Here is a 57,321-nt window from a genome sequence, read left to right as displayed (position 1 = left end):
CTCGGTGAGGACATCAGCATCCGTAAACGGTATGAGCAGCAGCTGTTGCGCCAGGCCAACTACGACATCCTGACCGGTCTGCCGAACCGAATGCTGGCCCTGGATCGACTGAAGCTGGCACTTGCCCAGGCACGTCGGGAAAGCACCCTTGTTGGGGTGATGTTCCTGGATCTCGATAACTTCAAGCACATAAACGATACCCTCGGCCACGACGCAGGTGACAACCTGCTGATTGAGGCGGCCCGCAGGATTTCCAGCTGCCTTCGGGGTACCAGTACCGTGGCCCGCCTGGGAGGTGATGAGTTCCTGGTAATCTTGCCAGGCCTTACCGGCCCGGAGGCTTCATCCCAGGTGGCAGAGCGTATTCTGAAGACCTTCTCGCCGCCCTATATACTGAACGGTCAGGAAGTATTCGTAACCACCAGTATCGGGATTGCAATCTTCCCGACAGACTCTGATAACAGCGGCACGCTCCTACAGCACGCCGATGCCGCCATGTACCAGGCCAAGCACAAAGGCAAGAGTTCCTTCGCCCATTTCGCGCCGGAAATGACCGAAGTCTCACACGAACGCCTGAAGATGGAGTCCAGCCTGCGCAGGGCTCTGGAACTGAGGGAATTTGAGCTGTATTTCCAGCCTATCGTGAATACCGAATCCGGTACCCTTTGCTCGGTTGAGGCTCTGTTACGCTGGAACAATCCGGCCATGGGCATGGTGATGCCTGATCGCTTCATTCCCCTGGCCGAGGAAACCGGACTGATTACGCCCATTGGCGAGTGGGTTCTGGAGGAGGCCTGTCGGGCTGCCATGGGATGGAAGCAGGCTATCGGAAAAGACATCGGCATCTCCGTGAATGTATCACCCCGCCAGTTCCGCGATCCTGGCTTTACCGAGGCCGTCATGCACGCCCTCTCGGCCAGTGGTCTGGCACCGGAACAGCTGGAACTTGAGATCACCGAAAGACTGATTCTCGACAACTCCATTGAAACCGCCGAGATCCTTCGACAGCTCGACAAAGCGGGCATCCGGTTGTCTGTAGACGATTTCGGCACCGGCTATTCCGCCCTCAGCTACCTGAAGAGCTACCCGTTTGATACCCTGAAGATCGATAAATCGTTTGTTCAGGATGTCATGAAGGAGCCCGAGGATGCCTCACTGGTAAGGGCCATCATCAACATGGCCCACAGCCTTGGCCTGCGGGTGATCGCTGAAGGTGTGGAAGAAGAGGCTCAGACCCACTTCCTGAGAAAGGAAGGTTGCGACTTCTCTCAAGGGTACTTCTACAGTCGCCCTCTGCCAGCTCCGGATTTTGACGCCTGGCTGGTCACCAATCATCGGGTATAGATCGAAAACCGTTGGAACGTCACTCCCATGGAAGACACCGTACTTGTCGTGAACTGCGGCAGCTCATCCTTGAAACTCGCGTTATTTGACGGTCAGCATCGAAAGCTGGCGTCCGCTCTGGCCGAACGCCTTGACCAGAGCGATGCGTTTGCTCGGGTTAAAGGCCGGAAAGGAACCATTCCACTGGATCCCGGTGCCAGCCACGATCAGGCGCTGAACGCTCTGGTCATGGCATTCCGGGACCAGGGACTGATGGCATCGGACCCGACGGCCGTTGGCCACCGGGTCGTTCATGGCGGCGAGACTTTCCGCGAGGCCGTGCTTCTTGATGCCGATGCCATCGATGCCATTGAGGACTGCGCGAATCTGGCCCCACTGCACAACCCGGTCAATCTATCAGGTATTCGCGCAACCCTGGCACAGTTTCCCGAGGTGCCCCAGGCCGCCGTTTTCGATACCGCCTTTCACCAGACTCTTCCCAGACGGGCATTCCTCTATGCGCTGCCTGAGGCCTGGTACCGCGATTGGGGGATTCGCCGTTACGGATTCCACGGCACCAGTCATGCCTTTATGGCCGCCGAAGCTGCCCGGTTGCTGTGCAAAACACAGGCAACCACCTCGATCATCTCAGCCCACCTCGGTAACGGCTGCAGCATTGCCGCCATCCGTGACGGGCTCAGTGTTGATACCAGCATGGGCCTTACGCCTCTGGAAGGCCTGGTGATGGGAACCCGTAGCGGGGATGTCGATCCCGGCCTTTTCGACTTTCTGCGCAGCAAGGGCATCGCTGCCGAAGAGGTGCACCGGATCCTGAACCAGGAAAGTGGCCTACTCGGCCTTTCCGGCCAGACCAATGACATGCGTTCTCTCTGTGAACTCGCGGACCACGGCCATGAGCCATCACAAACTGCCATTGATGTGTTCTGCTTTCGCCTGGCCCGTTACGTTGGCGCCATGATGGCATCCCTGAGCCATCTGGACGCGCTGGTTTTTACTGGCGGCATCGGTGAAAACAGCGCTCGAATCAGAGCGGAAACCGTCAACCATCTCAAGCTCATGGGATTTGACCTCAGCCCGGACCTCAACAACCATCATGGCGAATTCAGCGACGGCCGGATCGAAAGCCCCGACTCCAGGTTTCCCGTGTTGGTGATCCCCACCAACGAGGAACTGGTTATTGCCAGGGAAGCATCCCGGCTTGCCGGCTCTGCAGCTCTGACCTGACCCACACGCATCACCAGGAATACCATCATGGCAAAGAGTCTCTTTTTTGCACCGACATCCATTGATTCAGGGCTCACGTCGGTTTGTCTTGGGCTGCTGCGCGCCCTGGAGCGAGTGGGCGTGAGCGTGGGCTTTTACAAGCCTTTCTGTCAGTCCGTCCACCACGCGGAATCCATGCACAACGCGGGTCAGGACTCCTCCGTCGCTTTCGTGCGTGCCAGCAGCCACCTCAATCCACCAGATCCGATTGCGCTGAAGGAAGCCCAGCAGCTGCTCAACAGAGGCAAATCCGATTACCTGCTCGAGACAGTGGTCGGCGAATACCAGAAGGTTGCGCGAGACGTGGACGTGGTGATCATCGAAGGCCTGGTCCCGGACCGTAGCGAAGCCTACATTGCCAGGCTGAACGTGGAGGTCGCCCGCAACCTCGGTTCCGAGGTCATCCTCGTGAATACCCCAAAAAACCTGGATGCCCAGCAAGTCGATGAGGAACTGGACTTCTCGTCGCGCCTGTTTGCCAACCCGAGCGACCCGGATGTCATTGGCGTCATACTGAACAAGGTCGGAGAGCCGGAGCAGGCGGGTCTTGAGCCCCGACCCAACAGCAACCACCCTGCCCCGACCACCATTGATTACCAGAGCCAGTGCAAAGTATTCAGCGAGGGGCGCTTTCGCCTGATTGCCGAGATTCCCTGGCAGCCGGAGCTGCTCGCACCTCGGGTTTCTGATATTGCCCGAGAGCTGGGACTACCGGTCCTAAACGAAGGCCAGATGCACTCACGCCGGATCCAGAAGGTGTCTGTGTGCGCCCGAAGTATCCGCAATATGACTGAGACTCTCAGACCCGGCACCTTGCTGGTAACCCCGGGGGATCGAGAAGACATTGTGGTGACCACAGCGGTTGCTGCTCTGAACGGGGTCCCACTGGCCGGCCTGATGCTCACCGGTGGCCTGATGCCGGACCAGCGTGTGATCGAGCTCTGTCACCGAGCGCTGGAAACCGGTTTGCCGGTACTGGGCTCCGATGCCAACACCTATGAGACGGCCCACATGCTGGCGAATCTTTCGTCCGCCATTCCAATCGATGACCCCAACCGTATTGAAAAAGCGATGGAGGCGGTTGCCACTCGCATAGACACAGACTGGCTGCAGCAGCACCTCAAAGTCGCGCGACAAAACAGACTTTCTCCTCCGGCTTTCCGGTATCAGCTGTCAGAGCGGGCCCGGGCAGCGAACAAACGCATCGTACTGCCCGAGGGCAGTGAGCCAAGAACCGTGCAGGCGGCTATTATCTGTCATCAACGCAAGCTGGCACGGTGTGCCCTGATCGGGAATGCGGCAGAGATAGGGCGGGTTGCGGATTCCCAGGATCTTGAGCTGCCTGAGGATATCGAGATTATTGATCCGTCAGAGGTGCGCCAGCGCTATGTCGGTCCAATGGTAGAGTTGCGCAAGCATAAGGGGCTGACATCGGACATGGCCGAAGCCATGCTCGAAGACAACGTCGTTCTGGGTACCATGATGGTGGCTCTGGATGAGGCCGATGGCCTGGTGTCGGGGGCCATCCACACAACAGCCAATACGGTGCGCCCCGCCCTTCAGCTGATCAAGACCCACGACCACGCAAGAGTGGTCTCTTCCGTGTTCTTCATGTTGCTACCGCAACAGGTGGTGGTTTACGGGGACTGCGCCATAAATCCGGACCCGAATGCCGAGGAACTGGCGGATATTGCTATCCAGAGCGCGGAATCAGCGGAAGCTTTCGGGATCGAGCCAGTGGTCGCGATGATCAGCTACAGCACTGGGGAATCAGGCAGCGGCCAGGATGTAGACAAGGTAAGAGAAGCCACAAAAATAGCTCGTGAGCGCAGGCCGGATCTTCTGATAGACGGACCACTTCAGTACGATGCTGCGGCCATCGAGAGCGTGGCCAGGAGCAAGGCGCCGGACAGCAAGGTTGCGGGCAAGGCCACGGTATTCGTTTTCCCGGACCTGAATACCGGCAACACCACCTACAAGGCAGTTCAGCGCAGTGCCAATGTGGTCAGTATCGGACCCATGCTGCAGGGTCTGCGCAAGCCGGTCAACGATTTGTCCCGGGGGGCACTGGTGGAGGATATTGTGTTCACCGTTGCCTTGACCGCCGTTCAGGCCAAGCAGGTTGAACATGCCGGGCCGGGCTGAGGCAATCTTCCCTCACCCGGCCTCGGAATCAGCGTTTGAGACTCTTCTGGCGTTTTTTCTTAGGGCGACGACCCTGTTTCTCGTCGTTGTCCTTCTTGACCTTCTGACGCGGCGTCAGACGGTCCACTTTGCCAGCGAACGGATTTTCGCTTGATTTGAATTCAAAACGGATCGGTGACCCCGTTACCTTCAGGACCTTGCGGAAGGTATTCTCAAGGTATCGCTTGTACGCGCCCGGCAGCGAATCCACCTGGTTACCGTGAACCACAATCACTGGCGGATTGGACCCGCCCTGGTGTGCGTAACGCAGTTTGATTCGACGCCCATGCACCATGGGAGGCTGGTGCTGCGCAATGGCATCCTGCAGGATGGCAGTCAGGCGATTGGTCGGCCACTTCGCCATGGCAGACTCGTAGCACGCCTCCACCGACTCATACATAACGCCGACACCAGATCCGTGAAGCGCTGAAATATAGTGCTTATCGGCGTAATCCAGGAAGTCGAGACGACGCTGCACCTGCTCTTTTACCTTGGCCCGGTCATCAGGATCCATGCCGTCCCACTTATTGATAGCAATTACCAGCGAACGGCCTGCATCGAGGACAAACCCGATGAGGTGAAGATCCTGATCCACCAGTCCTTCCCGGGCATCAATGACCAGAATGACCACATGAGCGTCATCAATGGCCTGCAGCGTTTTGATAATGGAAAACTTTTCCACCACTTCGCTAACATTCTTTCGCCGACGGACACCTGCGGTATCAATCAATGTGTATTGACTGCCCTGACGCTCGTACGGGATATAGACACTATCCCGGGTGGTACCCGGCATGTCGTAAACCACGACGCGGTCCTCGCCGAGCATCCGGTTGACCAGGGTAGACTTACCTACGTTCGGCCTCCCCACCACGCCGATACGGATGCCAGGGTAACGATCTGCCCGGTCCTCTTCCTCCCGCTCCTCTTCGGAGGGCAGCAGGATTTCGAGCATTGAACGGATTCCGCGGTTGTGGGAGGCGGCAACAAGAAAGGTGGACTCAAAGCCAAGGCTGTAAAAATCGGACGCCGCGATATCCGGATCCTGGCCATCGGTCTTGTTAACAACAAGGTGAGCCAGCTTGCCGGAACGACGAAGACTGTCCGCAATGAGTTCATCGCCTGCGGTCAGGCCGGCACGGCCGTCTACCAGGAACAATACAATGTCGGCTTCTTCTACCGCCTGCATGGACTGCCGGGCCATTTCCAGATCCAGACCCTGCTCGTCACCGGTAAGGCCACCGGTATCAATGACGATGAAGCGCTGCCCCTCGTAGCTGCCCTCACCGTATTTGCGGTCACGGGTTAGCCCCGGGAAATCCGCAACCAGGGCATCCCTGGAACGGGTCATCTGATTAAACAATGTCGATTTGCCGACGTTAGGGCGTCCGACAAGGGCAATAACTGGAGTCATAATAGGGGATCAATCCTGCGGCTTAACCTGGAATACGGCCATCTTTCCGCTGTTGCCAAAAACCAGCAGGTTACCATTAGCGAGGCGTTGGGCGGGTACGCGGATACCCTCATCGTCGAACTCCAGTTGGCCAACCAGGCTGCCATCCTCGCGGTCAATGGCATGCAGGTAACCCTCGAAGTCGCCTACCACCAGATAATCCTCATAAACCATTGGCTGGGTCAGTTGTCGCCATGCAAGACGATCCTGGGTCCAGACTTCACGACGGTCTGACCCTCTCAGGGCAAGAATGTCGCCATTGGAAGAGGCAAGATAGATTTGGCCACCGCCAATCATCGGCGAGTAGAGGCTGGATGCATTCCGGCTCCAGATTTCCTGGCCAGTGCGAATATCAACAAGGGCAAGCTTGCCCTGATAACCAACCACCATGACGGCAGTTTCAAGAACCAGGGGCTGCCCCGTCACGTCGACCAGCCGTTCGAGCTCTGTGCGGCCCTGGGCCTGACCCACTTCGTATTGCCACATGGGCTGCCCCGAGGCTGCCGCTAAAGCGATCAGTTTGCCACTGGCAAAGGATGCAATGACCACATCACCACCGACCAGGGGTGCAGCGGCGGCCCGCATCGAAAGCACCGGAACGGTTCCGTCATACTGCCATAGCTTCTCGCCATCAGCGGCGCTGAAGCCGAGAACCTTGCCATCAGTGGTCTGGGCAACAACGAGCGAGCCATTGGACTGGGGCGCTGACAGCACTTCTGTCGGCAGAGGCTGACGCCAGACCTCGGAGCCGTCCTCACGGGAAAGGGCCACCAGATCCGCGTTCTCGGTGGTCAGGTAGAGATACTGCCCATCACCGCCGAGACCTGAGAAGATGCGCTCCTCAAATTCTGATTCCCAGACAACCTTGCCGGAATCCGAGGCCACTGCGTAAAGCTCACCATCCGCCGATGCGACGTAGATCAGATCACCGGTATTCAGGGGTGCCAGGTAGAGAAAATCACCATCATGACCGTCGCCCACGGACATGCTCCAGACTCTCTTGAATTCGGCGGACGCCTCAATCTCGGGAACCGGAACAGGTTGTTCGAAAGTATCCGTAGTGCTACAGCCCGAAAGTGCGACCAGCAGCGCCAGCCCCAGAAACAGTCCGCGTCTCGAGATCCTGTCGCGGAAAACCGGCATCAGGCATCCTCCCCGACACCGAGGTCTGCCAGTTTCAGTTCCAGAATACCGCTACGACCCTGCTGGCTCTCCTCTCGGGCAGCAAGATAGGCCTCACGGGCGCCCTCTTGGTCACCCTGTGCCAACAGTATGTCGCCACGGAGCTCGGAGTACATGGCATCGAAGGCATCGGCATTGCCGGCACCATCAATGGTGGCCAGGGCATCGTCGTACTGACCTGCAGAAAATTGTGCGCGGGCCAGACGATTACGGACCACGAGCGCCAATGCCTCGTGCTCACTGGTGTTTTCCAGCGCCCACTTCAGGGAATCAACTGCCGCTTCGGCATTGCCCTCCTGCATTAACTGCTGGCGTGCGAGGATCAGATTGCCGTAAACCGCGTAGGCGCTGTCCGTGTAATCTTCCCTCAGGGTCTGCGCCACGAAAGCAACGGTCTCACCGCTGGTTTCATCAGCTTGATCACTGAAGGCATTGAGGAGGTTGGCGAACTGGTTCGCTGCCTCAGTGCGCTGCTGGGCCTGATGGTTCTGCCAAGCCTGCCATCCAAACACAATGGCCAGGGCCGCACCAATGCCGATCAGCAGAGAGCTGCCGTTCTTTTTCCACCAGTCCTTGATCGCCTGGACTTGTTCTTCTTCGGTGCGCAACTCTGCCATGAGGACTCCTGTAGTCGAATTTTTGCTTTTGTATCAGTACGTTTGATCAGATTCAGTTGGCCAGTTTTGCTGCCAGAGACTCGGCCAGCTCATCCTGGGCGATCTCGCTTTGTGGCTCATCCGCACGCAAAGGCTTGAGCCCGGCGGTGCCACTGGCCACTTCGTTCTCACCCAGAATAACGGCGTAGCTGGCACCACTCCGGTCAGCTTTCTTCATCTGGCTTTTAAAACTACCGCCGCCACAGTGGGAAACGATCACCCGCCCCGGCAAGGCTGCACGCAGCTTTTCAGCCAGTTTAAGGGCTGGGGCCAACGCCACGTCACCCATAGCCGTCACATAAATATCGGCATCACTGTTCACGTAATCCGGGACCAATTCAAGCGTTTCCAGTAGCAAAATAAGGCGCTCGAGCCCCATTGCAAAGCCAACCGCGAACGTCGGTTTGCCACCCAGCTGTTCCACCAGACCATCGTACCGGCCACCAGCGCATACGGTGCCTTGGGCGCCAAGGCTGTCGGTTATCCATTCAAAGACCGTTTTGCCGTAATAATCCAGGCCCCGGACCAGCGCCGGATTCACCGAATAGTTCACACCTGCAGCATCCAGAAGCGCTTTCAGGCGCTCGAAATGCTCACGGGATTCGTCATCAAGATAGTCATCAAGGCTGGGCGCGTTTTCCAGGATCTTGCGAGTGGAGGGATCCTTGCTATCCAGGATGCGCAGGGGATTAGACTCCAGACGACGCTGGCTGTCAGCATCCAGATCTGATTTGAACTGATCGAGGTAATCCACCAGAGCCGACCGGTAAGTCCGACGGGACTCGGACGTTCCGATCGAATTAATTTCCAGCCGGGTATGCTCAGCGAGCCCCAGCTCTTTCCAGAGCCTTGCGGTCAGTATCAGCAGCTCGGCATCAATATCAGGGCCGGTCATACCAAAACATTCCACGCCGATCTGGTGGAACTGACGATAGCGCCCTTTTTGCGGACGTTCATGCCGGAACATCGGGCCGGTATACCAGAGCCGGCGGGTCTGATTGAACAGCAAACCGTGTTCCTCGGCTGCCCGGACACACCCGGCTGTGCCCTCCGGGCGAAGCGTCAGGCTGTCGCCATTGCGGTCTTCAAAGGTGTACATTTCCTTTTCGACAATGTCGGTAACCTCACCAATCGACCGTTTGAAAAGATCGGTCTGCTCCACAATCGGCATGCGGATTTCCTGGTAGCCATACTGGGCCAGCACCCTGCGAACCGTGGATTCCACAAACTGCCAAACGGGCGTCTGCTCCGGCAGGATATCGTTCATCCCGCGAATTGCCTGAATCTTTGCCAATGTTAACCCTTAACTCTGTCTGGATGGTTGTGCCCGGAAATGGAAACGATCAGTTGTCTGAGCGGGCAATGATCGATTCTTCCTGTTCCTTGCGACGTGCTACTTCCTCGCGAATCAGGCGCTCCAGATCGTCAGTCAGTGTGGCGTTGTCCAGCTTCTGATTTGGTTTGCCCGCCATGTAGAAGAGATTCTTGGGGCTGCCACCGGTAAGTCCGAGATCGGCAACTTTGGCTTCACCCGGGCCATTGACGATGCACCCGATAATCGCCACATCGAGGGAGTCGTTCACATCTTCCAGCCGCGCCTCCAGATCGTTCATGGTCTGGATCACATCAAAGTTCTGGCGGGAACAGCTGGGACAGGCGATGAAATTGATGCCTCGGCTCCGCAGCCGAAGGCTCTTGAGAATATCGAAACCCACCTTGATTTCCTGCACCGGGTCTGCCGCAAGAGACACCCGGATGGTGTCACCGATACCATCCATCAGAAGCATGCCAAGCCCAATCGAAGACTTGACCGTACCCGAGCGCAGTCCACCGGCCTCGGTGATACCCAGATGAAGGGGCTGCTCAATCTGCTGGGCGATCTTGCGATAGGCGTCCACCGTCATGAATACTTCGGAGGCTTTCAGGCTGACTTTGAAGTCCTGAAAGTCATGACGGTCAAGGATATCAATGTGGCGCATGGCCGATTCCACCAGCGCATCCGCCGTGGGCTCTCCGTATTTACGCTGCAGCGACTTCTCCAACGAACCGGCATTAACACCGATACGAATCGGAATGTTGCCGTCCCGGGCCGCACTGATGACCGCGCTGACGCGGTCGTCGCGGCCGATGTTACCCGGGTTTATTCGAAGACAGTCCACACCCAGTTCGGCCACCCTGAGGGCGATCTTGTAATCGAAGTGGATGTCGGCGACCAATGGCAGAGACACCTGCTCCCGAATCTTCCCGAACGCCTCCGCGGCGTCCATGGACGGTACAGAAACCCGCACAATGTCCGCGCCCGCTTCCTGCAATGCCTGAATCTGGCCAACCGTGGCCTCCACATCACAGGTGTTGGTGTTGGTCATGCTCTGCACCGCAATCGGCGCGTCGCCACCTACAGGAACATTGCCCACCATGATCTGGCGGGATTTGCGTCTGGTAATCGGGGAATCCTGTTTCATATCTTACTGACCGATATAGAAAATTTGATCAAGTTTCAAATTGTCAGGGTAAATTCTGACCGATTGTTGACAACCCGGTAGCCACCAATATCCACAGGCTCGCCCTGGAAACGGATGGATGCCACCGCATCAACTGCGCCAATCACAACCCTTAGCGGGGATGGTCCGGCGACATCAATCTGATCTCCGTTCCCCTGAAGCGAATTCACCAGACGGTTACCCGCTGCATCACTGACCTGAACCCAACAATCATCACTGAAACGAATCTGAAGCCGACCGGTATCCGCCACCTCAGACATTCCGTTTGGATTCTCAAGCACCGGCTCGGTAGTCTGAACAACCGCCGGAATCTGCTCAGTTACCGGCTCGGAAGGCTCCGACCGGGTGTCTTCAACCGCGGCCGTCTCAATTGGCGCCTGAGCCTCGCCAGCATCCGGTTCAACGGGCTCCACCAACGGTTCCCGCGTATCTGTTGCCACCGGCTCAGATTCCATGGCCACAGGCTTCGGCTCTTCAACACTCGCCACCACTTCAGGCTCGGAGCGTTCAGGCTCGGACAACGTCGCCAATTCCTCAGTCTCACCCTGATCTTCCGGCGCAGCCTCGGGCTCTGTTACCGCCTCGGAGGGTGCTCCATCCTGCTCTGGAACCAGGAAGGTGTAGGCCAGATAACCGGCAATGCCCAAAACAACCAGGAAAAACAGGGCCTTTGCCAACTGCCGTTTGCGACGTCTGCGACGCTCGATATCAATCAGGGGATTGGCTTCCTGCTCCTGTTCCCTCTGTTGCCGGATCGGCTCCAGCTCCTGATCCAGATCGGCAATCACCGCATCCGCATCCAACCCAACCTGTTTTGCGTAAGCCCTGACGTACCCTTTCAGAAAGAGCTCACTGTCAATCTGGCTGTAATCTCCCGACTCTATCGCCTGAATGACTGAAGGGCGCAAATGCTGCGCCGCGGCGATATCCGAGGTACTCAGACCGGCTTTTTCCCGTGCCTTCTGAAGCTGCTGCCCTATGGGCTCTTTCATCGCTGGCTGTGAGTTTTCTTCAGTTGCCATTAGAAATCAGCACCTTATATTGTTGGTATTCGACTGACTCCGGAAATTTGTTTCTAAGCTGAAGCGCAAGGCTTGCTTCCTGGTTTTCATCGCTGTAATAGCGAGCAATGCGGATTCCGGTAAGAAGGCTCTCTGGCGAGTGAACCAGGCGCTGATTCCTTTGCATCAGTGAAATCAGGCGAGAATAGTAGCGGGCCGCATCGTCGTAATTCCCGGTCTCGGCGGAAACCCGTGAAAGAGCCAACAGGGAGCGGGCATCGCCCCGTGTTAGCTCCACCGCCCGGAGGTAGGACGTCGCTGCAGCCTCCAGCTCGCCGAGTCGTTCCTGAGTCATGCCCAGGTTAAAGAACACAGAGCCACGATCCTGATAGCCGGTATCCCGGGAGGCAGCGCGGAACTGATCGCGAGCATCTTCCATCCGACCCCGCCCGAACAGGAATGCCCCGTAATACACTCGTGCCCTGGTATAGGCCGGATCCTCGGAAATCGCCTTTTTGAAGTTACGCTCGGCCAGCTCAGGCTCACCTTCCGCGTTATAGACCAGGCCCATGGCGGCCCTGGCGCCGGGGTCATCTGAATCCAGCTTGAGCGCCCTGTCCAGATGATGGCGAGCCCGCTCAAGATTGCCCTGTCCAATGTAGGCGGTGGCGAGTTTCACATAGTTATCGAGGGCTTCCTGACGATCCGCTTCCCGCGAGAACCGACTGTCCGTGGTAGTAACGCACCCTGTAACCAGCAGAGTCAGCAGCATAACGGCGAACATGGAAAAACGTCGGCTTGCTGGTGTTGTTATCACGGGTGTCCCCTTCCTCGATTGGGCTGCAAGACGTTCCTGGTTCAGGCATTCACCTGCTGAACCTGAATGTACCTCTGGCTTCGACGGGTCCTGTCTTCAACCCGACCTACCAGCTGACCACAGGCGGCATCGATATCGTCACCCCGGGTCGTTCTGATGGTAGCGATGTAGCCAGCCTCATTCAGAACCGTCTGGAACCGTCGGGTCGCATTCATACTCGGCCTCCGGAAATCGCTTTCCGGGAAGGGGTTGAATGGTATCAGATTGATCTTGCACGGCAGATCCCGCAGCAGCACCGCAAGCTCGCGGGCGTGCTCCGGTTGATCATTCATCCCCTCAATCACGGTGTACTCGATCGTCGCCTTCCGCTTGTCCGGCAACCGGGCGAAGTAACGCTTGGTGGCGGCCAGCAATTCGGCAATCGGGTACTTTTTATTCAACGGAACCAGTTTGTTACGCAGCTCATCATTCGGGGCATGCAGGGAAATGGCCAGTGAAACATCGGTAACTTCCGACAGGCGGTCCAGAGCCGGCACAACACCGGAGGTGCTGAGAGTAACCCTACGCTTGGAGATCCCGTAGGCCAGATCCTCCATCATGAGGTTCATGGCATCCACGACATTGTCGAAATTCAGCAGCGGCTCGCCCATACCCATCATCACCACATTGGTGATCGGCCGATCCGGACCTGGCTCAAAAGGCATAAAGGCCTTGCGCGCGACCCACACCTGACCGATGACTTCCGCCGCGGTGAGATTGCGGTTGAACCCACGCTTTCCCGTGGAGCAGAAGGTACAGTCGAGGCTGCAGCCGATCTGGGAGGAAACACACAACGTGCCGCGCTCCCCGTCCGGAATCAGCACAGTCTCGACACTGTTGCCGTTGTCCATGCGCATCACCCATTTACGGGTGCCGTCTTTGGACGTTTCGTCGTAAACCACTTCCGGACCACGGATTTCGGCAACCTGCTTCAGCTTTTCCCGAAGCGCCTTGCTCATATTGGTCATTTGATCGAAGTCATCAGCGCCACGCTGATGGATCCACTGTAAAACCTGTGTGGCACGAAAACGCTTCTCTCCCAGGGTTTCGAAGAAAGCCTCGAGCTTTGCTTTCGGCATCCCAAGAAGATTCGTTTTTTCAGCGGCCGCAGTCATTTCATAACCTCGATCAGATAATCAATTCAGAGGCGACCGAATGATCGCCTCCGATCAACGCGATCAGCCCCGCGGGCAAATCTCGTTGTCATTAAAGAAATAAGCGATTTCGCGCTCAGCAGAAGCCGCGGAATCAGAGCCGTGAACGGCGTTGGCATCGATGGATGATGCGAAATCTGCACGGATGGTGCCGGCGTCGGCTTCCTTCGGGTTGGTCGCGCCCATCAGATCACGGTTCTTCAGGATGGCACCCTCGCCTTCCAGAACCTGAACAACCACCGGGCCGGAGGTCATGAATGCAACCAGGTCATTGAAGAACGGACGCTCTTTGTGTTCTGCGTAGAAGCCCTCTGCTTGTTCCTGAGTGAGGTGCATCATTTTGGCAGCAACAATGTTCAGGCCAGCTTTCTCAAAGCGGCTGTAAATTTCGCCGATCACGTTTTTTGCTACCGCGTCGGGCTTGATAATAGAGAGCGTGCGCTCAGTTGCCATGGTCTTTCTCCAGTTTGTGGATGGTTAAAATTCTGGCCTGCGATTATACGCAGTCCGGGGCAAACTTCCTACCGCACTGCACGTAGGCGGGTAACAACATCAACTATTTGCGAACTGGCAAAAGCCACTTCCTCCTCCGTTGTGTAACGGCCGATAGAAAAACGCAGCGCCCGATGGGCCTGCTCATCACTTAAACCAATGCCACGGAGAACGTAAGAAGGCTCTACCGTGGCTGAAGCGCAGGCCGAGCCGGAGGAAACAGCGAGATCCCGCAGGCCCAACATCAGGGACTCCGCATCAACACCGTCAAAAGAAAGATTCACGATACCGGGGACGCGTCTGCTTTCACTGCCGTTCAGGCTGACACCCTCGAGCGATTCGAGTCCCACCAGGAAAGACTCCCGAAGCGCCTCCAGCTTGACGACTTCCTCCTCAAGCCCGGATTGGGCGATCGAAAACGCCTTTCCCATTCCCACAATCTGGTGAGTCGGCAGTGTTCCGGAACGCATCCCTCGCTCATGCCCGCCCCCATGAATCTGGGCGTCAATGCGAACGTCAGGTGACCGCCTCACGTAGAGCGCACCTACGCCTTTCGGCCCGTAAACCTTGTGCCCCGAAAGCGCTAACAGATCCACCGGCATGGAGGTAACATCAATCACCATCTTGCCCGCAGCCTGAGCGGCATCAACGTGGAACAGAACACCCCGCTTACGCAATTCGGCACCAATGGCGACGACATCCGTAATGGCCCCCAGCTCATTGTTCACCAGCATCAGGCTAACCAGAACGGTATTGTCCCTGAGCGAATCCAAAACCTGGTCAAAACTGATCGTTCCATCAGCGGCAGGGTCCAGCCATGTCACTTCGGTGCCCTGGCGCTCCAGCCACTTGCAGGTATCCACGACCGCTTTATGTTCAATCTTCGAGGTGACAATATGAGCGTCCTGGCGGTCGCCAACGGCACCCTTGATCGCCAGATTGTCCGACTCTGTAGCACCTGACGTCCAGACGATCTCACGGGGGTCGGCGTGAATCAGACCAGCTACCTGCTTGCGTGCAGCTTCTACAGCAGCTTCCGCCTGCCAACCGTAGGCGTGGGTGCGGGAGGCAGGATTGCCGAATACGCCATCCAGGGTGAGGTACTTCATCATTTCATCAGCGACAGCTGGATCAACGGGCGTGGTGGCCGCGTAGTCCATATAAACGGGCTTTTTCATGGATTCCGGAAACTTGTTGGTGTCAGGCCGGCGCCTGATCAGACAGGCGTTCGGTGTTGATGGTTTCAGAGCCGTTATCAGACTGGCGGCGATTCTGCCGGTCCGCAACCTGGCGAATTTCATGTTTTCTCATCAGATCTCCCAGACTGATCTGGCTGAGAAACTGATGAATCTGATCGCTGAGATCAGACCAGAGATGGTGGGTCAGGCACTTCTCGCCGTTCTGGCAATCGCCCTTGTTGCCACACCGGGTGGTGTCCAGCGATTCGCTGACGGCATCAACCACTTCGGCTATGTAAAGCTCAGCCGCCGGACGACTAAGCCTGTAACCACCACCGGGGCCACGAATACTGACGACCAGTTTCTGGCGGCGGAGACGAGAAAAAAGCTGTTCCAGGTAGGACAGTGAGATTTCCTGACGAGCCGAAATATCGGCGAGACTCACCGGCCCCTGGTCTCCATGCAGAGCCAGATCAAGCATTGCCGTTACGGCGTAGCGGCCTTTGGTGGTCAACTTCATAGTGTCAGCCCCGTGACGGGATTGAATCTCAAATATGCAGCTGAGAGTATGAATTGACCTACCATTTCAGTCAAGTATTCAGCGACGCACCTCATCGTCGTCGCGGACGCAATCAAAGTCCTCATCCTGTAGCGGTGGCAGCTCACCGTTCTGGTAATCGCTGTTCACTTTGCGCAGTGCCTTGCACATGTTCTCGATGCGGTCATCCACTGCATGCATGTGATCAAGCAACGAGCGCATGGCCCGCGCGACAGGGTCTGGCATTTCCTCCGTCACACCATAGGCGTCGAACCCCATGCGTTCTTCCATCTCCTTTCGGCGCTCCTCATCTTCGCCTTTGCGCTTGATGATGACACGACCCGGAATACCAACTACCGTTGCGCCGGCGGGCACTTCCTTGGTAACCACTGAATTGGAGCCAATCTTGGCACCCTCGCCCACTTCAAACGGCCCCAGAATTTTTGCGCCAGCTCCCACAACCACACTATTTCCGATGGTAGGGTGACGTTTGCCCTTATTCCAACTGGTTCCGCCGAGGGTAACGCCCTGATAAAGAGTCACGTCATCGCCGATCACCGTGGTCTCGCCAATGACCACACCCATACCGTGGTCGATGAAAAACCGGCGGCCAATAGTCGCTCCCGGGTGAATCTCGATGCCGGTCAGCCATCGGGCAATGGTGGAAATAGTGCGAGCAAGCCATTTCAGCCCGAGACTCCACAACCAGTGGGAAAACCGATGGAAAAGCAGTGCGTGCAAACCCGGGTAGTTGGTCAGAACTTCAAAGGTGTTCCTGGCAGCCGGGTCCCGGTGGAATACGCTGTTAATGTCTTCCCGCAAACGCTCAAACATGGCCATTATCCTGTTCCGTCGCCGCAGCGCCGGCCTCGGTTGATTTGCTGTTGTTCCGTGAGCCTGCCGCCTTCTGAACAGCAGTGAGAATACCCCTGAGAATATTGATTTCCATCTGATCCAGTCTGGCTCGCTGGAACAGTCGCCGCAAGCGCGTCATCAGCTGCCTCGGGTTTTCCCGTCGATGGAAATCGACATCAATCAGCACCTGCTCCAGATGCCCGAAAAAGCCTTCGACATCATGAACTTTAGCGGGCGGCACGTCCCAACCGTCGTCGCCGGGCCTGGTCATCGACTTTAGGTATGGGCTTCCTGCACCGCCTTCAAGGCTACGCAGATAAAACATCCGCAATTCATAGCACATGACCTGCACCGCCATGGCCAGGTTAAGGGAGCTATAATCCGGATTGGACGGAATATGGATGTGATAGTGGCAGCGCTGCAGTTCGTCGTTGCTCAGACCATGGTTCTCTCTTCCGAACACCATGGCAACCGGGCCGCTTTCAGCGTGTCCTGCCGCAGCGGCTGCAGCCTCAGGCGGCGCACAGACCGGCCAGGGCACCTTTCTTCCCCGTGCGCTTGTACCCATGACCAGCACGCACTCAGCGAGCGCTTCGTCCAACGAAGAAACCACCTGTGCGTTATCAAGCACATCCGAAGCGCCGGCTGCACGCGCGTAGGAAGCCTCATCCGGAAAAGAACAGGGATTAACCAGCCACAGATTAGCCAGCCCCATATTCTTCATGGCACGGGCAACAGCACCAATATTGCCCGAATGGGAGGTCTCAACCAGAACGATCCGAATCTGATCCTGAAATGTTTCCGTCCCTTCCTGTGGAAGTGCGCTTTTGTGCATTGTAAGCAGGCCCAAGGTTATTGATCAGGCCGGCAATGATAGCAGAAAGCACCCGCATTCTGCCCCTCCGGAGAACCCGTAACCTCTGGTTATCCGTGCTTTTGCTGAGTCAAAAAACATACAAGCGGGGTGATCTTTTGCTATGATAGCCGGCCTTCACACACCCGGATAATGAACACTCAGATGCAACCAGCTATTAAAATGGCCCTGCGCGTCGCGCGTCAGGGGTCTGACTATCTGAAAGCCCATTTCGAGCGCCAGGAACCCACCGGCAAGGACGACTCAGAACGCCGTCGCCAGCTGGAACGGGTTGAGCAGTCTATCTACGATAACTTTGCCGAGCAGCTCGAAAAGGCCTACAAGGACCACAGCATCGCGCCTCTGAACGAAGCGAATGCCGGAACCAGCGAGAAGAGCTGGCACATTTTTCCTGTCCTGGGCCGTGAGAATTTCCTTCGGGGCATTCCGGAGTTTGCTCTGGCGCTGTCTCAGAAGAAGAATAATCGTACCGAAAACCTGCTTCTGGTAAATCCCGTTACCGGCGAAGAATACTCCGCCAGCCGTGGCCATGGCGCTGCCTTGAACAGCCGCCGGGTTCGCGCTTCAGAAATCAAACTGCCAGAAAAAGCCGCCATAGCCACCAACCTGCTGGATCAGGCCCGAAAGAGCGAAGATCCGATGCTCTGGGGCGAAATGGCTGCTGTGCTGGCACGGGATTCCGGCATGTTCCGCACCTCCGGCTGCGTGGTACTGGATATCGCCCGGGTTTCCGCAGGACTGATGGACGCGGCGATTATTTTCCGGCCGGAAGCGGCCGACTTGGATCTTGGCGTCACACTGGCCATGGAATCCGGCGCTCTGACCGGCGACTTCTCCGGCAACCCGTCTACCGGTAACGCCCGCCAGCTGGTGGTCGCAAATCCGAAACTGTTCCGCGAAGTGCTGAAAGTACTGCATCCGTTCCGGGGCCGCCTGCCTCGTTGAGGCTTCCGGCTCTAACGGGCATAAAAAAACCGCCAGCATCCTGTGGCGGTTTTTTTCGTGCCCGAAATCGGCGGAAATGCCGTTACATCCGGTTCAGCCACTCCGGCGGCTGCTCTTCTTCATCGGCGTCTTCTGCACCCTCTTTCGGTGGCACGATCAAATCGTCACGGGACACGCCCATCACCATCAGAAGGTTTGCAGATACGTAAATCGAGGAGTAGGTACCGACAATCACACCAATAATCAAAGCAAGCGCGAAGTTGTTGATTGCCTCACCACCCAGAAAGTACAGCGCCAGCAGCACGATCAAAGTCGTACCAGAGGTGTTGATTGTCCGGGCAATGGTCTGGTGAATCGACTCGTTGATGATGTCCCAGGGTTCGCCAACACGCATCTTCCGGAAATTTTCCCGAATGCGGTCCGCAACGACAATAGTATCGTTCAGCGAGTAGCCAATAACCGCAAGCAAAGCGGCCAGGACGGTGAGATCAAAGGTCCACTGGAACAGCGCGAAAACGCCCAGAACGATAATCACGTCGTGAGCCAGGGGCACCACCGAGGCAATACCGAATTTGAACTGGAAGCGCATACCCACGTAGATCAGTACAACAGCCAGGGCAATCAGCAAGCCAAGGCCGCTGTCTTCCTTAAGCTCTTCACCAACCTGGGAACCAACAAACTCAGAGCTCACAAGCTCAAGCTCCGCGCCACCCTCTTTCAGGGTACGGGTGACTTCCGGTGCCAGCTGATCATTGTCAGCCTCGGCCATCCGCACCAACACCGTCGTGTCGGCCCCGAAGTTCTGAACGGAAAACTGCTCATAGCCGGCGGCATCGAGCCTCGACCGGATTTCATCGAGTTGCGGGGCCTCTGCGTACTCAAATTCAACGGAGGTACCACCGGTGAAATCCATACCCAGGTTCAGACCACGGATGGCCAACAGAGCAATGGACACAACGATCAGTGAGATGGAGATTACGGAAGCAATCTTCCGCAACCCCATAAAATCAAACGGTTGCTTCTGATCTTCAGACATTGGCGAGCTTTCCTCCGATCGACAGCTTCTCGACCCTGCGGCCGCCGTAAATGATGTTAACGATGCTGCGGCTGACCATCAGGCCAGAGAACATCGACGTCAGGATCCCGATGCACAGCGTTACCGCAAAGCCTTTCACCGGGCCGGAGCCCATGGCAAAGAGAATCACGGCAACCAGCAAGGTGGTGATATTGGCATCAAAAATGGACACGAACGCTCGGGAATAGCCCGAGTTGATCGCCGTCTGGGGCGGCGCACCGGATTTGAGCTCTTCCTTTATCCGCTCAAAGATAAGCACGTTGGCATCCACCGCCATACCAACCGTCAGAACAATACCGGCAATACCCGGCAAGGTCAGTGTCGCGGACAGGATCGACATACACGCCACCAGCAACATCAGGTTCAGGGTCAGTGCGATGTTCGCAACCACGCCGAACCCACGGTAGTAGACGAGCATGTACAGCAGCACCAGACCGAAGCCAAGCGCTACCGACATCATGCCGGCATCAATGTTCTTCTGCCCAAGACTTGGACCGATGGTTCTTTCCTGAACAAAGTACATCGGTGCTGCCAGCGCACCAGCACGCAGCAGCAATGCCAGTTCCGCTGCCTCCGGAATGGAATCAAGCCCGGTAATCCGGAAGCTGCTGCCCAGGGCGGATTGGACGGTGGCAAGGCTGATGATGCCTTTCTCCACAACGCGGTTCTCCACCTCCTGAGGCTCACCATCAACCATTCTGGTTTCGGTTTCCGTGCGATACTCAATGAACAGCACCGCCATCCTGCGACCAATGGCATTGCGGGTAGCGCGGTTCATCAGGTCACCACCAACCGAATCCATGGTGATATTGACCTGGGGCTGGCCGTTTTCATCAAAGGCCTGCTGAGCATTGGCCACATTGTTACCGGTAGCAATCACCTCTTGCTCAAGGCGGGCGGAGCGCTGGGGTTGATCCCGGAAACTGAACTCCTCGGTTTCGCTGCTCGGCGCGTCCTGACGGGCCTCCATGCGGAATTCAAGGTTCGCGGTGGCACCCAGTACACGCTTTGCCTGCGCAGTGTCCTGCACACCGGGGAGCTCAACAATAATTCGGTCGGCACCCTGCTGTTGAACCAGCGGCTCGGCCACGCCCAGCTCATTCACCCGGTTGCGGATAGTCGTGAGGTTCTGCTCAAGGGCATAATCCTGAATCGCCGTTACTTCCGCTTCAGACAGGGTCAACACCAGGAGGAACTCATCGCCCTCTGTCTGCTCATCAAGAAGAAATTCGTTGTACTGGTCACGTACCATATTGAACGCTTCGGTCCGGGCCTCTTCGTCCCGAAAGCTGAGAACAATCTCCCGATTGTCCTGCACATCCCCGCCTCGGTAACGGATCCGTTCTTCGCGCAATTCCCGCTTGATCTGGCCGGACATGGCCTCCAGGCGCTGGCTGACTGCGGTTTCCATATCGACTTCCAACAGGAAGTGGACACCGCCTCGAAGATCCAGACCCAGCTTCATGGGGCCGGCGCCAAGGCTCTTCAGCCAACCCGGGGTTGAGGCAGCCATGTTCAATGCCACCAGGTATTCATTACCAAGTGCGGCCTGCACCAGCGGACGAGCCTGCAACTGGTCTTCAGAGGTGGTTAGACGGATCAGAGCATCCCGATCCTGAAGAGTACTGCTCTTCACCTCGATGCCCCGGCTTTCCAGTACATCGACAGCCCTGTCGAGCACACCGGCGTTCACCTCGGTGCTACTGCGGGCGCCAGTGATCTGAATGGCGTAATCATCGGGGAAGAGGTTGGGCAAAGCGTAGATAAACCCGATCACAAGCGCGACCAGGATAACCAGGTTTTTCCAAAGCGGATACTTGTTCAGCATGGGATCCCTTGTAGCCGGCCTAGCGACCAGCCTTGGTGTTTCAGCCAGAAAGATTCAGACCGGCCACCAGGGATGGCCGGCTAAATGGCCCCGCTCAGATGTCCTTGAGCGTGCCCTTCGGCAGAGCCGCAGCAACGGCTACTTTCTGGACCTTGATCTCTACGTTGTCGGCAACTTCCACAACGATGAAATCGTCGGTTACCTTGGTGATCTTGCCGGCAACACCACCGGAAGTCACAACTTCGTCACCCTTGTTAAGTCCGGACATCAGGGCCTTGTGCTCTTTCGCACGCTTGGACTGCGGACGCCAGATCAGGAAATAGAAAATCAGGATGAAGCCTGCGAAAAAGATTACCTGGCCCATAACACCCATTCCCTGAGCACCCGGATCCTGTGCCATCGCCAGAGCAGGCATCAGAGCCAAAAGGCCGGCAACGAGCATTTTAATAGATTTCATTGGATATCTCCGTTGGTTTAGCAAATAGATCAAACATTGCCCAGGGGCGGAACGGTCTCTCCGCGCAGGGCATAGAAGTCGGTTACAAAGTCCGACAATGTACCTGCTTCAATGGCCCCACGCAATCCAGCCATCAGGTTCTGATAGAACCGGAGGTTGTGAATGGTATTCAACTGTGAGCCCAGCATTTCTCCACATTTATCGAGATGATGCAGATAACTTCTCGAAAAGTTCTTACAGGTGTAACAGTCGCAACGCTCGTCGAGCGGCGAGGTATCATGACGGTGCCGCGCATTGCGGATTTTCACAATCCCGGTTGAGGTAAACAGGTAACCATTCCTGGCATTCCGGGTCGGCATGACGCAGTCAAACATGTCCACACCACGCCGGACTGCCTCAACAATATCTTCCGGACGCCCCACGCCCATCAGATACCGCGGTTTGTCCTCCGGCATCTTCGGCGGCAAATGATCCAGAATCCGGATCATGTCCTCCTTTGGCTCGCCAACGGAGAGACCGCCAATGGCATAGCCATCAAAGCCAATGTCTGTGAGCCCCTGCAGGGAGCGGTCCCGCAGGCTCTCGTACATGCCACCCTGGACAATACCGAACAATGCCGCGGGATTGCCCTCGTGGGCATCCTTGCTCCGTTGCGCCCAACGCAGGGACAACTCCATGGAGTCCTTTGCCTGGCGTTCGGTGGCAGGGTAAGGCGTGCATTCGTCAAAAATCATGACGATGTCTGACCCCAGATCCCGCTGGACCTGAATAGCAATCTCCGGGGACAGCTCCACCGGCGAGCCGTCTACCGGTGAGCGAAAGGTAACGCCGTCCTCGGTAATCTTGCGCATTTCGCCCAGGCTGAACACCTGAAAGCCGCCGGAATCGGTCAGGATCGGCCCCTGCCATTGGGTAAAATCATGAAGGTCGCCGTGGGCCTTGATCACTTCGGTGCCCGGCCGAAGCATAAGGTGAAACGTGTTACCCAGGATGATTTCTGCGCCAATTTCATGGATATCGCGGGGCAACATACCCTTCACCGTGCCGTAAGTGCCGACAGGCATGAATGCAGGGGTTTCGACGGAACCCCGAGGGAACGTCAGCCGGCCACGACGGGCCCGCCCATCCTCCCCCAGTTTTTCAAACGACATGAAACAGGTTTTTGTCACAAGGCCTCCCCGGCATTATCGGTACCGGCTTCATTGGATTCCACGGCTGGCCCCAGCAACATGCCACGACTGGGTTCCTGCCCGGTAATAAACATGGCATCGCCGTAACTGAAAAAGCGGTAGCGTTCCTTCACCGCCTCCCGATAGGCTGCCATCACATTGTCATAGCCGGCGAACGCACTGACCAGCATGATCAGGGTGGATTCCGGCAAGTGGAAGTTGGTTATCAGGGCATCAACGGTCTGGAAACGGTACCCCGGGTAGATAAAGATGTCGGTCTCACCAGTGAACGGCCTCAAGCGACCGCCTCGACTGGCAGACTCAAGGGAGCGAACCGACGTGGTGCCCACGGCAACCACACGCCCTCCCCTCGCACGAGCTCGCTCGATCGCGTCAACGGCGTCTTGGGGAACGTTCACGACCTCACTGTGCATGGTGTGATCTTCAATTTTGTCCACCCGAACCGGCTGGAAGGTGCCGGCACCCACATGGAGCGTCACGAAGGTGCTTTCGATTCCGCGGGCGGCCAACTTATCCAGCAGGCTCTCATCAAAATGCAGCCCCGCCGTCGGCGCAGCGACGGCGCCGGCCTCCCGGGCGTAAACGGTCTGGTAGCGTTCCCGGTCGCTGGATTCGTCCGGGCGATCAACGTAAGGCGGCAGAGGCATATGGCCAATGCGCTCCAGCACGTCGAGCACTGGTTCCTCTGCTTCACACACCAGATGAAACAGCGCTTCATCCCGGCCCGACATCCGCAGGCAGGTACCGTCTTCCAGGATAACCTTCTGGCCATCCTTCAAAGCCTTGGATGCACGAACATGGGCGATGATTTCATGTTCCCCGGTCACCCGCTCAACCAGCACCTCAACCTGGCCACCGGTCTCCTTCTTGCCAAAAAGGCGCGCAGGAATCACCCGGGTGTTGTTAAACACCAGCAGGTCGCCGGGTTGGAGTAGGTCAGGAAGTTCACTGAAAATGCGGTGGTCGAGCTTGCCGGAAAGACCATCAAGACAAAGTAGCCGGGATGCACTGCGATCTTTGAGCGGATAGCGGGCGATCAATTCGTCCGGCAGGTCAAAATGAAAATCGGAGACATTCATGGAATGGACTGTTAACGACGCCGAAGGAAAGAAGATGGTAGCGGCGGGCGGACTCGAACCGCCACGGGTTTTACCCCAACGGATTTTGAATCCGTCGTGTCTACCAATTTCACCACGCCGCCATCGGAGAGTGTTGGGGATTATACTGAGCTAAATCGCGAAAGCAATAAGCCAGCGGACACAACTGCCCGCTGGTTCAGATATTTACAATCTGTCGAACAGCGACAATTGCGAAACTTGGGCAAAAGACTGCTGGGCCGCCTGCAGGACGAAGCTCTGGAAACTCAGGTTACTGATCGCTTCTGCGTAGTCCACGTCCTGTAACTGCGACCGGATTTCATTGGTATAAACGGAAGAATCTTCGAGGAAGGTCTTGGTGGACTCCACCGCGTTCATCCGGCCACCGAGTTCGGTTTGCTTGAGGATGATGCTCTCCTGGGCGTTATCCAGGTTAATCAGGGAATTGGCAATCAGGTCATCGTACTCGGCCCGCCCGCCCGGACTGCTCTTGTCGATGTTGTTCAGGCCGGCAATCAGGTTCTCGATGGTACCGAACACCGACTGCTTTTCGTTGATCTGAAGTGTAAACACATCGCCAGCGCCCGGGACCGCGTCTGTCAGAGTCACCTCAACACCTGCCACAACGAACGGCTCGCCACTCTGGTAGGTGGCTGGATCAACCGTCAGCACATCACCCTGACTGTCCGTGGCGATGATATTGCCACCGACATCAACCTCAACCGTGATGTCGTCCGGGAATGAATTGGGATACTCCGCAGCAAGATCTGCTTCGTTAACCAGACTGACCCCGGAAATGGAGGCGGCCGGCGTATTCACAGTGCTGTGTTCGCCGGTTATTGCAGCGGGAACCCGGACAAAAATGTCCTTGCCGTTATCGCTGATGGGAACGGTAACGCCATCATCAATCTCGAGGACTCGTTGGCCTTCGTCGCCCTGATAAGTCCAGCTACCTGAAGGGTCCTGCTCAAAGGCCTTTACCGAGCCCTGGAATCCACTAAAAATATACTCTCCTGAGGCATCCCGGGTATTGGCAATATTCGCCAACTGCCCAATGCGCTCCTCCAGCTCGGAGGAAATTGAGCGCCGGTCGTTGGCCGACAACGATCCATTACCGGCCTGAACCGTCAATTCCCGGATTCGCTGAATCACATCGATTGAGCTTTCCAGCGCACTCTCTTCCTGTTTCAGGCGGTTGTCCGCCAGATCGACATTGCGCTGATAAGTTTCAACTCGCGAAAGCTCCTGGTCCAGTTTCAGAATCCGGGCCGCAGCTACCGGATCGTCGGACGGTTTGTTCACCCGCTGGCCGGTGGAGATCTGCTGCTGAGTGTTGTTCAGGCTGGTATTCAGCTCTTGCAGCCGATTAATACCACCCGAAAAAATCTGCTGTGATGAAATTCTGATCATGTCACATCACCTCAACCGTTACCGGAAACTCTGTAACAGGGTATTGAACAGGTCCTGGGCCACCGACATCACCTGGGCCGAGGCATTGTATGCGGCCTGATACTGGATCAGGCGGCCGGCTTCCTCATCCAGATTGACACCAGATACCGATTCCCGCTGGTTGGTTGACTGCTCCAAAAGGGTTTTGCCGGCATCCACATCCAATTGACTCTGGCGCGTTTTAACACCGATATCTTCAACAAGCCCCGCGTACCCTTCGGAAAAATTCTGGCTACCGCCGTTCAGGGTATTGGCAGTGCCCAGGGCGGCCAGCAGTTCCGCATTTCGATTGTCTGAAACGCCGTTGGAGTTGTAATTGATCTCGAAGGTGTCGCCGTCGGCCGGCTGACCGGATATCTTGAACTGAAAGCCCTGATACTCGGCACCATCCGCCGGATTGTCACTGAACAGTTCATTAGCAACACCAGGCGTGTAAGGACGATTAGCCGGGCCTATGGGATTGCCACTGCCGTCCGTCACGGTGAACACAAGGCCGGTACCCGGGTCGTCAAATTCCACGGTTATCGGGCCATTCGCCAACTGCCCGGACGACTGAAACGCCGGCAACAAGGAATTGGTGAACGGATTCCTAACGTTCAGCATGGTGCCCTGATCGATCTTACCGGTTCCGATATTGTCATCTCCGGTCGTCGCACGGACCGGGCTGGCAAAGGCCAGATCCTCTTCCCGATTAACCACCAACCCGATACTTTCAGCGGCATTTCGGCTGGGCTGAATCAGGTATTTGTCCCCGGCGTTGAAGGTGCCGCCTTCAACGCGGATGTTGAAACCGGGCATGCTGATCTCAGATTGAGCAGGATCCGGCAAACGGCCCTGGTTCACGGTTTTTCCCGTCGCCTGGTCAATCAACTCGTAACTCCGCCCGTCACCACTGAACTGCAGGGTCCAACGTCCTGCCGGAAGCGCGGAGCTGTCGGTTATTTCTACGGCCAACTGGCCCGTTGTGGAGGGCGCATTATTCCCGTTAGGGACAACCCTGCTTCGTTGGGCTTCAAGCGAATTAATATCGGTGAAGAACAGACCGCCGAGCTCGCCCTCCAGATCCATTCCAATTTCATGCTGATGATTCATGGTGTCCGACAACGCAATGGCAATTCTGCCAAGCTCATCGAAAGCCGGTTTCAAACCTTCAGTATCGAATCGCAAAAGACCGCCCAACTTGCCGCCAGTAATCTGCTCATCGATGTTAAGAGTGCGTCCACCGTTGTTCAGCGTGAATTCCAGACGGGTCGGATCCTCAGTGTTTTCCCGGGTGCCAAGGGTTGAAGCGTTACTGCCAACCACCAGGGACAAACCGTTCGACAGAGACACGTTGACCTGGCTACCGTCCGCCGGACTGACTTTTATGCTAATCAGCTCCGACAGCTGACGGAGTTTTTCGTCCCGCTTATCCAGTAACTCGTTGGGCATTTGCCCCTGGGCGATACCGGGTGACTCGGAGATCGCGAGGTTCAGCTCCGCAATGCTCTTAAGCAGAGTATTGGCATCCTTCACGCCCTGCTGCATCTGGGTCTTGATGGATTCCCGCTGCTGAATGAATTCCTGGTTAAGGGCCTGGAATCGGTTTACAACCTGTTGCGCCTCACTAAGAACCAGCTGGCGCTGTGGCAGAGACGTTGGGTCTTCGGCTGCGTTCTGAAGGCTGGCAAAGAAGTTGTTCAAGGCATTGCTGAGGCCTGTGGTTTCACCGCCCAGCAGGTTATCAAGCCTCGAAAGCTCGGAATTGAGGGCTTGCTGCTCGCCGTACAGCGTGCTGTCTTCCCGCACCTGCTGAACCAGGTATTCATTGGCCAGGCGCCGAATGTCCGCAACATTCACGCCGCTGCCAATGGTGCCGGCGCCGGTGCGCTGGCCTTCCTGGGTTTCAAACAGCACTTCCTGGCGACTGTAACCCGGCGTGTTGGCGTTCGTTATATTGTTGCCAGTTGTGTTCAGCGCAGCCTGATGACTTAGGATGCCGGTCAGACCAATGCCTATCAGCCCTGCCATAAGGTTTACTCCTTCATCCCGTCACTGCCCATGGACAGTGTCATCAGTGAGTCACGGTTCATGATCTGGCGGATCTTGTCACCGTAGTTCGGGTCGGTTGCATAACCAGCCTCCTGCAACTTCTCGGCAAAAACCTCTGGCTGGTCTGCTACCGACAAAACCTCCCGGTAACGGGGGTTGGATTCCAGGAAAGAGACATAGTCCCTGAAGCTGGACTCGTAATCCTGGTAAGCCCTGAAGCTGGCCTGCTCTTTCATCGGCAGCCCTTCCCGGTATTCCGTGGTGGTGATGGACACCGCTTCGCCCTGCCAGCGGCTATCCGCCTTTATGCCGAACAGGTTGAAACTGGGCTCACCCTGCTCCCCGCGAATCATGTGCCGGCCCCAGCCGGTTTCCAGGGCGGCCTGGGCCACCATGAGTTTCGGGTCAATGCCCGAGTCGCGGGCAATCCGCTCGGCCACCGGCAGCAGCTCGGTGACGAAGTGCTCCGGAGAGTCAAACTGGTGCGGCAAATCCTGCGGGGTCGCGGTCACTGCCAAAGGTGCTTTCTCCGCCACAGAAGTTACCTTCTGCACCTGCTCGGGTAATTGGGCATTGAGGGCGGGGAAGCTTCGGTCATAATCCGCAAGGCTCGCCTTATGGCCCGCAAGTCTGCCGCCTTCGTCATTCATGCCCGGAATCTGTTTGCCGAGTTGACGTACCAGTGCATCAGCAAGACCACTGCCCTTGCCACTGGCCATGGTCAGACTCATCTGGCTGTCGAACATATCCCGGTAAAGCTCTGACTGATTGCTCTTCAGGTAGTTGCCCTCAGCGAAGACATCACCGGCCTTGCGCATGGACTTCAGCATTTCAGACAGGAACAGGCTCTCGAACTGGCGCGCCACTTCGCGCAGGGCTGACTCTTTGTCAGTGCGAGCCTGGGCCTTCAACGCATTGAGACCGTTGAAGTCGGTGTAAACCTGGGCCTGTTGAACCTTATAGTCCTGCATCACGCCACCTAGATAACAATCAGCTCGGCACGCAGTGCACCGGCCTGTTTCAGGGCTTCGAGTACCGCCATTACGTCGCCCGGAGCCGCACCCACCTGGTTTACGGCCTGCACGATCTCGTTCAGAGTGACGGCGGGGCCGAACTTGAACATCCGCGCCGGCTCTTCGGTAATGGCAATCTGGGAATCCTGCTCAATGGCGGTGTCTCCACCGGCAAAGGGATTCGGCTGCTCCACATTGGGGTTTTCCTGAATGGTCACCGTCAGATTGCCGTGAGTAACGGCAGCGGCGCTGACCTGAACATTCTGGCCAACCACGATGGTGCCGGTACGGCTGTTGATGACCACCTTCGCGGCATCCTGAGCCGGATCAACCTCAATATTTTCGAGAATCGAAAGAAAGCTGACCCGCTGGGAAGGATCCCGCGGCGCGCGCACGGATACCGAGGTGGCATCGTGGGCATAGGCCATATCCGGGCCGAGACGTTCATTAACAGCCTCGACTACGCGGCGAGCCGTTGTGAAGTCCGGGCGCAGCAAATGGAAGGTAATGGTGTCGCCTTGACTGAACGGCGAAGCCACCTCCCGCTCGATAGTAGCGCCGTTGGGAATCCGGCCAACACTGGGAACGTTCACGGTGATTCGGGAGCCGTCCTGCCCCTGGGCACCAAAGCCGCCCACCACCAGACTGCCCTGGGCCATGGCATACACCTGACCATCAGCACCTTTCAGCGACGTCATCAACAAGGTGCCGCCGCGCAGGCTGTCCGCATTGCCAATGGACGAGACGGTGATATCAATTTCCTGGCCAGTTTTTGCGAAAGGCGGCAATGTCGCACTCACCGTTACTGCGGCAACGTTAGCAAGGTTCGGATTGACGCCTTCCGGAAGGGTCACACCAAACTGGTTCATCATGTTCCGGAAGGTCTGATTGGTAAACGGAGCCTTGTCACCGGTTCCGTCGAGACCAACCACCAGGCCGTAACCCACCAGCTGGTTGTTGCGAACACCCTTGATTCGGGACAGGTCCTTCAAGCGGTCCGCCATTACCGGGGCCGAAACAACAGCCAGGGCAAGTACCCAGACAATTAAACGGCGTAAGCTCATAGTGGCCACCACTCGCTATTAAAGAAGCGTGCCAGCCACCCCATCTGGTTTGCCTGGTCAAAATCACCAGTGCCTCCATAAGCGAACCGGGCATCAGCAATGCGATTGGATGCGACCGTGTTATCAGGCTGGATATCCTGGGGGCGAACCAGACCCGTCAGGCGGATGTATTCATCACCATTGGTCAACGAAAGCCATTTTTCACCGCGAATCCTCAAAACACCGTTTGGCAACACTTCTGTCACGGTGACGGTGATACTACCGGCCAAACTGTTGCTTTGGTCTGCTTCAGCGCTGCCCTCGAAATCACGTTCGTGATTCAGGGAGGTATTAATCCCGAAATTGCTCTTACCCAAGATGGTCGGCTCTGGCAGCGTGACCTCATTGTCCTTGGTGATGCTGGTTTCTGCGTTCTTGCTGGCCCGGGTAGATTCTTCAAGAATGACTGTGAGCACGTCACCCACGTTCAACGCTACGGTATCGCCGTAGAAGTTGTAGTTCCGGGAGACCTGGTAAATCGAACCCGAAGCACTGTCCCGCTGCATCATGGCCTGAGGGCGAACCGGTGCAAACTCGGGGTCATCCGGAATTGCCCGAGGGCGACTCATGGCCGTGCACCCCTGCAACACAATGAGGACCACCACAGCCGCCAATGTACTGGCACTTCGAGTTGTCCGGTTTGATGTCATCAATTTCATGACCTCACCTCTGCCCGCGTTAGCCAATGTTTTGAGTGATGAACTGGAGCATCTGATCGGTTGTGGAGACCACTTTCGAGTTCATTTCGTAAGCCCGCTGGGTGGTAATCATATTCACCAGCTCCTCAACCACCTCAACGTTGGACGACTCTACGGAGCCCTGTTCAATACTGCCCAGCCCTGCCAGCCCTGGCTCACCTTCTGCAGGATCGCCACTGGCGTTGGTCGCCTTGAACAGGTTGTTACCGATGGCCTGCAGGCCCTGGGGGTTGATGAAATCAACCAGCGTAATCTGGCCCAGATTTACCGGCGCCGCCTGATCGTCCGTTACTGCCGTTACAGTGCCATCTTTACCGATGGTGATATTGGTGGCGTTCTCCGGCACATTGATGGCCGGTTCTAGTGGGTATCCATCGGGATTGACCACATCGCCGTCAGCATTTAGCTGGAACTGGCCATCCCTGGTATAGGCGATCTGTCCATCCGGCAACTGCACCTGCAGGAAGCCACGGCCATTGATGGCCATATCCAGGGGCTGTTCGGTAATCTGCAGGTTGCCCTGCGAGAACTGCTTGGCAGTGCCCACTACCCGCACACCGGTCCCCAGCTGCAGGCCGGAAGGCAATTCAGAGTTCTGGGTTGTCAGACCGCCGGGCTGCCGGTTGATCTGGTACAGAAGGTCCTGAAACACGGCCCTGTCCCGCTTGAAGCCAGTGGTGTTAACGTTCGCCAGGTTGTTGGAAATGGTGGACATGTTGGTGTCCTGAGCGCTCAACCCGGTCTTGCTGACCCAAAGTGCTGGATGCATGCTGTTTACTCCTTGCCGGGGGCAGTCAGGCGGCCATTTTTTGCCGCTTCAGGCCCCCAGGCCAATGTGTTCAGTCGTTACTTAAAGGTTCTGCAACAGCCGTGCCGTTGCTTCGGAATTCTCGTTGGCGGTGGTCATGACCTTCACCTGCATCTCGTATTGCCGGGATAGCTGAAGGTTCGAGATCATCTCCTCCACTGCATTCACGTTGGAGCTCTCCAGAAACCCCGAAGCTACCCTGAGGTTCGCGTCGGGCGGCTCAGGCCCATCCAGGGCCTGATCCGGCTTCCGGCGCATGTGTCCGTCAAGGCCCTTCTCCAGGGCTTCCGGTGGCGGATTGACCAGCTTCAGCCGGTCCACCTCAACCAGCTGGTCCGGCGGTCCACCCACAGGAACAATTGAGACTGTGCCATCGGCGCCAATCTGGACGTTATCGAAAGGGGGTAGCGCAACCGGCCCACCGTTGCCGAGTACCAGTTCGCCATTGGCCAGTCGCACCAGGCCGTTGACATCCACCTGGAGGCTGCCGCTGCGGGTGAAGACTTCCTCGCCCTGATCGTTCTGGATGGCAAGCCATCCCTCACCTTCCACCGCCACATCCAGTTTGCGACCGGTTTCCATCAATGCGCCAGCGGAAAGGTCGGTGCCAGGCCTTTCTGTCATGGCATAGGCGCGGGTCGGGTGGTGTTCCCCGTAGACAGGCATACTGCGGGCCTGGGCGAAATCCTTCTTGAAACCGGTGGTGCTGACGTTCGCCAGGTTATTGGCATGGGCCTGCTGGGCCAGCATATTCTGCTTGGCGCCAGACATACCGATGTAAAGGGCTTTGTCCATGGGAAAACTCCTGCCGGAATTTTGACTGTTTCAAGTCTTCCTGCAGGAGTCATGCCATGTTCGCTAGGTCGCGATATTAACGGAGGTTGATGATGGTCTGGGTGACCGCATCAGAGGTTTCAATAGTCTTGGCGTTGGCCTGATAGTTGCGCTGGGCAATGATCAGGTTGACCAGTTCCGCGGACAGGTCCACGTTGGACTCTTCCACCGAGCTGGCCTTGATCGATCCAAGGGTTCCAGTATCGGGGGCACCGATGATTGGTTGGCCAGATTCGAAGGTTTCCACCCAGGAGGTGTCGCCAACAGGGGACAATCCGTTGGTATTGTTGAACGATGCCAGCGCCACCTGACCCAATGCCTGGGATTGGCCGTTTGTGTAACGGGCGAATAATACCCCCTGATCCGATACGTCGAGTCCAGAAAGGCGACCGGTGGTATACCCATTTTGCTGCTGGTCATTGACCCCGAATGCCGCACCGTACTGGGTTGTACCATTCAGATTTATTACAAAAGCCGAGGTTGTTGGCGGCTCGGGAATCGGCGTCACCACCGTCTCGCCGGCAGCTGGAGGCCCATCAGCCCCGTTAGGTTGCCCTGCACTGTCTTTCGGTATCCAGTCATCAATGACGATTTCGCCACTGGGGTCGCCGTTTATGGACTGAAGGGCACCGTCCTGATCAAACCGGGCAGTATAAGGTGTCACATCCGAGCCACCCACGAACTCACCATCGATCTGTGCGTATACTGACCACTCGCTAACCCCGACGCCATTGCCCGGAGAGGGATTCTTGACAAAGAACTGCGTCAGCTCGTGAGAGTTACCCAGACTGTCATAGATGGTGGTGGATGTAGCGTGGTTATAGGTACGTTGGTCCAGCGGATTGAACTCGTTGGTGATTCGAATCGGCGAGGCGTTAAAGGCTGTCTCAAAGGTTCCATCCGAGGGGTCGCTGACAGACGCGACGATCCTGTCCGCAGTCACATTGACGTCGCCAAGCACCGGCGCGGGATCTGTTGTCGTTGTGCCATCTCCGAACGAGTAATCAAGAGTTTCACCCTGATTATGGATCACACGGAGAACATTTGTACCTGTCCCATCGTCAACCACAGAGGCTGATATTGCCGCTTCGCTGGAATTGTTGATCGAATCAACAAGATCCTGCAATGAATTGATGTTGTTCGTGTCCAGCGCTAAAGGCGCGCCGTTGATGTCCAGGCTGAACGTGAAACTGCCAGTGGTGTTGGCATTGGCGATAGAGGTGTCCGTGATTCCGCTCGCGGTAGCCGTAGTGGTGGCTGACGCACTCAAACCACGAACATCGTTGATGGTCGCTGCGGCCTGACGTGCGGTAGCCGCAGGATCAATAGCAACATTGACGTCTGACGAACCATCAGAATACTGAACAGAGAAACTATCACCCTGCAGACTGGTGACAGACAGGGGACCGATATCTCTCACCCTGGTTTCGAGCACCGACTCCCTAGAGTCCAGATTTAGGTCGGTATCGAGATTAGTAGTCCTCCGGGGAGAAAGGTTATCCGTTGCAATCTGCAAATCTCCACGGATCCCGGAAAGATTTCCATCCTCGTCGGCGGTATAGCCCTGAACACGCATGTTCTGGTTGTTGGTAACGTAGCCTTCCTTGTCGATACCAAACTGCCCTGCACGGGAATAGCGGATCTCTCCACCATTATTGAGTATAAAGAAACCATCACCTGCAATGGCCATATCCAGGCCATTGTCCGTAAAACTGATGTTGCCCTGACCAAAGGACTGCTTCACATCCTGAACCCGGACACCGTCACCAATCGGGTTGGTGCCTGCGCTCAGGAAACCGCTGGCGTATAGATCGCCAAACTGGGCTTTGCTGCCCTTGAAGCCAACGGTACTGGCGTTCGCAATGTTGTTGCCGGTGACGTCCAGATCCACCGATGCCGCACGAAGGCCGCTCAAACCTGTATTAAATGCCATGGTTCACCCCTTGGTGTTTCACCGGTCTCAGTTAATTTGTTTCACATCAGACAGGGCAATGGAGCCCATGCCTGCAAGATTCAGGGTTATCGAGCCGCCCTGGCCCAGGGATACGCTATCCACATTGGCGCTCACCATGGTGCCCAGCTGCTGTGGCCCATCCGGATAGGAAGCCTCGGCCACAATCCGGTAGGGACCCGGCGGCAAGGGATTGCCGTTGCCGTCCTGGCCGTCCCAGCGGAAGGACACAACACCTGCCTGGCTGCTGCCCATATCAATCTGACGCACCCGCTCACCATTCTGTCCCTCGATGGACAGGCGCAGACCGCCCGTAGACGCCGGCACCTCAATGGTCCCGGTAATTTCACCTTCGGCACCCAGGATCCCGATCTGTGAGGGAGCGAGCACGGTTTTACCCACCATGGCCGAGGCCTGGAGCGCCTGGGTGGAGCGGAACTGACCAACCACATCCTCAACCGTACCGGAGAGATTCTGCATCTCCTCCAGCGAGCTGAACTGGGCCAGCTGGGAGATAAATTCACCGTTGTCCTGGGGCTCCAGCGGATTCTGGTTCTTCAGCTGCGCCAACATCAGTTCCATGAACTCATTCCGGCCCAGCTCGCTGGTGCCCTGGCCGCCATTCTGTTGCTTCAGCTGGTACTGGCTCAGAACATCCGACGCGTCTGTTGCATTTACTGCAGTCATGTTGTGCTCCTCACCCTGTTACTGCTGACCAAGAGTCAGAATGCGCTGCATCATGGACTTGGCTGTATTCATGACATCCACATTCATCTGGAAACTTCTGGACGACGACATCATGTCCGCCATCTCTTCAACCACATTTACATTGGGGTAGAAGACATTACCGTCCTCGTTGGCCGCCGGATGATGTGGCTCGTAACGCATCTGCAACTCGGCATCACTTTCAACGATACCTTCAACCCTGACACCGGCACCCGGGCCTTCATCCGCGGCCATCGGCAAACCGCTCTGCCCCGGATTCATCAGGGACTGCTGAATGGCCGAGAAAACCGGCTTCCTGGCCCGATAGGTTTCACCCGTGCTGGAACTCGCTGTCTCCGCATTGGCGATGTTGGACGCGGTTGTGTTCAGCCGCAGTGATTGCGCGGTCATGCCGGAACCGGCGATATCAAAAATGCTGCCCAGTGACATGAAAACTCTCCTTCGCTAACCCTGTGACTGCGGCTTACTCGCCTTTAATGGCTTTGGTCAAACCGCTGAACTTGCTGTTCAGAAACTGGAAACTGGCCTGGAAATCCATGGCGTTGCGCATGAAGCGGGTCTGCTCCTGCTGGGCGTCCACGGTATTGCCGTCAACCGACGGCTGGTGAGGTACCCGATACATCAGATCGCTTTCCGAGGCCGAGAGGGAGGTATCCATGTGCGCATCATGCGTCTTCGCCATCTGGAATCCGCTGACCTGCTCCTGAGCCTTCTGCATCATCGCTTGAAAATCCAGGTCGCGGGCTTTGAATCCCGGGGTATCAGCGTTCGCCAAGTTGTTTGCCAGAACTTCGGCACGCTTAACCCGCGCTTCAACCGCGTGTTGGTGAATGCCCAGAGCCGAATCGAACGTAATTGCCATGTTGCCTCCCGAAAACTGCACCAGTATGCCGACCTGTTTTGCCGGCTGTGCTCTTTGACAGGACTAAAGCAAGCTGGATGCCAGAATTCAGGTGAGGTGTAATTTTCTCAGGAAAGCCAGTATTGGCGGGCCCTGGCCGGTGATTAATTAATGGTGAGGGCAAAGCAAGTAAGGAACGGTCAGGAAAAAGCGGCAAGCTGCTTCCCCCGGCGCGGACCGGGGGCGTTCAGTCAGGAGCTCAAGGCCAATGACGCACGAACTCATCAACCTCCGGCCTGGGAACAGCCGGTTTGGAAGCGGAGACTGTTCCGGTGTAGAGAAAGCCGACGATCTGCTCATGCTCTTCCAACCCAAGACCCGCGTGAACTGAGGAGTGATAAGCGACAGCGCCGGTCCTCCACATCACGCCGTAACCGGCGTCCTGAAGCGCCAGCTCAACGAAACTCATGCCGGCTGCGGCCGACATCAATTGCTCGATTTCAGGTACTTTGGGATGCGTTCTCGGCGACGCAATACCGACAATCACCATTGGCGCGCGAAGAGGGGCACGCCTGAGTTTCTCGATCTCTTTCTCGTCGCTGTTGTTGGCGCAGGTGGAGGCAAACAATTCGCCCAGAGCCTCCAGCCCTTCGCCTTCCACAACAAGGTAACGCCAAGGCCTCAGAAGGGCGTGATCAGGCGCGCGGGCGGCACAGGAGAAAGCCCGGTCGAGGGCTGCCGGGTCGGGCGCGGGTGCCTCTAGCCTGGGTTCTGACGAACGGTTGAGGAGGAAATCGGTAACTGTTGTCATATTTGCTCGCTGTCTGATGGCTATCTAGATGTGGTACGAGCACAATTCCTGGCTGTGAATTGTGGCTTGTACGTAATGCTGTTAACCTTTAGTCGTAGTCGGGTCTACCAACAATTATAAATGACGCGGTCGTACAACGGTGAGTGGCAACACAATGAGCAACCAGCAAACCTTCAACAACTTTTCGGAATTCTATCCTTACTACCTTGAAGAGCACAGCGACGTCACCTGTCGCCGCCTGCACTTTGCCGGCAGCCTGCTGGTTCTGGTCGTAGCTGCGTGGGCACTGACTTCAGGCAAGCTTTTCTGGCTTCTGGCCTTGCCGGTCATCGGCTATGGTTTTGCCTGGGTGGGTCATTTCAAGTTTGAGAAAAACCGCCCCGCCACCTTCAAGTACCCACTGTACAGCCTGATGGGCGACTGGGTCATGTTCCGCGACATGCTCGTTGGCAGGATCCGTTTCTGAAATGATGAGTGCCCCGGCAGATCTGCGCAATGCCAGCAGCTCCGCTGGCAGGTCCCTGGCGTCTGAGGCGGCGGGCAGCCCGATTGCGATTCCGCCAATGCCCGACTACAACGGCCGGTTGCTGGCCTACACCTCAACTGCCGCGATTATTGTAACCGGTGTTCTGCAGGGCGCATTTCCCCAATGGCTATTATGGCTTGTGGCTGGCGCCCTCACCTGGCCACACGTTGCACACGCCCTGACCCGCCGAACGTTCCTGAGAAATTCTCCACGTATCCGCCAGAAAATGCTGATTTTCGATTGCGTTGTCGGCGGCGCGTTTATTGGCTGCATCGGGCTGATCGTCATCCCCTCCCTGGCAGTCGCCCTGATGCTGATGTTCAGCTGCCTGATTGTCGGAGGCATCCGCCAGTGGCTTATGGGCACCGTTTTCATGGCCGCCGCCATTGCTGGCTCTGTCGCTATCCTTGGCCCAGCAGACGGGCCACATTCGCCCCTGCTCACCAGCATTGTGTCGATTCTCTCGACCGGCATATATATTTGCGTCACCGCCTATTATTCCCACCAACAGGCACGTGCGTTAATGCTGGCAAAAACCCAGATCCAGAACCAGCGGGAGCAGTCCATCGCACTGTCCCACAAGCTGTCAAAATACCTCTCGCCCCAGGTTTGGCAGTCCATCTTTACGGGCGAGCGGGACGTTCGGCTGGAAACACAGCGCAAGAAGCTGGCGGTGTTCTTCTCGGACATCAAGGGCTTCACCGAACTGTCCGAGGAAATGGAACCCGAGGCCCTGACCGAGTTGCTGAACCACTACTTCAACGAGATGTCGGAAGTCGCTCTGAAGTATGGCGGCACCATCGACAAATTCGTCGGCGATTCCATCATGGTGTTCTTTGGCGACCCGACCAGCCGAGGCCAACGCGAGGACGCGTTTGCCTGCGTCTCCATGGCCATCGAAATGCGCAAACACATGAAGATCATGCGCCAGAAATGGCGCAGCCAGGGCATCAAGACCCCGCTTGAAATTCGAATGGGGATCAGTACCGGCTATACAACCGTCGGCAACTTTGGCGCTGAGAACCGGATGGATTACACCATTATCGGCAAGGAAGTGAATCTCGCCAGCCGGCTCGAATCTCTGGCTGAGCCAGGTGAAATCCTGGTCTCCTACGAGACCTTCTCGCTGATCAAGGACAAGATCATGTGCCGGGACAAAGGCGAAATTACCGTAAAAGGCTTCGGCAAGCCGGTGCCGATCTATGAAGTGGTAGATTTCCGGCGCGATATGGGCCCCAACCGCAGTTTCCTGGAGCACGAGCACAGTGGCTTCGCCATGTATCTGGATTCAGACAAGATCACTGAGAAGGAACGCCAGGCCATCCTGACCGCCCTGGAAGACGCCGCCGACCGTCTGCGACGGGAAGAGGATGTTTCCTGAGGCGCGTCCCTGCGCTCATGTCGATCCCTATTACTGACGGATCAGTCGCGGCCCGGCATCCTTACCGGTTTCTGTGCTTCGCCAGGGGTTGATATCCAGCCCGCCCCGCCGTGTATACCGGGCAATCACTGTTAGTGACTCCGGGTTGCATCGGCCCATCAGATCGGTAAACACCGTTTCCACACAATGCTCGTGGAAATCCTGTTTCTGCCGGAAGCTCACCACATAACGCAGCAAGCCAGCCCGGTCGATTTTCGGGCCAGTGTAGCTTACCAACAGGGTGGCCCAGTCCGGTTGGCCCGTCACCGGGCAGTTGCTCTTGAGCAGATGGGAACATAACTGCTCAGTCACCACCTCACCACCGACATTGAGAACGTCGGGGGAGTACTCATACACCACATCGCTTACCGGTTCATCATCAATCAATTCGAACCCCTCAGGACGGCCTATCGCTTCCCCAGATTCGTCCACGCTTAACAGGTTGACCTGTACCGCACCGCCGCAAGCACTCGACAGATCTTGGGTAATCGCCCCCACAACCTGCTCCCGGGAGGAGTAAACAGCCTGGTTCAGCGAGTTGAGGTACAGCTTTAGCGATTTGGACTCGATGATCGAAGGCGAAGCCGCCGGAAAAACAATCTCCGCCCAGGCCACCTCCGGCACACCATTTGGCCGCAACCAGGAGATTTCCCAGGCCTGCCAAAGGTCTTCACCAAACCATGGCCAACGGCCGTCCTCCAGCCCAAGGCGGCGACGATTCTCCTCTCTCGCCACGGGGAACAGCAGGCCTGGGTCGTAGCTGTCCGGGTAATCGCTTGTCTTGCCAAGCGGCGCGTCATTGAGTGCCATAGGTGTTCCTGAAATCAGTGGCGAATGCCTTTACCACGCTCCAGCATCCTGAGAGCGATGAATGCCAGCACGGAGATGAAAACCAGAATCATACCAAGAGAAACAAACGGATTAACGTCTGACACACCCAGAATCCCGTACCGGAAGCCGTTGACCATATACAGGATGGGGTTGGCCATGGATACGCCCTGCCAAAACCCTGGCAGCAAATCGATGCTATAGAACACCCCGCCCAGATAGGTCAGGGGTGTCAGTACGAACGTGGGCACGATTGAGATGTCATCAAACTTGGTTGCCAGCATGGCGTTAATGAACCCGCCCAGTGCAAACAGTGCGGAAGTCAGAAATACCGTAAGAACCATCATAGGCAGGTTGTGGATCGACAACCGGGTAAACGCCAGTGACAGCAGCGTGACAATCAGCCCGATACCAAGCCCCCGGGCCATGCCACCGGTCACGTAACCGGCCAGGATCACCCAGTTCGGCACTGGTGACACCAGAAGCTCCTCAATACTGCGTTGGAACTTCATGGAGAAAAACGAGGACACCACGTTAGCGTAGGAACTGGTGATTACCGCCATCATGATCAGCCCAGGAACAATAAACGACATATAGTCGAAGCCGCCCATTTCCCCGATGCGGGAGCCGATGAGGTTGCCGAAAATAATGAAATACAGGGTCATGGTGACCGCCGGCGGCAGCAGGGTCTGCGCCCAGATACGGGTAAACCGGCGTATCTCCCGAACAACGATGGTACTGAAGGCTGTGAACAGGGCCTGTGGAGTCATGCTGCACCCTCCACGGCCTTGGCGGATTCCGAGGCGTTCTCTTCAACCATGCGAATGAACAACTCCTCCAGCCGGTTGGCCTTGGTTCTCATGCTGACCACCTTGATACCCAGCCGCTCAAGCTCCACAAACACCTGGTTAAGCACCTGGCCTTTCTGGACTTCCACCTCCAGGGCGCCTTCCCCATCCAGGCGAGTCGGGAACCCATTCAACTCGGGCGCAGTATCGAGGGCTTCCTCGGTATCCAGCACAAAAGTCTCCAGGCTCAGCTGCTGTAGCAAGGCTTTCTTGCTGGTGTGCTTGAGGATCTTGCCATGGTCGATAATGGCAATGTTGCGGCAAAGAGCTTCCGCTTCCTCAAGGTAATGAGTCGTCAGGATGATAGTGGTGCCCTGGCGATTCATCTCCTCCAGGAAGGTCCACATGGAGCGACGAAGCTCGATATCCACACCCGCGGTCGGCTCATCCAGAATCAGCAGTTTCGGCTCGTGGACCAGGGCGCGGGCGATCATCAAACGCCGCTTCATGCCGCCGGACAACATTCGGGCCGGAGTGTCGCGCTTGTCCCAGAGACCGAGCTTCTTAAGATATTTTTCGGCCGACGCCGAGGCCTGCTTCAACGGAATGCCATAGTAGCCGGCCTGGGTGGTGACGATATCAAAGACTTTCTCGAACTGGTTGAAGTTGAACTCCTGCGGCACCACGCCGAGGTTAAGCTTCGCATCTGAGAGATGGGTATCGGTATCGTATCCAAACACCCGCACTTTCCCTGCTGTCTTGTTCACCAGCGAGCAAACGATACCCAGGGTGGTCGATTTACCGGCCCCGTTGGGTCCCAGCAAGGCAAAGAAATCCCCCTCGGCGACGTGAAGATCAATCCCCTTGAGAGCCCGAAACCCGTCACCGTAGGTTTTGGTGAGGCTCTCAATTTCCAGTGCATTGGTCATAAATCATCCCGATTCGGTGAAAAATGGCAATGAACGGCCCCAGCCGCCAGCCAGAATTTAGAATGCTATTTATTGTGACAAAGCCGCTGATTTCAAGGCCCTTATCGGCCGGAGGTGTCTCCGAGCCAATAACGGAAACTGCGACAGGAATCCCGATATGAGGCAAACCCGGCCCCTATAATGCGGTTACAACAATTTACAAAAGGGGCTGCCGCACCCTGGGTGCGGGCGCGCTGAATTGAAGGGAATGTACGACTAATCATGAGATCCGTTCACCGCATCCAACTGACGTTTACACTGCTGGGCGCCCTCGCCCTCTCTGGCTGCCTGGATGACGACGGCGGTTCCGGCGACGACACCAGCGCCGGCCAGCTCAACTTCAACGGCTTTAAAGGCCTCGCCTACCAGACCGCCAGTCAATCGGGCACCACCAATGCTGCGGGAGAGTTCCGCTACTACCCCGGCGAAACCCTTACGTTCCGTGTTGGAAATCTGCCCTTGGTCAGCGGTGTGCCAGCCCGGAAATACGTGACCCTGCTCGAATTCTTCGAAACCACCCGAACGGGGCTGCAAACGCCGATGGTGGATGATGAAGGCCTGAGCACCCATACGCTTACCGAGCAACAGATTCTGGAAAACACAACTCTGATGAACCTGTCCCGATTCCTGATGCTTCTGAACTGGAGCCAGAATGTGGCCGAAGGGGAAGGAATCGATATCCGCGAGCGGGTTATTGCACAGCTGAATACCGCCCTTCCTAACCTGACAGCACCGATTGATTTCAGTGCTAGCGAATCGGAGTTCGCTTCGACGGATCCCGTATCCCCGGCCAACCAACTCCTGGCCGCCATCTGCTTTTACCCGGAAGACGACGAACTGTGTGAGGAGCCGCCGACCCAGGAGCAAATAGACAACGCGCCTCCACGACCGGAAAATGACGAAGATCGCGATCCGGATATTGAATACAGTGAAGACCTGCAGGCCAAAAAGGACCGGATCGAAAATGCCGTGCGTACCATGGAAGACATCGACTCGGAAGATGCCCAGACCTATCTCACGCGGGAACTCAAGGCCATCAGTACAACCGTCGCGAACCGTTATTTCCTGGATGAGGATGTAGCCAGCCATCCGGCCACTGATACAGCTCTGAAGCAGGTTGCGGTTCGAAAGATCGGGGGCGGACTCTCCCTGGCGGAGCTGGAAGCAATCAGCACCCGCCCGCAGGATGTCCAGATAAATTCAGCCGATTGGCAGAGCGGAGAAGTGGCGTATTTTGTGGCCGGCCCCTCCGGCGGAGAATCCGAGCTGCTGCTCAGTTTCCGTCCGGAGGAAACCTATCGGTGGGTTCGCAAACAGCTGCGAGTGATTATCCGCTGATCAGGCGGGACAGACTCCAGCGGGACTCCACACCGGTTACATCGTAATAGGCTGGATCCAGACCTTCCGTGCCATGGGGTAGGCAATCTCGAATCCGAACCATTTCTGCCGCTTCCTTTCCTTCGTTGTACCGCGCCAGATCAATGATCTTGGCGGTTTTCAACGGCCTGGAAGCAGCATCGGTCATAACCATGACCCGGGGCCACAGCCGGCGCTCAGGAGAATGGGAAACCACGATGCCACGCTGGCCATCGGTCAGCTCAACGAGACTACCGGTCGGGTAGATACCAATTGCCTGAATGAAATTCTCCACCAGGTCTTCCTGAAACTCGATGTTACGCATCTCGTAGAGCAGCGTCACCGCTTTCGCTGGCGTCATGGGCTCGGTATGAGAGCGTGGCGCAATCAGCGATTCGAAAAACTCCGCGATGCCCGCAACTTTGGCGAGCAAAGGAATGCGATCCCCCCGGACCCCTTCCGGAAACCCGGAACCGTTATGACGCTCGCGATGCCCCTGAACCACACTGAGCACTGCACGTGACAGCCCCACGTTCTCCAGCATAGAGACACCACGGCTGACATAACCACGGTAGGTCAGATACTCCTCGGCGCTCAATTGACCTTCCCGGGCCAGCAACTCGGGCGACAGCGTCGTCTTGCCAACCTGTGACAGCAAACATCCCAATCCAAGGTGGTTGAGAAGGCCTTCATTCAAACCCAGGTGACGACCACACACCAGCGCCCAGACTGACGTGTTCAAGGCATGCCGGTAGAGGTAATTATCGTGAGCCCGTGTCCGACTGAGCCACAATAACGCATCTGGCTGCCGAACAACGCTGCTTACCATCTTGCTGGTGATCGCGGCGATCGGCCTGAGGTCGGGCACGCCGTCGGCACGGAGTGTCTCGAAAAGCTGGTCCAGCGCCACCTCCACATCGTCAAGCAGGCGTTTGGACGTTTTCATTTCTTTTTTGAGGCTTGTAACGGTTTCGTAGGCTACCGGTTCCCGAATACTCAGTGGTGGCAATTGAAGCTTCTCTCGCCCGCCACCGCGCCTATTCAGCGTCTTGCCGAAGACCGGCTTGCTACCGCCTTTGACCTCATCCGATTCCCGGGCTTCCGCCACATCGACCATAACCCACTTACAATGGGAAACCAGTGCACGAACGTCATCCTGAGAACGGATATGAAAACCCTGAATTGGGAACGGGGTCTGGTGCCATGGCCTGTCGAGATCAGACACGAACATGCCCACTTCCAGATCATGTACTGCGACTTTTTTCTGTTGGACACCCACGGGCCACCTCACAAAACAAACTTTTCGATAGCTACCATTCTGACCGAACCGCCGGAAGACACAATTACATTATCGTATCGTCAGGTAACCCAAACGCGACAAAGCGTAACGCTAATCTTCAACGGGAAACAAAATGTAGCAACGTGATGGGAGTCACATATCAACGTCAAAAAGTGTCACTCTGCGTCACATACGGATTCATCAAATTCAGGCAACCGGGCGCGCATCGAACCCCGTGGCGCCTTGCGCACATAGACGGTATAGGGCACCGATGAAGCCCTCAAGTAATCCAGATTCAAAGCATCGTCACCCTGCCGCTCTGTGACATCCGCGGGGGTGCAGGAAACCAGCAACTCCAGCTTGCTGTCCACGGCGGCGATACGCGCCTCTGGATCCGCCGGATGAATGGACATGCAGCGGGTCGTGTCGGTTGCCGGCTGGCCAGTTCGTGCATCAATATCCTTGCCCGGTTCGCCGCAGGCGCGAATGCCCTCACCGCAGCCACCGCCAGCGTCGTCATCACGAAGGCGCCAGACACGCTCGCTGCATTGGGTTTCCAGTTTCACCGAGGTTGCTTTATCACTGGCCAGCCACCAACCGGGATATTCAGCGCTCTGCCAGGACAAACGCACGTGCCTCGGCTCACCTGACGAATTCTCCGCCGGAAACATCGCAAAATGGGAATAATAGCTGGCACAACCTGACGTAAACAGCAGCAGGCTTGCAATAAGTGGCTTGTAGGTTCTTGATAATGCTGAAAAGATCATCTGGCTGGCGAATCCTTGACGGCGATTGAGTTGACCCTGCCATTATCCATGGCAGGCGCCGCCAATCCGCCTATCAGTCACCAATTTGATCAAACTGGAGACCATACCCGTCATTAGTTTTGCGAACGACCACCATTTCAAGCACAGGTGCCGGAACAGGCAGGCCCTGCACCTGCACGGTGACCTTATCGCCAAGGTTTGGTGCAAAAGGCTCCGTGTCGACAACAACGAAAACACCGCCATCGGAGATATCGCGGGTCGAGAACACGAATTCTCCCAGCTCCTCGTGAACCACCTTTACTTTCGCACTCATGGCAGTGCGCATGTGCTCTCTTCGATCGTTCCCAGCCATCTGAGGTTTCCACTACTTTTTGCATAGTTTTTATAGGTTTCCGAAGCATAACACCATTTTCAGAAAAATATGCCAACGGAGATATTGACTAAACATTTAATAGAAATGAGAATGGTTGGCGTTTTTAAACGCCTGCAAATCTCACTGCAGGCAAATCATTACCGGGAATAACTGAAAGGATGGGACTATGCGAATGAAACTGGCTGCAACCGCCGCAATCGCCCTTACTGCCATGCCGATGGCCGCCTCCGCAGACGGAGAGGTCAACATCTACTCATACCGTCAGGCCTACCTGCTTGAGCCATTGTTGAATGCATTCGAGCAGGAAACCGGCATCCAGAGCAATGTGGTTTTTGCCAAGAAAGGTCTGGCTGAACGTCTGGAACGTGAAGGTCGCAACAGCCCGGCGGATGTGGTCATGACCGTGGATATCTCCCGCCTCAACGAACTGGTAGAGCGCGACCTGGTTCAGGCCCTGGATAACGACACCCTGGAAGAAAACATTCCTGAAAACCTGCGCCATCCGGATGGCAAGTGGTACGCACTGACCACACGCGGCCGACTGATTTTCGTCTCCAAGGACCGTGTTGATGAGGGTGAAATCACGACCTACGAGCAACTGGCGGACGACAAATGGGAGAACCGGATCTGCACCCGCAGTGGCAAGCATCCGTACAACATCGCACTGTTCTCATCCATGATCGCTCACCACGGCGAGGCCGAGACCGAGAAATGGCTGGAAGGCCTGAAGGACAACCTGGCTCGCAAGCCGCAAGGTGGCGACCGCGACCAGATCAAGGCTATCGCTGAAGGTGTGTGTGACATCTCCATCGGTAACAGCTACTACTACGGCAATATGCTTCAGGACGAGAACCAGCGCCCGATTGCCGAGCAGGTTCGCCTGGTATTCCCGAACGCCGAAGGCCGCGGTACCCACGTGAACATCAGCGGTATTTCCCTGACCAAGAGCGCGCCCAACCGCGAGAACGCCATCAAACTGATGGAATTCCTGTCCTCACCAGAAGCACAGCGCATCTATGCCGAGGCAAATACCGAGTACCCGGCAAACCCGGACGTACAGCCTTCCGGGATGGTTGCCGAATGGGGAGAGATCAACCCGGACGACCTTTCACTGCAGGAAATTGCCAACAACCGCAATGCCGCAGTCAAGCTGGTTGACCGAGTCGATTACGACGGCGAGTAATCAGCATTGGTGAGGGTGGTTATCGCCACCCTCACCCTCGCTCGGCACGCGAGTGTCCGAACCATGGATGACACCAGTCATTGCAGGCTTCAGGCCAGGTGACTACAATCTCCAACCTTCAATCGGAAAGACCCCACATCCATACATAGGAACACTATGAGCGAGGCGGCAACCAGCGTTAACCCCGGGCTATCACAGCCCCTGCTGGCAAAGCGCACCTCCCCGAGATGGATGATCAGCGCCCTGCTGACCACGGCCATTGTTGTTCTTCCGGTTTTCTCAGTGATTTTCCTGGCGTTTTTTCCGGAAGAGAATATCTGGCCTCATCTGATCGAGACGACTCTCCCTCGTTATCTGACAACAACCATCCAGCTAATGATTGGCGTTGGCGCACTAACTCTTGTCATCGGGCTTGCCTCGGCGTGGGCGGTCACCATGTGCGAGTTTCCCGGCCGCAAATTCTTTGAATGGGCCATGCTTCTGCCTTTTGCGGTGCCCGCGTACGTCATTGCCTATGTATACACCAGCCTCCTGGACTACGCAGGGCCGGTCCAGGGCGCGCTCAGGGACCTGTTCGGCTGGAGCAGTGCCGCCGATTACTGGTTCCCGGAAATCCGCAGCCTTGAGGGCGCCACGCTGATGATTGGGTTGGTCTTGTATCCTTATGTTTACCTGCTGGCCCGGGCCGCCTTCCTTGAGCAGTCCCCTTCACTCTTCGCCGTAAGTCGCAGTCTCGGCCACTCGGCGCTGAGCACCTTCTTCAAGGTGGTTCTGCCCATCGCCCGTCCGGCGGTTGCTGTCGGTCTCTCGTTGGTACTGATGGAAACCCTGAACGATTTCGGCACCGTGGATTTCTTTGCGGTTCAGACCCTAACCGCCGGCCTGTTTGATACCTGGATGAACCTGGGCAACCTCGGCGGCGCGGCTCAAATAGCCACCACAATGCTGATCTTCGTGGTGATCCTGGTTACCCTGGAACGCTATTCCCGAAGACGCCAGCAACAGTTCGCAGCGCGGGACAACCGTGAGCCGATCCAGCGCTTCACCATGTCTTTCCCGCGCCAGATGATTTGCGTAGCTGTTTGCGCTTTGCCGGTGCTGTTCGGTTTTGTGATTCCCGGGGCGACCCTTGGGCTCTACGCGTGGGAATACTTCGGTGAAAGCTGGAACCCGGATTTTGTCCGCAACACCTTCAACAGCCTGTTCCTCTCTGGCACGGCAGCCCTCACCACTCTGCTGATCGGTGTCACGCTCGCCTACAGCCGCCGCCTGCACAACACTCGCAAAATGCAGGTACTGATGCGTCTTTCCAGCCTGGGATATGCCATGCCCGGGGCAGTGCTCGCCGTTGGCGTGATTGTGCCGTTGGCGGGTTTTGACAACTGGCTGGACAGCCTGATGCGGGATATTTTTGGCGTCAGTACCGGGCTGTTACTCAGCGGCTCGGCCTTTGCCCTGATATTTGCCTATACCGTGCGATTCCTGGCGGTTTCCGCCGGCAGTGTGGAAAGTGCATTGCAGAAGATTACGCCCAGCATGGATATGGCCTCGCGATCCCTCGGCCACAGCCCCGGCAAAACCCTGGTTCGGGTTCATCTGCCCATGCTGAGGGGCACCCTGGTTACGGCAGCATTGGTCGTGTTCGTGGATTGCATGAAGGAATTGCCGGCCACGCTCATTCTCAGGCCGTTCAACTTCGAGACACTGGCCACCTACGTGTACCAGTTCGCATCTGACGAGCGCCTTTACCACAGCGCCCTGCCCGCCCTGATAATTGTCCTGGCAGGCATCATTCCGATCATCCTGATGAGCCGCTCAATCTCGAACAGCCGCTCAATTGCCTGACAGGGTCAGAACGTTACCCTGGATTTCACATCCTGAACGACGAATCGGCCCTGGAACACGGCCACAGGGTCGCCTTCCGGCATTGCGGTCGGTTGTCCGCAGAACACTTCAGCGGTCAGATCAAGTCGACCCTTGCCATGCCTTGCCAGGCTTTTGCGAAAACGTTCCGGTATTTCGTCACCTGGCAAGCGGCAGACCACATAGAAATCAGAGGCGACGGGCTCAAGATAGTCTATATTTCCACTCTGAACGACCACACTGCCCTTTAGCCCAAGATCCCACAGCGCCAATTCAGTCAGCCCCCAGGCCGCAGTTACTGCGGCCGAGTAGACACTGCCCCCGAATCCGGTGCCCTGATGGTTACTGTTGGGCTCAAGAGGTGCACTAAGTAACAATGAATGGCCATCCCAGGAATGCAATTGAATTCCCAGCGCCCGAGAAAGGGGAATCTCGTCCTGGATACGTTTCTGGAAAAGGGACAACTGGCTCATAACATCCTCCTGATATCTTTCCAGTTTAGGCTTGCTTCCTCCTTTTCCCTATGCGACTTACGTCGGTTTTTTTCCACGACAAAAAAAGCCCGGCAGAGCCGGGCCAGAACATCTTCACCTGTAATCGAAAGCGTTACTGCCAGATAACCTTCTGACGCTGCGCGTACCAGTTGTCCACCTTCTCCTGGTAAGCGTCCTCAACCACGTTACGCTTGAGCTTCATCGTGGGCGTGAGGAAGCTGTTCTCGATGGACCATTCGTCGCTCACCACCGTGATAAATGCCAGCTGTTCGTGGGGATCCACGGTCTTGTTCACATCGGCAATCAGCTTTTTGAAGCTCTCCTCGATCTCCTTCCGGAACGCCTCATCTGCCATTTTCGGCCGGGACTCCTCGGCCAGCATCACCAGGGCGTGGGGCTGGGTCTGATTGGCACCGGAGACACACACCATCTCGATCGCATCATGGGACATCAGGCGGTTCTCGATGGGCGCAGGCGCAATATACTTGCCCTTGCTGGTCTTGAAGATTTCCTTGATGCGACCCGTGATCTTGAGCCGGCCCATCTCATCAATCTCACCCTTGTCGCCGGTCTTCAGGAAGCCATCGTCGGTAAAGGTTTCCCGGGTTTTCTCCTCATCCTTGTAGTAGCCCATCATGGTGGCCGGGCTCTTGATCTGAATCTCACCCTCCGGGCTGATACGGGTTTCAACCCCCGGCGCAGACTCACCGACGTAACCTGTTCTTGATCGCCCTGGCTTGCTCATATGGGAATAGGCAAAGTTTTCAGACATGCCATAGCCTTCCAGCAACTCAAGGCCAAGGTTGCGGTACCAGTCCAGAACGTCGCTCGCCAGAGGGGCCGAGCCACTACCTGCCAGCTTGACCTTGTCAAGGCCAAGGCCCTTGAGGATTTTCTTCTTGATCAGTTTGTTGACCACCGGGATCTTCAGCAGACGGTCCAGCTTCTTCTTCGGCAGCTTCTGGAGCACACCGTGCTGGAATTTCACCCACAGGCGCGGTACCGAGAGGAACAGCGTTGGCTGGGCCCGCCGCAAATCTTCCACGAAGGTGTCCAGAGATTCCGCAAAATATAGATGGAACCCGGCATAAAGCGATGCCAACTCAACAAAGGTACGCTCGAACACGTGAGCCAGCGGCAAGTACGACAACATGCGCTCTTCCGATCCCACACCCAGAACTTCCATGCCCCCCTCGGCCGCATAGGCCATGTTGTAAAAGCTGAGCATGACGCCCTTGGGTTTACCGGTGCTGCCGGAGGTGTAAACGATGGTGGCCAGTTCGTCGGCATCACGCTGAACGTTTTCTTCCAGAGGCGGATACTTGGCTACGATATCGTCCCAGGTTTCGAAATCATTGGGCGGGCTCAGCGGGAAGGAAATGCAACGCACGGATTCCGGCACGCCCGGTTTCATCATGTCCCAGTCGTCCAGCTTGCCGACAAACACCACTTCACACTCGGCATGGTTGAGGATGTACTTCACGGTGTCGGCGTTGAGGGTGGGATACAGCGGAACGGAAATGTGGCCAGCCATCCAGATGGCCCAATCGGTCATGATCCAGTGGGCGCAGTTTTTGGAAATCAGGCCGATGCGGCTCTTTTCGGGGAGGTTCAGGGACTTCAGGTAAGACGCCATGCGCCTTGCCTCATCCACCGCCCGGCCCCAGGTATACTCCACCGTTTTACCGCCCCCGATGGGCTGAGTCATATAGACAGAGTTCGCCTTGGCCTTCTCCCAGTGATAGACCATATCCAGGGGAAGTTTATTTGTTGTGTCCATGGACCTTCCTTGCAGTTCGTTCTTCGAGTTATGGATGACTTATTATTAGACTTTCGTAGGGTATTTCAACATAGTATGAGCCGTCAAAACGTGACACAAGCAAAATAATTTCCAATTGCATCTATCGCAACCACAGCGCCACTTCCGGCAACATCCCCTACCCCTCAAACCCCTTGCCTGTGGTAAACTTGCGCCCCTTCAGATTTGCAACATACCAGTTAACCTACCCGGAGATGGGCATATGGCCAAGACACCCCTGCGCACCCTGCTCGGTGCCACACTGCTGGCGCTGGCATCCCTCGTTCAAGCACAGGAACCCCGCGTTGTAGCCATCACACAGATTGTGGAGCACCCGGCACTGGACGCCGTCTACCAGGGCATTAAAGACGAACTCGCCGAGCGCGGCTTCAAAGAAGGCGACAACCTGACAGTGATGCACGAAAGTGCCCAGGGCAATTCCGCCATCGCTTCACAGATCGCCCGCAAATTTGTTGGCGAGAGCCCCGACGTGATCGTGGCGATTGCCACCCCGTCTGCCCAAACCGTCGCTGCCGCAGCCCGCAATACACCGGTGATCTTTTCGGCTGTAACCGACCCACTTGGCGCCAAGCTGGTCAGCAATCTCGAAGCACCCGGCGCCAACATCACGGGCGTAAGCGACATGCTGCCCATCGACAAACACCTGGATATGCTTCAGCGCGTGATGCCCGATGCCAAGCGCATTGGCACCGTCTACAACCCGGGCGAAGCCAACGCCGTCTCCCTGGTGGAACTGCTGGAAGAGCGCCTCGCCGCTCGCGGTCTTGAACTGGTAAAAGGTGCCGCCACCAAAACCTCCGAGGTTCTTGGTGCCGCCCGCTCCCTGGTTGGTAAAGCCGATGCCATCTACCTGACCACTGACAACACCGTCATCAGCGCCGTCGAAGCGGTCATCTCTGTTGGTGAGCGTGCCAGCATTCCGGTATTTGCTGCGGACACCGCCACCGTTGAGCGCGGCGCTGTCGCTGCACTGGGCTTCGACTACTACGACCATGGCCGCCAGACCGGCGTGATGGTTGCCCGGGTACTTAACGGCGAGCAACCTGGTGACATGGCTGTTGAGACCATGGAAAAACTGGACCTTTTCGTGAACCCGGCTGCCGCAGAGCGAATGGGTATCACCTTGTCTGATGAGGTAATCGCGGACGCCGAGCAGGTTGTCGACAGCGCCAAGTAACCCCCTGAACCCCGCGGGCGGCCCTCACGAGGGGCTGCCCGTTTATCATTGGTGATACCCGACCATGCTGAGTAACATCGCCCTTTATGGTGCCATCGAGACCGGCCTGATCTACGGCCTGGTTGCCTTCGGCATCTATCTCTCTTTCCGGGTGCTTGATTTCCCGGACCTCACGGTAGACGGCAGCTTTCCCCTCGGTGCTGCTGTAGCGGCCGTACTGATCATAGACGGCTGGAACCCATGGCTGGCAACCGGTTGCGCGGTAATGGCTGGCATGGCCGCCGGCGCAGTAACCGCTCTGCTGAATGTAAAACTCAACATTCTGAACCTGCTGGCCTCAATACTGACCATGATTGCGCTTTATTCGGTGAACCTGCGCATCATGGGACGCCCGAACGTGGCCCTGCTGACCGAAGAAACCGTGTTGACCCCCTGGTATGACCTCGATCTGGCCTTCCACCAGGTACCGGTACTTTTATTTATTATCGTCGTCTTTGTGGCGCTCATCCTGCTGTGGCGGTTCATGAAATCCGAGACCGGCCTGGCCATGCGGGCCACCGGCGCCAACGCCAGAATGGCCCGGGCCCAGGGCATCGCCACCGGCGCCATGATTGTTCTCGGCGTTGCCGTTTCCAACGGCCTGGTTGGCCTCGCCGGCGCACTTTTCGCGCAGAGCCAAGGTGCTGCAGACGTTACTATGGGGGTGGGCGTGATCGTGATTGGCCTCGCCTCACTTATTGGCGGTGAAGCGGTGGTTACGCCCTCTTCCGTCGTGCGCGCCCTGATCGCCTGCGTGGTGGGCGCCATCATGTACCGGCTGGCCATTGCCTTTGCCCTGAACGCCGATTTCCTCGGCCTGCAGGCTCAGGATCTCAACCTGATTACCGCGGTTCTGGTCACACTCGCCATTGTTCTGCCCGGCGTGCGCTCATCCATTGCCGCCAAACTTTCCCGCAATAAGGCCTGAGGAGGCGACATGATCAGTGCAACCGATCTCCGGCTCACCTTTGGCAAAGGTACACCGCTGGAAAACCCCGCACTCCGGGGCATGAGCCTGACCGTCAACCAGGGCGAGTTCGTTACCGTGATTGGCAGCAACGGCGCGGGCAAATCCACCTTTCTGAACGCCCTGGCCGGCGAGGTTCTGGTGGACAGCGGCCAGATCATCGTGGACAACCTGGACGTCACCAAACTGCCCACCCATAAACGGGCGGGCCGGGTTGCCCGGGTATTCCAGGATCCGCTTGCCGGCACCTGCGAGGGCCTGAGCATTGAGGAAAACCTCGCCCTGGCCATCAAGCGTGGCCAGCGCCGGGGCCTGACAAGCGCCGTTAAAAGGCAGTACATGGAGCAGTTCACGGACAGCCTTTCGTCCCTGAACCTGGGCCTGGAAAAGCGTCTTGGCGACAAGATGGGCCTGCTGTCCGGCGGCCAACGCCAGGCCGTGAGTCTTTTGATGGCAAGTCTTACGCCCTCAAGCATCCTGCTGCTGGACGAACACACCGCCGCACTGGACCCGAAAACCGCTGCGTTTGTGCTGGAACTCACCACCAAGATCATAGAGGAGCAGAAGCTCACCGCACTGATGGTGACCCACAGCATGAAGCAGGCGCTGGAAGTCGGCAGCCGGACTGTAATGCTGCACCAGGGCCAGGTGGTATTTGATATCGAAGGCAAGGACCGCGAAGGCCTGGAAGTGAAGGATCTGCTCGGCTTGTTTGAAAAACAGCGCGGGTTGGAAGTGGACGACGACAGCCTGTTGCTGGGCTAGCGCACCAAAACAAAGAACGGGGCCATAATCGGCTCCGTTCTTTGTTTGCGTGAGGCCCTCAATGCCCGTAGATACGCATGGCGGTATTGGTAATCGCCAGGTTATCCAGTGCTACTGAGCCAATAGACGTGCCGCCTATCAGTACACCGCCGATTCTCATATCAGCTTCAAATGTGTCCAGATCCACAGCAAGTACTTCAGTGCCAGCCGCATTGGCTGCTTTGTAGATATCCATATCCACATTCGCAAATACCCTCAACGGTTGTGGCGCAGACAGATCATAATCGGCGCCAGTTAGCTGAAGGTCACGAATTCCGAGAGCCAGGAATGGCACATCAAAATCCAGATCATCTATCGCAATATCCGTCAGCAAGTTGAGCTTGTCGGTTGCGGTATCAATCCGGATGGTGCCGGAGCCAATAAGCATGTCCATATTGAAGTTATCAAGGATGGTCGTGCTGCCTCCAGTGCCCGTCAGGTTCCAGGCTCCAGTCCGCACCCGGAGGTCCACTGCGTTGAAGCTGATTGGCAGGAGGTTGATGATGGCATCACCATCCTGGGCGATATCAATGTTGATCCGAATGTTATCCAGCCGGTCAGTCGCTTGCCCATTAAGGTTAAGGTTCATCTCTGAGAACATATCAGTCCGATTCGCACCGCCCACGGAGATATCGTTGATCTCAAGCGAACCCTCATCGGTATAGATGAAGCGATCAATGTTCAGTTTGGTTTCCAGCTCAATGGTCACACCGGCCTGGCCGGTAATCATGCCCATTGCCGAATCATCCAGCATCTGGATCTCGGCTACGGCTGCAGGTGGAACACCCGCAACGCAGAGCGCTAGCAAGGTAGGTTTCAGGCCTTTCATTGTTATTTCCTTGTTTTTGGTCTTTTTCACATCCTGTGGGCCACTGCAGTTTTCGACACCACGTCCATACTTTAGCGACACGTTCAAACCGGGTACGTGCAGGGGTCACAAATCATGTGACTACCTGAACTGCCTAGGCCTGATCAATTTTTAAACCACAACATGTAGTGGTTTTGAACCTTTAGCCCCAAACCGCTGTTTTAGAAAAAATTTCCCGGATTCAAGCCAATTTTGATTGATTTTCTTTGCCCCGAAGCGTCTATCAATAGTTGCGTTCTTGTTCACAGAACACTATATCCTGTTATACTCGTTTCAGATTCAACCCATATATAGTGGTTAAAAAGAAAACAGGCCCAAGGCCAAACAGACGATTCTCAAGGGGTATGGCGCCGCCGGTACAAGGACTGGTGCCATCAAAAGAAGACATACCGGAAGACAGAGGGTGGAAATGAACGCTAAGGCACAGGCAGTGGTAACGACAATTCCGATGCAGGAAGCCTCGATCGACATCTGGCACAGCAAATACCAGCTGAAAACCAAGACCGGCGATCCCGTAGACAAGGACATCAACGCAACCTACGAACGTGTTGCCAAAGCCCTGGCCGAGGTGGAAAACAAATCCGTACGCACCCAGCACATGAAGAACTTCATCTGGGCCCTGCAGAACGGCGCTATTCCCGCCGGCCGGATTACTTCCAATGCCGGTGCCGAAGCGCACAAGCCGGCAACCTCTACCATTAACTGCACCGTTTCCGGCACCGTTCAGGATTCCATGAACGACATCCTGGAAAAGAACCACGAAGCCGGCCTTACCCTCAAGGCAGGTTGTGGTATCGGTTATGAATTCTCCACCCTGCGTCCGAAAGGCGCTTACGTCGCCGGCGCCGGCGCAACCACCTCCGGCCCGCTGTCGTTCATGGATATCTTCGATCGCATGTGCTTCACCGTGTCCTCTGCCGGTGGCCGCCGTGGCGCCCAGATGGCGACCTTTGATGTTCATCATCCGGATGTGATCGACTTCATCCAGGCCAAGCGCGAAGACGGCCGCCTGCGCCAGTTCAACCTCTCATTGCTGATCACCGAAGACTTTATCGAAGCCGTGCGTAACGACGACGACTGGCACCTCTCCTTCCCTGTTACCCAGAAGGAAGTGGAAGACGAGGAGCTGGACCTGAGCGACGAAAGCCAGTTTGTCTACCGTGATTTCCCGGAACAGAAAGGCTACGTGGTAAACGGTGAGGGCAAAGTCGCCTGCCGCATCTACCGCACCCTGAAAGCCCAGTTCATCTGGGACACCATCATGACCAGCACCTACGACTATGCCGAGCCAGGATTTATCCTGATCGACAAGGTCAACCAGATGAACAACAACTGGTTCTGCGAAGACATCCGTGCAACCAACCCCTGCGGTGAGCAGCCCCTGCCCCCTTACGGCAGCTGCCTGCTGGGCTCTGTGAACCTGACCATGTTCGTGGACTACCCGTTCACCGACAAGGCCAGCTTCAACTACGAGAAGTACCGCAAGGTGGTGGGTATCTTCACCCGCATGCTGGACAACGTGGTTGAGATCAACGGCCTGCCGCTGGCCGAACAGCGCCACGAAATCACCTACAAGCGCCGCCACGGTATGGGCATCCTGGGCCTGGGTTCCACCCTCGCCATGCTGCGCATGCCTTACGGTTCCGCAGAATCCGTACAGTTCACCGAAGAAGTCGTTCGTGAGATGGCAGTTGAAGGCTGGCGCCAGTCCCTCGCCCTGGCCGAGGAAAAAGGTGTTGCGCCGATCATGGACGATGAGTTCGAGATTACCCCGAAAATGCTCACCAAGTGCCCGCAGCTGTCTGAAGACGGCTACAAACTGGGCGACAAGTTGAAAGGCCGCATCCTGCACGCCAAGTACAGCAAGTACATGCAGGAAATTGCCAAGGTAGAGCCGAAACTGGTGGAAGAACTGGCCGAGAAAGGTGGTCGCTTCACCCACCACACGTCCATCGCGCCGACCGGCACCATCAGCCTGTCACTGGCCAACAACGCCAGTAATGGCATTGAGCCGAGCTTCTCGCACCACTACGCGCGTAACATCATCCGCGAAGGCCGGAAGACAAAAGAGAAGGTCGACGTATTCTCCTTCGAGCTGCTCGCATACCGTCACATGGTGAACCCGGGCGCCATGCCATTCTCTGAAGAGGAAGACAAGAAACTGCCAGCCTACTTCACCACCTCAGATGACGTAACGCCGTCGCAGCACGTGGACATCCAGGCCGCCGCCCAGAAGTGGGTAGATTCCTCGATTTCCAAAACCGCGAACGTTCCAACAGACTTCGCCTATCAGGACTTCAAGGACATTTACCTGTACGCCTACGATATGGGCCTGAAGGGTTGCACCACCTTCCGCTTCAACCCGGAAGCCTTCCAGGGCGTACTGGTTAAGGAAAAAGACCTCGAGAACACAATGTACGAGTTCACCCTGGACGATGGCAGCAAGGTCACCCTCAAGGGCAACGAGCAGGTAGAGTACGACGGCGAAATCCACAACGCCGCTAACCTGTTTGACGCGCTTAAAGAAGGCACCTACGGCAAATACTGATCCGGGAACCGACACAGGACAACGAACATGACAGTTAAAATCAGCAACAAAATCGTCGGCTACCGCGTTAAAAAAGCCGACCCAGAAGCAGCCGCCGAACACCAGGCACCGGTGCATGCGGAAACCAAACCCGTTCAGATGAACGAATACATCGAACGGCCGGACTTTCTGCTGGGCACCACCTACAAGATCAAGCCGCCGGTGGCCGAGCATGCGATGTACATCACCATCAACGACATCCTGCTCAACGAAGGCACCGACCACGAGAGCCGGCAGCCGTATGAAGTGTTCATCAACTCCAAGTCGATGGAACACTTCCAGTGGGTCATCGCCCTCACCCGCGTTATCTCTGCGGTATTCCGCAAGGGTGGCGACGTAACCTTCCTGGTGGAAGAGCTGCGCAGCGTGTATGACCCCAACGGCGGCTACTTCAAGAAAGGTGGCGTGTTCATGCCTTCCCTGGTCGCTGAAATCGGCGCCGTGATCGAGAAGCACCTGAAGGCCATCGGCCTGCTGGAAAGCGAGGAAATGAGCGAAACCACCAAGCGCATCCTCGCCGAAAAGCGCGCCGAGTTCGAAGCCAGCCACACCACGGCCACGAACGACGACAAGGCCAGCGACTTCCCGCCCAACGCCACCATGTGCGGCAAGTGCAGCACCAAGGCGGTGATTGTGATGGATGGGTGTGCGACTTGCCTCTCTTGCGGCGACAGCAAGTGTGGTTGAGGTGATTTAACGTTGATGTCTAGTCCTGAAATAGGTTTACACCTACTTCTATCGAAACGCCCGGTGCACCGCATCGGGCGTTTTGTATTTGAGGGCCAGATGTGGCCGTCTTGTGTTATAGGTCTGCACGGACTGATCAACCA

Annotated in this window: 54 protein-coding genes and 1 tRNA gene (1 of these 55 only partly in view); 14 read left to right on the top strand and 41 right to left on the bottom strand. The window is 56.6% G+C overall.

Features of this window, described 5'->3' with window-relative positions; all coding sequences use genetic code 11:
- The 3 genes in view from FMN52_RS00435 to pta are tightly spaced (at most 27 nt apart) and all read left to right on the top strand, a layout consistent with a single transcriptional unit that may run on beyond the window.
- Positions 1–1,344, top strand: the 3' portion of a protein-coding gene (locus tag FMN52_RS00435; RefSeq protein WP_148606759.1) for an EAL domain-containing protein. 1,068 nt of this gene lie to the left of the window's left edge; only the last 1,344 of its 2,412 coding nucleotides appear in the window; its start codon lies beyond the left edge, outside the window; its stop codon occupies positions 1,342–1,344.
- 27 nt (positions 1,345–1,371) lie between these two features.
- On the top strand, positions 1,372–2,568 hold the full coding sequence (locus tag FMN52_RS00430; RefSeq protein ID WP_148606758.1) for an acetate kinase: 1,197 nt from the start codon (positions 1,372–1,374) through the stop codon (positions 2,566–2,568).
- 27 nt (positions 2,569–2,595) lie between these two features.
- Positions 2,596–4,752: a phosphate acetyltransferase gene (pta, locus tag FMN52_RS00425; protein WP_148606757.1), complete on the top strand. Its 2,157-nt coding sequence runs from the start codon at positions 2,596–2,598 to the stop codon at positions 4,750–4,752.
- Between the two features lie 28 nt (positions 4,753–4,780).
- Here the strand turns inward: pta and der are convergent, their stop codons facing one another.
- From der to trmJ, 13 genes are all read right to left on the bottom strand, one after another.
- Positions 4,781–6,202 (bottom strand): ribosome biogenesis GTPase Der, encoded by a 1,422-nt coding sequence (der, locus tag FMN52_RS00420; protein WP_148606756.1) that lies wholly within the window; start codon positions 6,200–6,202, stop codon positions 4,781–4,783.
- 9 nt (positions 6,203–6,211) lie between these two features.
- Positions 6,212–7,384, bottom strand: a complete 1,173-nt coding sequence (gene bamB, locus FMN52_RS00415) for an outer membrane protein assembly factor BamB (protein WP_148606755.1) — start codon at positions 7,382–7,384, stop codon at positions 6,212–6,214.
- Positions 7,384–8,040 (bottom strand): tetratricopeptide repeat protein, encoded by a 657-nt coding sequence (locus tag FMN52_RS00410; RefSeq protein ID WP_148606754.1) that lies wholly within the window; start codon positions 8,038–8,040, stop codon positions 7,384–7,386. The genes bamB and FMN52_RS00410 overlap by 1 nt, the downstream gene beginning before the upstream one ends.
- A gap of 52 nt (positions 8,041–8,092) precedes the next feature.
- The gene (hisS, locus tag FMN52_RS00405; protein WP_148606753.1) at positions 8,093–9,373 is read right to left on the bottom strand and encodes a histidine--tRNA ligase; all 1,281 of its coding nucleotides are present in this window, start codon (positions 9,371–9,373) and stop codon (positions 8,093–8,095) included.
- A 49-nt stretch (positions 9,374–9,422) separates the two neighbouring features.
- Entirely contained in the window at positions 9,423–10,541 is a 1,119-nt protein-coding gene (gene ispG / locus FMN52_RS00400) for a flavodoxin-dependent (E)-4-hydroxy-3-methylbut-2-enyl-diphosphate synthase (protein WP_148606752.1), read from the bottom strand.
- 35 nt (positions 10,542–10,576) lie between these two features.
- A complete protein-coding gene (locus FMN52_RS00395) occupies positions 10,577–11,602 on the bottom strand; it encodes a RodZ domain-containing protein (protein ID WP_148606751.1) in 1,026 nt (341 codons plus the stop codon).
- A complete protein-coding gene (gene pilW / locus FMN52_RS00390) occupies positions 11,592–12,365 on the bottom strand; it encodes a type IV pilus biogenesis/stability protein PilW (RefSeq protein ID WP_148606948.1) in 774 nt (257 codons plus the stop codon). Before pilW ends, FMN52_RS00395 begins: the two co-directional genes overlap by 11 nt.
- A 74-nt stretch (positions 12,366–12,439) precedes the next feature.
- Positions 12,440–13,552, bottom strand: coding sequence for a 23S rRNA (adenine(2503)-C(2))-methyltransferase RlmN (gene rlmN, locus FMN52_RS00385; protein WP_148606750.1), 1,113 nt, complete (start codon positions 13,550–13,552; stop codon positions 12,440–12,442).
- A gap of 63 nt (positions 13,553–13,615) precedes the next feature.
- Complete coding sequence (gene ndk / locus FMN52_RS00380) at positions 13,616–14,044, bottom strand: nucleoside-diphosphate kinase (protein WP_069184985.1); 429 nt, start codon at positions 14,042–14,044, stop codon at positions 13,616–13,618.
- 68 nt (positions 14,045–14,112) lie between these two features.
- Complete coding sequence (locus tag FMN52_RS00375) at positions 14,113–15,261, bottom strand: IscS subfamily cysteine desulfurase (RefSeq protein ID WP_148606749.1); 1,149 nt, start codon at positions 15,259–15,261, stop codon at positions 14,113–14,115.
- A 22-nt stretch (positions 15,262–15,283) separates the two neighbouring features.
- Positions 15,284–15,781: a Fe-S cluster assembly transcriptional regulator IscR gene (gene iscR / locus FMN52_RS00370; RefSeq protein WP_148606748.1), complete on the bottom strand. Its 498-nt coding sequence runs from the start codon at positions 15,779–15,781 to the stop codon at positions 15,284–15,286.
- 78 nt (positions 15,782–15,859) lie between these two features.
- Entirely contained in the window at positions 15,860–16,633 is a 774-nt protein-coding gene (gene cysE, locus FMN52_RS00365) for a serine O-acetyltransferase (RefSeq protein ID WP_148606747.1), read from the bottom strand.
- Positions 16,626–17,489, bottom strand: a complete 864-nt coding sequence (gene trmJ, locus FMN52_RS00360; RefSeq protein WP_148606746.1) for a tRNA (cytosine(32)/uridine(32)-2'-O)-methyltransferase TrmJ — start codon at positions 17,487–17,489, stop codon at positions 16,626–16,628. Before trmJ ends, cysE begins: the two co-directional genes overlap by 8 nt.
- 183 nt (positions 17,490–17,672) lie before the next feature.
- Between trmJ and FMN52_RS00355 the strand changes: the two genes are divergently transcribed.
- The gene (locus FMN52_RS00355; protein WP_148606745.1) at positions 17,673–18,473 is read left to right on the top strand and encodes an inositol monophosphatase family protein; all 801 of its coding nucleotides are present in this window, start codon (positions 17,673–17,675) and stop codon (positions 18,471–18,473) included.
- An 82-nt stretch (positions 18,474–18,555) separates the two neighbouring features.
- Here FMN52_RS00355 and secF read toward each other — a convergent pair whose 3' ends face one another.
- From secF to FMN52_RS00265, 18 genes are all read right to left on the bottom strand, one after another.
- Positions 18,556–19,509: a protein translocase subunit SecF gene (secF, locus tag FMN52_RS00350; RefSeq protein ID WP_148606744.1), complete on the bottom strand. Its 954-nt coding sequence runs from the start codon at positions 19,507–19,509 to the stop codon at positions 18,556–18,558.
- Positions 19,502–21,376, bottom strand: coding sequence for a protein translocase subunit SecD (gene secD, locus FMN52_RS00345; protein ID WP_148606743.1), 1,875 nt, complete (start codon positions 21,374–21,376; stop codon positions 19,502–19,504). The genes secF and secD overlap by 8 nt, the downstream gene beginning before the upstream one ends.
- Positions 21,377–21,470: 94 nt before the next feature.
- Positions 21,471–21,776 carry a preprotein translocase subunit YajC gene (gene yajC / locus FMN52_RS00340; protein WP_228739403.1) on the bottom strand — a complete coding sequence of 102 codons (306 nt, stop codon included), beginning with the start codon at positions 21,774–21,776 and terminating at the stop codon, positions 21,471–21,473.
- Positions 21,777–21,862: 86 nt separating this feature from the next.
- Positions 21,863–22,984 carry a tRNA guanosine(34) transglycosylase Tgt gene (gene tgt, locus FMN52_RS00335; RefSeq protein WP_148606947.1) on the bottom strand — a complete coding sequence of 374 codons (1,122 nt, stop codon included), beginning with the start codon at positions 22,982–22,984 and terminating at the stop codon, positions 21,863–21,865.
- A 14-nt stretch (positions 22,985–22,998) separates the two neighbouring features.
- Positions 22,999–24,102 (bottom strand): tRNA preQ1(34) S-adenosylmethionine ribosyltransferase-isomerase QueA, encoded by a 1,104-nt coding sequence (queA, locus tag FMN52_RS00330; protein ID WP_148606742.1) that lies wholly within the window; start codon positions 24,100–24,102, stop codon positions 22,999–23,001.
- A 35-nt stretch (positions 24,103–24,137) separates the two neighbouring features.
- Positions 24,138–24,224, bottom strand: a tRNA-Leu gene (locus FMN52_RS00325).
- An 82-nt stretch (positions 24,225–24,306) separates the two neighbouring features.
- Positions 24,307–25,530, bottom strand: a complete 1,224-nt coding sequence (gene flgL, locus FMN52_RS00320) for a flagellar hook-associated protein FlgL (protein ID WP_148606741.1) — start codon at positions 25,528–25,530, stop codon at positions 24,307–24,309.
- Between the two features lie 18 nt (positions 25,531–25,548).
- Complete coding sequence (flgK, locus tag FMN52_RS00315) at positions 25,549–27,579, bottom strand: flagellar hook-associated protein FlgK (RefSeq protein ID WP_148606740.1); 2,031 nt, start codon at positions 27,577–27,579, stop codon at positions 25,549–25,551.
- Between the two features lie 5 nt (positions 27,580–27,584).
- Complete coding sequence (gene flgJ, locus FMN52_RS00310) at positions 27,585–28,571, bottom strand: flagellar assembly peptidoglycan hydrolase FlgJ (protein WP_148606739.1); 987 nt, start codon at positions 28,569–28,571, stop codon at positions 27,585–27,587.
- Positions 28,572–28,579: 8 nt separating this feature from the next.
- On the bottom strand, positions 28,580–29,677 hold the full coding sequence (locus FMN52_RS00305) for a flagellar basal body P-ring protein FlgI (RefSeq protein WP_148606738.1): 1,098 nt from the start codon (positions 29,675–29,677) through the stop codon (positions 28,580–28,582).
- On the bottom strand, positions 29,674–30,366 hold the full coding sequence (gene flgH / locus FMN52_RS00300; RefSeq protein WP_148606946.1) for a flagellar basal body L-ring protein FlgH: 693 nt from the start codon (positions 30,364–30,366) through the stop codon (positions 29,674–29,676). The genes FMN52_RS00305 and flgH overlap by 4 nt, the downstream gene beginning before the upstream one ends.
- 28 nt (positions 30,367–30,394) lie before the next feature.
- Positions 30,395–31,183, bottom strand: a complete 789-nt coding sequence (flgG, locus tag FMN52_RS00295) for a flagellar basal-body rod protein FlgG (protein ID WP_014576888.1) — start codon at positions 31,181–31,183, stop codon at positions 30,395–30,397.
- An 81-nt stretch (positions 31,184–31,264) separates the two neighbouring features.
- Positions 31,265–32,017, bottom strand: a complete 753-nt coding sequence (locus FMN52_RS00290; RefSeq protein ID WP_148606737.1) for a flagellar basal body rod protein FlgF — start codon at positions 32,015–32,017, stop codon at positions 31,265–31,267.
- Between the two features lie 76 nt (positions 32,018–32,093).
- Positions 32,094–33,989: a flagellar hook protein FlgE gene (locus FMN52_RS00285; RefSeq protein WP_148606736.1), complete on the bottom strand. Its 1,896-nt coding sequence runs from the start codon at positions 33,987–33,989 to the stop codon at positions 32,094–32,096.
- A 27-nt stretch (positions 33,990–34,016) separates the two neighbouring features.
- The gene (locus FMN52_RS00280; protein WP_064226898.1) at positions 34,017–34,694 is read right to left on the bottom strand and encodes a flagellar hook assembly protein FlgD; all 678 of its coding nucleotides are present in this window, start codon (positions 34,692–34,694) and stop codon (positions 34,017–34,019) included.
- A gap of 18 nt (positions 34,695–34,712) precedes the next feature.
- A complete protein-coding gene (gene flgC, locus FMN52_RS00275; RefSeq protein WP_148606735.1) occupies positions 34,713–35,162 on the bottom strand; it encodes a flagellar basal body rod protein FlgC in 450 nt (149 codons plus the stop codon).
- Between the two features lie 34 nt (positions 35,163–35,196).
- Positions 35,197–35,595 carry a flagellar basal body rod protein FlgB gene (flgB, locus tag FMN52_RS00270; RefSeq protein ID WP_104320641.1) on the bottom strand — a complete coding sequence of 133 codons (399 nt, stop codon included), beginning with the start codon at positions 35,593–35,595 and terminating at the stop codon, positions 35,197–35,199.
- Positions 35,596–35,833: 238 nt separating this feature from the next.
- On the bottom strand, positions 35,834–36,385 hold the full coding sequence (locus tag FMN52_RS00265) for a nitroreductase family protein (protein WP_148606734.1): 552 nt from the start codon (positions 36,383–36,385) through the stop codon (positions 35,834–35,836).
- Between the two features lie 154 nt (positions 36,386–36,539).
- Between FMN52_RS00265 and FMN52_RS00260 the strand changes: the two genes are divergently transcribed.
- On the top strand, positions 36,540–36,851 hold the full coding sequence (locus tag FMN52_RS00260; protein WP_148606733.1) for an Mpo1-like protein: 312 nt from the start codon (positions 36,540–36,542) through the stop codon (positions 36,849–36,851).
- Between the two features lies 1 nt (position 36,852).
- A complete protein-coding gene (locus tag FMN52_RS00255; RefSeq protein WP_148606732.1) occupies positions 36,853–38,292 on the top strand; it encodes an adenylate/guanylate cyclase domain-containing protein in 1,440 nt (479 codons plus the stop codon).
- 30 nt (positions 38,293–38,322) lie between these two features.
- Here the strand turns inward: FMN52_RS00255 and queF are convergent, their stop codons facing one another.
- The 3 genes from queF to FMN52_RS00240 are packed head-to-tail and all read right to left on the bottom strand — an operon-like array spanning position 38,323 to position 40,876.
- A complete protein-coding gene (gene queF, locus FMN52_RS00250; protein WP_148606731.1) occupies positions 38,323–39,141 on the bottom strand; it encodes an NADPH-dependent 7-cyano-7-deazaguanine reductase QueF in 819 nt (272 codons plus the stop codon).
- A 14-nt stretch (positions 39,142–39,155) separates the two neighbouring features.
- Positions 39,156–39,929, bottom strand: coding sequence for an ABC transporter permease (locus FMN52_RS00245; protein WP_148606730.1), 774 nt, complete (start codon positions 39,927–39,929; stop codon positions 39,156–39,158).
- A complete protein-coding gene (locus FMN52_RS00240) occupies positions 39,926–40,876 on the bottom strand; it encodes an ABC transporter ATP-binding protein (RefSeq protein WP_148606729.1) in 951 nt (316 codons plus the stop codon). The genes FMN52_RS00245 and FMN52_RS00240 overlap by 4 nt, the downstream gene beginning before the upstream one ends.
- A gap of 261 nt (positions 40,877–41,137) precedes the next feature.
- Between FMN52_RS00240 and FMN52_RS00235 the strand changes: the two genes are divergently transcribed.
- Positions 41,138–42,253 (top strand): organic solvent ABC transporter permease, encoded by a 1,116-nt coding sequence (locus FMN52_RS00235; protein ID WP_148606728.1) that lies wholly within the window; start codon positions 41,138–41,140, stop codon positions 42,251–42,253.
- On the opposite strand, the gene FMN52_RS00230 is transcribed toward FMN52_RS00235, so the two are convergent.
- The 3 genes from FMN52_RS00230 to FMN52_RS00220 all read right to left on the bottom strand — a co-directional run bounded on the left by FMN52_RS00230 (position 42,243) and on the right by FMN52_RS00220 (position 44,669).
- Complete coding sequence (locus tag FMN52_RS00230; RefSeq protein WP_148606727.1) at positions 42,243–43,550, bottom strand: HD-GYP domain-containing protein; 1,308 nt, start codon at positions 43,548–43,550, stop codon at positions 42,243–42,245. The two genes, FMN52_RS00235 and FMN52_RS00230, sit on opposite strands and share 11 nt — an antisense overlap.
- 176 nt (positions 43,551–43,726) lie before the next feature.
- A complete protein-coding gene (locus FMN52_RS00225) occupies positions 43,727–44,317 on the bottom strand; it encodes a hypothetical protein (RefSeq protein ID WP_148606726.1) in 591 nt (196 codons plus the stop codon).
- A gap of 73 nt (positions 44,318–44,390) precedes the next feature.
- Positions 44,391–44,669, bottom strand: a complete 279-nt coding sequence (locus FMN52_RS00220) for a PilZ domain-containing protein (protein ID WP_148606725.1) — start codon at positions 44,667–44,669, stop codon at positions 44,391–44,393.
- A gap of 187 nt (positions 44,670–44,856) precedes the next feature.
- Here FMN52_RS00220 and FMN52_RS00215 point away from each other — a divergent pair, with 187 nt between their 5' ends.
- Complete coding sequence (locus tag FMN52_RS00215) at positions 44,857–45,873, top strand: Fe(3+) ABC transporter substrate-binding protein (protein ID WP_148606724.1); 1,017 nt, start codon at positions 44,857–44,859, stop codon at positions 45,871–45,873.
- 156 nt (positions 45,874–46,029) lie between these two features.
- Positions 46,030–47,718 (top strand): iron ABC transporter permease, encoded by a 1,689-nt coding sequence (locus tag FMN52_RS00210; RefSeq protein WP_148606723.1) that lies wholly within the window; start codon positions 46,030–46,032, stop codon positions 47,716–47,718.
- Positions 47,719–47,723: 5 nt separating this feature from the next.
- Here the strand turns inward: FMN52_RS00210 and FMN52_RS00205 are convergent, their stop codons facing one another.
- Entirely contained in the window at positions 47,724–48,209 is a 486-nt protein-coding gene (locus tag FMN52_RS00205; RefSeq protein WP_148606722.1) for a thioesterase domain-containing protein, read from the bottom strand.
- A 133-nt stretch (positions 48,210–48,342) separates the two neighbouring features.
- Positions 48,343–50,010 (bottom strand): AMP-binding protein, encoded by a 1,668-nt coding sequence (locus FMN52_RS00200; RefSeq protein ID WP_148606721.1) that lies wholly within the window; start codon positions 50,008–50,010, stop codon positions 48,343–48,345.
- A 241-nt stretch (positions 50,011–50,251) separates the two neighbouring features.
- Between FMN52_RS00200 and FMN52_RS00195 the strand changes: the two genes are divergently transcribed.
- From FMN52_RS00195 to FMN52_RS00185, 3 genes are all read left to right on the top strand, one after another.
- Positions 50,252–51,226, top strand: a complete 975-nt coding sequence (locus FMN52_RS00195; protein WP_148606720.1) for an ABC transporter substrate-binding protein — start codon at positions 50,252–50,254, stop codon at positions 51,224–51,226.
- Positions 51,227–51,290: 64 nt separating this feature from the next.
- Positions 51,291–52,193 (top strand): ABC transporter permease, encoded by a 903-nt coding sequence (locus FMN52_RS00190; RefSeq protein WP_148606719.1) that lies wholly within the window; start codon positions 51,291–51,293, stop codon positions 52,191–52,193.
- Between the two features lie 9 nt (positions 52,194–52,202).
- A complete protein-coding gene (locus tag FMN52_RS00185) occupies positions 52,203–52,997 on the top strand; it encodes an ABC transporter ATP-binding protein (protein WP_148606718.1) in 795 nt (264 codons plus the stop codon).
- 58 nt (positions 52,998–53,055) lie between these two features.
- Here the strand turns inward: FMN52_RS00185 and FMN52_RS00180 are convergent, their stop codons facing one another.
- Complete coding sequence (locus tag FMN52_RS00180; RefSeq protein WP_148606717.1) at positions 53,056–53,865, bottom strand: DUF6160 family protein; 810 nt, start codon at positions 53,863–53,865, stop codon at positions 53,056–53,058.
- Positions 53,866–54,313: 448 nt separating this feature from the next.
- Here FMN52_RS00180 and FMN52_RS00175 point away from each other — a divergent pair, with 448 nt between their 5' ends.
- A complete protein-coding gene (locus FMN52_RS00175) occupies positions 54,314–56,452 on the top strand; it encodes an adenosylcobalamin-dependent ribonucleoside-diphosphate reductase (protein ID WP_148606716.1) in 2,139 nt (712 codons plus the stop codon).
- Positions 56,453–56,479: 27 nt separating this feature from the next.
- Entirely contained in the window at positions 56,480–57,178 is a 699-nt protein-coding gene (locus FMN52_RS00170; RefSeq protein ID WP_148606715.1) for an NrdJb, read from the top strand.
- Positions 57,179–57,226: 48 nt separating this feature from the next.
- Here the strand turns inward: FMN52_RS00170 and FMN52_RS00165 are convergent.
- Positions 57,227–57,321: integrase core domain-containing protein (locus FMN52_RS00165; RefSeq protein ID WP_148606714.1), on the bottom strand; the 95-nt coding region annotated here is incomplete at its 5' end.

Origin of the sequence: Marinobacter sp. BW6 (assembly GCF_008107725.1) — a bacterium.
GTDB lineage: Bacteria > Pseudomonadota > Gammaproteobacteria > Pseudomonadales > Oleiphilaceae > Marinobacter.
This window is presented reverse-complemented; position numbering and strand designations above follow the sequence as displayed.

Excerpts from the sequence above, each read along its gene's own strand:
- trmJ (WP_148606746.1), bottom strand. The coding sequence starts at position 17,489 with ATGCACAAAAGCGCACTTCCACAGGAAGGGACGGAAACATTTCAGGAT.
- FMN52_RS00395 (WP_148606751.1), bottom strand. The coding sequence starts at position 11,602 with ATGGCAACTGAAGAAAACTCACAGCCAGCGATGAAAGAGCCCATAGGG.
- FMN52_RS00290 (WP_148606737.1), bottom strand. The coding sequence starts at position 32,017 with ATGGACAAAGCCCTTTACATCGGTATGTCTGGCGCCAAGCAGAATATG.
- flgL (WP_148606741.1), bottom strand. The coding sequence starts at position 25,530 with ATGATCAGAATTTCATCACAGCAGATTTTTTCGGGTGGTATTAATCGG.
- FMN52_RS00210 (WP_148606723.1), top strand. The coding sequence starts at position 46,030 with ATGAGCGAGGCGGCAACCAGCGTTAACCCCGGGCTATCACAGCCCCTG.
- flgH (WP_148606946.1), bottom strand. The coding sequence starts at position 30,366 with ATGACATCAAACCGGACAACTCGAAGTGCCAGTACATTGGCGGCTGTG.
- FMN52_RS00190 (WP_148606719.1), top strand. The coding sequence starts at position 51,291 with ATGCTGAGTAACATCGCCCTTTATGGTGCCATCGAGACCGGCCTGATC.
- FMN52_RS00170 (WP_148606715.1), top strand. The coding sequence starts at position 56,480 with ATGACAGTTAAAATCAGCAACAAAATCGTCGGCTACCGCGTTAAAAAA.
- FMN52_RS00430 (WP_148606758.1), top strand. The coding sequence starts at position 1,372 with ATGGAAGACACCGTACTTGTCGTGAACTGCGGCAGCTCATCCTTGAAA.
- FMN52_RS00305 (WP_148606738.1), bottom strand. The coding sequence starts at position 29,677 with ATGAGCTTACGCCGTTTAATTGTCTGGGTACTTGCCCTGGCTGTTGTT.
- flgJ (WP_148606739.1), bottom strand. The coding sequence starts at position 28,571 with ATGCAGGACTATAAGGTTCAACAGGCCCAGGTTTACACCGACTTCAAC.
- FMN52_RS00280 (WP_064226898.1), bottom strand. The coding sequence starts at position 34,694 with ATGACTGCAGTAAATGCAACAGACGCGTCGGATGTTCTGAGCCAGTAC.
- FMN52_RS00375 (WP_148606749.1), bottom strand. The coding sequence starts at position 15,261 with ATGAAAAAGCCCGTTTATATGGACTACGCGGCCACCACGCCCGTTGAT.
- FMN52_RS00260 (WP_148606733.1), top strand. The coding sequence starts at position 36,540 with ATGAGCAACCAGCAAACCTTCAACAACTTTTCGGAATTCTATCCTTAC.
- yajC (WP_228739403.1), bottom strand. The coding sequence starts at position 21,776 with ATGGCACAGGATCCGGGTGCTCAGGGAATGGGTGTTATGGGCCAGGTA.
- pta (WP_148606757.1), top strand. The coding sequence starts at position 2,596 with ATGGCAAAGAGTCTCTTTTTTGCACCGACATCCATTGATTCAGGGCTC.
- FMN52_RS00410 (WP_148606754.1), bottom strand. The coding sequence starts at position 8,040 with ATGGCAGAGTTGCGCACCGAAGAAGAACAAGTCCAGGCGATCAAGGAC.
- FMN52_RS00355 (WP_148606745.1), top strand. The coding sequence starts at position 17,673 with ATGCAACCAGCTATTAAAATGGCCCTGCGCGTCGCGCGTCAGGGGTCT.
- FMN52_RS00245 (WP_148606730.1), bottom strand. The coding sequence starts at position 39,929 with ATGACTCCACAGGCCCTGTTCACAGCCTTCAGTACCATCGTTGTTCGG.
- flgK (WP_148606740.1), bottom strand. The coding sequence starts at position 27,579 with ATGGCAGGGCTGATAGGCATTGGTCTGACCGGCATCCTAAGTCATCAG.
- flgB (WP_104320641.1), bottom strand. The coding sequence starts at position 35,595 with ATGGCAATTACGTTCGATTCGGCTCTGGGCATTCACCAACACGCGGTT.
- FMN52_RS00180 (WP_148606717.1), bottom strand. The coding sequence starts at position 53,865 with ATGAAAGGCCTGAAACCTACCTTGCTAGCGCTCTGCGTTGCGGGTGTT.
- pilW (WP_148606948.1), bottom strand. The coding sequence starts at position 12,365 with ATGTTCGCCGTTATGCTGCTGACTCTGCTGGTTACAGGGTGCGTTACT.
- rlmN (WP_148606750.1), bottom strand. The coding sequence starts at position 13,552 with ATGACTGCGGCCGCTGAAAAAACGAATCTTCTTGGGATGCCGAAAGCA.
- secF (WP_148606744.1), bottom strand. The coding sequence starts at position 19,509 with ATGTCTGAAGATCAGAAGCAACCGTTTGATTTTATGGGGTTGCGGAAG.
- flgC (WP_148606735.1), bottom strand. The coding sequence starts at position 35,162 with ATGTCACTGGGCAGCATTTTTGATATCGCCGGTTCCGGCATGACCGCG.
- der (WP_148606756.1), bottom strand. The coding sequence starts at position 6,202 with ATGACTCCAGTTATTGCCCTTGTCGGACGCCCTAACGTCGGCAAATCG.
- FMN52_RS00220 (WP_148606725.1), bottom strand. The coding sequence starts at position 44,669 with ATGGCTGGGAACGATCGAAGAGAGCACATGCGCACTGCCATGAGTGCG.
- FMN52_RS00195 (WP_148606720.1), top strand. The coding sequence starts at position 50,252 with ATGGCCAAGACACCCCTGCGCACCCTGCTCGGTGCCACACTGCTGGCG.
- ispG (WP_148606752.1), bottom strand. The coding sequence starts at position 10,541 with ATGAAACAGGATTCCCCGATTACCAGACGCAAATCCCGCCAGATCATG.
- queA (WP_148606742.1), bottom strand. The coding sequence starts at position 24,102 with ATGAATGTCTCCGATTTTCATTTTGACCTGCCGGACGAATTGATCGCC.
- FMN52_RS00215 (WP_148606724.1), top strand. The coding sequence starts at position 44,857 with ATGCGAATGAAACTGGCTGCAACCGCCGCAATCGCCCTTACTGCCATG.
- FMN52_RS00255 (WP_148606732.1), top strand. The coding sequence starts at position 36,853 with ATGATGAGTGCCCCGGCAGATCTGCGCAATGCCAGCAGCTCCGCTGGC.
- FMN52_RS00265 (WP_148606734.1), bottom strand. The coding sequence starts at position 36,385 with ATGACAACAGTTACCGATTTCCTCCTCAACCGTTCGTCAGAACCCAGG.
- FMN52_RS00240 (WP_148606729.1), bottom strand. The coding sequence starts at position 40,876 with ATGACCAATGCACTGGAAATTGAGAGCCTCACCAAAACCTACGGTGAC.
- iscR (WP_148606748.1), bottom strand. The coding sequence starts at position 15,781 with ATGAAGTTGACCACCAAAGGCCGCTACGCCGTAACGGCAATGCTTGAT.
- FMN52_RS00175 (WP_148606716.1), top strand. The coding sequence starts at position 54,314 with ATGAACGCTAAGGCACAGGCAGTGGTAACGACAATTCCGATGCAGGAA.
- cysE (WP_148606747.1), bottom strand. The coding sequence starts at position 16,633 with ATGTTTGAGCGTTTGCGGGAAGACATTAACAGCGTATTCCACCGGGAC.
- FMN52_RS00200 (WP_148606721.1), bottom strand. The coding sequence starts at position 50,010 with ATGGACACAACAAATAAACTTCCCCTGGATATGGTCTATCACTGGGAG.
- flgG (WP_014576888.1), bottom strand. The coding sequence starts at position 31,183 with ATGCATCCAGCACTTTGGGTCAGCAAGACCGGGTTGAGCGCTCAGGAC.
- FMN52_RS00185 (WP_148606718.1), top strand. The coding sequence starts at position 52,203 with ATGATCAGTGCAACCGATCTCCGGCTCACCTTTGGCAAAGGTACACCG.
- FMN52_RS00235 (WP_148606728.1), top strand. The coding sequence starts at position 41,138 with ATGAGATCCGTTCACCGCATCCAACTGACGTTTACACTGCTGGGCGCC.
- ndk (WP_069184985.1), bottom strand. The coding sequence starts at position 14,044 with ATGGCAACTGAGCGCACGCTCTCTATTATCAAGCCCGACGCGGTAGCA.
- tgt (WP_148606947.1), bottom strand. The coding sequence starts at position 22,984 with ATGTCGTTTGAAAAACTGGGGGAGGATGGGCGGGCCCGTCGTGGCCGG.
- FMN52_RS00285 (WP_148606736.1), bottom strand. The coding sequence starts at position 33,989 with ATGGCATTTAATACAGGTTTGAGCGGCCTTCGTGCGGCATCGGTGGAT.
- bamB (WP_148606755.1), bottom strand. The coding sequence starts at position 7,384 with ATGCCGGTTTTCCGCGACAGGATCTCGAGACGCGGACTGTTTCTGGGG.
- FMN52_RS00205 (WP_148606722.1), bottom strand. The coding sequence starts at position 48,209 with ATGAGCCAGTTGTCCCTTTTCCAGAAACGTATCCAGGACGAGATTCCC.
- queF (WP_148606731.1), bottom strand. The coding sequence starts at position 39,141 with ATGGCACTCAATGACGCGCCGCTTGGCAAGACAAGCGATTACCCGGAC.
- FMN52_RS00225 (WP_148606726.1), bottom strand. The coding sequence starts at position 44,317 with ATGATCTTTTCAGCATTATCAAGAACCTACAAGCCACTTATTGCAAGC.
- secD (WP_148606743.1), bottom strand. The coding sequence starts at position 21,376 with ATGCTGAACAAGTATCCGCTTTGGAAAAACCTGGTTATCCTGGTCGCG.